Source organism: Amycolatopsis sp. NPDC104587 (genome assembly GCF_055583645.1).
Map to the genome: position 1 here is coordinate 645,991 of NZ_JBVJNO010000001.1, position 54,991 is coordinate 700,981.

At 70.8% G+C, this 54,991-nt stretch carries 55 protein-coding genes and 1 tRNA gene (1 of these 56 cut by a window edge); 25 read left to right on the top strand and 31 right to left on the bottom strand.

The genetic code is table 11. The features are described 5' to 3' along the window. The first annotated feature begins 75 nt into the window (after positions 1-75). From ACZ61C_RS03155 to ACZ61C_RS03165, 3 genes are read left to right on the top strand one after another with little or no spacing between them, the layout of a single operon-like run. Positions 76-1,377 (top strand): hypothetical protein, encoded by a 1,302-nt coding sequence (locus ACZ61C_RS03155; protein ID WP_465302232.1) that lies wholly within the window; start codon positions 76-78, stop codon positions 1,375-1,377. A gap of 10 nt (positions 1,378-1,387) precedes the next feature. Beyond that, positions 1,388-2,089, top strand: a complete 702-nt coding sequence (locus ACZ61C_RS03160; RefSeq protein ID WP_465302234.1) for a response regulator transcription factor — start codon at positions 1,388-1,390, stop codon at positions 2,087-2,089. Beyond that, positions 2,086-3,135, top strand: coding sequence for a sensor histidine kinase (locus ACZ61C_RS03165; RefSeq protein WP_465302236.1), 1,050 nt, complete (start codon positions 2,086-2,088; stop codon positions 3,133-3,135). The genes ACZ61C_RS03160 and ACZ61C_RS03165 overlap by 4 nt, the downstream gene beginning before the upstream one ends. A gap of 202 nt (positions 3,136-3,337) precedes the next feature. Here ACZ61C_RS03165 and ACZ61C_RS03170 read toward each other — a convergent pair whose 3' ends face one another. Then, positions 3,338-4,393, bottom strand: a complete 1,056-nt coding sequence (locus ACZ61C_RS03170) for an NAD-dependent epimerase/dehydratase family protein (RefSeq protein WP_465302238.1) — start codon at positions 4,391-4,393, stop codon at positions 3,338-3,340. Positions 4,394-4,516: 123 nt separating this feature from the next. On the opposite strand from ACZ61C_RS03170, the gene ACZ61C_RS03175 reads away from it, so the two are divergent. Both ACZ61C_RS03175 and ACZ61C_RS03180 read left to right on the top strand, forming a co-directional pair. Continuing rightward, entirely contained in the window at positions 4,517-5,017 is a 501-nt protein-coding gene (locus ACZ61C_RS03175) for a MogA/MoaB family molybdenum cofactor biosynthesis protein (protein WP_465302240.1), read from the top strand. A 90-nt stretch (positions 5,018-5,107) separates the two neighbouring features. Next, entirely contained in the window at positions 5,108-5,281 is a 174-nt protein-coding gene (locus ACZ61C_RS03180) for a hypothetical protein (RefSeq protein ID WP_465302242.1), read from the top strand. Between the two features lie 5 nt (positions 5,282-5,286). Here ACZ61C_RS03180 and mscL read toward each other — a convergent pair whose 3' ends face one another. The 4 genes from mscL to ACZ61C_RS03200 all read right to left on the bottom strand — a co-directional run bounded on the left by mscL (position 5,287) and on the right by ACZ61C_RS03200 (position 7,468). Beyond that, positions 5,287-5,700 (bottom strand): large-conductance mechanosensitive channel protein MscL, encoded by a 414-nt coding sequence (gene mscL, locus ACZ61C_RS03185; RefSeq protein ID WP_465302244.1) that lies wholly within the window; start codon positions 5,698-5,700, stop codon positions 5,287-5,289. Positions 5,701-5,731: 31 nt separating this feature from the next. Continuing rightward, entirely contained in the window at positions 5,732-6,361 is a 630-nt protein-coding gene (locus ACZ61C_RS03190; RefSeq protein ID WP_465302246.1) for an SAF domain-containing protein, read from the bottom strand. Positions 6,362-6,491: 130 nt separating this feature from the next. Next, positions 6,492-6,791, bottom strand: coding sequence for an FmdB family zinc ribbon protein (locus ACZ61C_RS03195; protein ID WP_465302248.1), 300 nt, complete (start codon positions 6,789-6,791; stop codon positions 6,492-6,494). 86 nt (positions 6,792-6,877) lie between these two features. Beyond that, entirely contained in the window at positions 6,878-7,468 is a 591-nt protein-coding gene (locus ACZ61C_RS03200; RefSeq protein WP_465302250.1) for a 5-formyltetrahydrofolate cyclo-ligase, read from the bottom strand. 24 nt (positions 7,469-7,492) lie between these two features. Here ACZ61C_RS03200 and ACZ61C_RS03205 point away from each other — a divergent pair, with 24 nt between their 5' ends. From ACZ61C_RS03205 to ACZ61C_RS03225, 5 genes are all read left to right on the top strand, one after another. Continuing rightward, complete coding sequence (locus tag ACZ61C_RS03205) at positions 7,493-8,398, top strand: UTP--glucose-1-phosphate uridylyltransferase (RefSeq protein WP_465302252.1); 906 nt, start codon at positions 7,493-7,495, stop codon at positions 8,396-8,398. Further along, the gene (gene glp, locus ACZ61C_RS03210) at positions 8,395-9,672 is read left to right on the top strand and encodes a molybdotransferase-like divisome protein Glp (RefSeq protein ID WP_465302254.1); all 1,278 of its coding nucleotides are present in this window, start codon (positions 8,395-8,397) and stop codon (positions 9,670-9,672) included. Before ACZ61C_RS03205 ends, glp begins: the two co-directional genes overlap by 4 nt. Continuing rightward, positions 9,672-10,340, top strand: coding sequence for a GNAT family N-acetyltransferase (locus ACZ61C_RS03215; RefSeq protein ID WP_465302256.1), 669 nt, complete (start codon positions 9,672-9,674; stop codon positions 10,338-10,340). Before glp ends, ACZ61C_RS03215 begins: the two co-directional genes overlap by 1 nt. 162 nt (positions 10,341-10,502) lie before the next feature. Continuing rightward, positions 10,503-11,327 (top strand): divisome protein SepX/GlpR, encoded by an 825-nt coding sequence (gene sepX / locus ACZ61C_RS03220; protein WP_465302258.1) that lies wholly within the window; start codon positions 10,503-10,505, stop codon positions 11,325-11,327. 54 nt (positions 11,328-11,381) lie between these two features. Further along, positions 11,382-11,454: transfer RNA gene (locus tag ACZ61C_RS03225), tRNA-Ala, on the top strand. A gap of 160 nt (positions 11,455-11,614) precedes the next feature. Here ACZ61C_RS03225 and ACZ61C_RS03230 read toward each other — a convergent pair. The 3 genes from ACZ61C_RS03230 to ACZ61C_RS03240 all read right to left on the bottom strand — a co-directional run bounded on the left by ACZ61C_RS03230 (position 11,615) and on the right by ACZ61C_RS03240 (position 13,267). Continuing rightward, on the bottom strand, positions 11,615-12,193 hold the full coding sequence (locus ACZ61C_RS03230) for a VOC family protein (RefSeq protein WP_465302260.1): 579 nt from the start codon (positions 12,191-12,193) through the stop codon (positions 11,615-11,617). 130 nt (positions 12,194-12,323) lie between these two features. Next, a complete protein-coding gene (locus ACZ61C_RS03235; RefSeq protein WP_465302262.1) occupies positions 12,324-12,779 on the bottom strand; it encodes an SgcJ/EcaC family oxidoreductase in 456 nt (151 codons plus the stop codon). 29 nt (positions 12,780-12,808) lie between these two features. Next, positions 12,809-13,267, bottom strand: a complete 459-nt coding sequence (locus ACZ61C_RS03240) for an SgcJ/EcaC family oxidoreductase (protein WP_465302264.1) — start codon at positions 13,265-13,267, stop codon at positions 12,809-12,811. Positions 13,268-13,483: 216 nt separating this feature from the next. Between ACZ61C_RS03240 and tpx the strand changes: the two genes are divergently transcribed. From tpx to ACZ61C_RS03255, 3 genes are all read left to right on the top strand, one after another. Further along, the gene (tpx, locus tag ACZ61C_RS03245; RefSeq protein WP_465302266.1) at positions 13,484-13,996 is read left to right on the top strand and encodes a thiol peroxidase; all 513 of its coding nucleotides are present in this window, start codon (positions 13,484-13,486) and stop codon (positions 13,994-13,996) included. A gap of 94 nt (positions 13,997-14,090) precedes the next feature. After that, positions 14,091-14,555 (top strand): SgcJ/EcaC family oxidoreductase, encoded by a 465-nt coding sequence (locus ACZ61C_RS03250; RefSeq protein ID WP_465302268.1) that lies wholly within the window; start codon positions 14,091-14,093, stop codon positions 14,553-14,555. A 29-nt stretch (positions 14,556-14,584) separates the two neighbouring features. Continuing rightward, entirely contained in the window at positions 14,585-15,055 is a 471-nt protein-coding gene (locus tag ACZ61C_RS03255) for an SgcJ/EcaC family oxidoreductase (RefSeq protein WP_465302270.1), read from the top strand. A gap of 120 nt (positions 15,056-15,175) precedes the next feature. Here ACZ61C_RS03255 and ACZ61C_RS03260 read toward each other — a convergent pair whose 3' ends face one another. Beyond that, positions 15,176-16,357: an acyl-CoA dehydrogenase family protein gene (locus tag ACZ61C_RS03260; RefSeq protein ID WP_465302272.1), complete on the bottom strand. Its 1,182-nt coding sequence runs from the start codon at positions 16,355-16,357 to the stop codon at positions 15,176-15,178. A gap of 238 nt (positions 16,358-16,595) precedes the next feature. Here ACZ61C_RS03260 and ACZ61C_RS03265 point away from each other — a divergent pair, with 238 nt between their 5' ends. Next, positions 16,596-17,759 carry an epoxide hydrolase family protein gene (locus ACZ61C_RS03265; RefSeq protein ID WP_465302274.1) on the top strand — a complete coding sequence of 388 codons (1,164 nt, stop codon included), beginning with the start codon at positions 16,596-16,598 and terminating at the stop codon, positions 17,757-17,759. Between the two features lie 77 nt (positions 17,760-17,836). Here the strand turns inward: ACZ61C_RS03265 and ACZ61C_RS03270 are convergent, their stop codons facing one another. Continuing rightward, positions 17,837-18,406 (bottom strand): dihydrofolate reductase family protein, encoded by a 570-nt coding sequence (locus ACZ61C_RS03270; RefSeq protein WP_465302276.1) that lies wholly within the window; start codon positions 18,404-18,406, stop codon positions 17,837-17,839. A gap of 218 nt (positions 18,407-18,624) precedes the next feature. Between ACZ61C_RS03270 and ACZ61C_RS03275 the strand changes: the two genes are divergently transcribed. From ACZ61C_RS03275 to ACZ61C_RS03290, 4 genes are all read left to right on the top strand, one after another. Continuing rightward, positions 18,625-20,130 (top strand): APC family permease, encoded by a 1,506-nt coding sequence (locus tag ACZ61C_RS03275; protein ID WP_465302278.1) that lies wholly within the window; start codon positions 18,625-18,627, stop codon positions 20,128-20,130. Positions 20,131-20,168: 38 nt separating this feature from the next. Next, a complete protein-coding gene (locus ACZ61C_RS03280; RefSeq protein WP_465302280.1) occupies positions 20,169-21,716 on the top strand; it encodes a GMC family oxidoreductase in 1,548 nt (515 codons plus the stop codon). Between the two features lie 108 nt (positions 21,717-21,824). After that, positions 21,825-22,565 carry a DUF899 domain-containing protein gene (locus ACZ61C_RS03285; protein ID WP_465302282.1) on the top strand — a complete coding sequence of 247 codons (741 nt, stop codon included), beginning with the start codon at positions 21,825-21,827 and terminating at the stop codon, positions 22,563-22,565. A gap of 161 nt (positions 22,566-22,726) precedes the next feature. Further along, positions 22,727-23,161: a VOC family protein gene (locus tag ACZ61C_RS03290; RefSeq protein WP_465302285.1), complete on the top strand. Its 435-nt coding sequence runs from the start codon at positions 22,727-22,729 to the stop codon at positions 23,159-23,161. Between the two features lie 93 nt (positions 23,162-23,254). On the opposite strand, the gene ACZ61C_RS03295 is transcribed toward ACZ61C_RS03290, so the two are convergent. The 8 genes from ACZ61C_RS03295 to ACZ61C_RS03330 form a co-directional block, all read right to left on the bottom strand. After that, complete coding sequence (locus ACZ61C_RS03295; protein WP_465302287.1) at positions 23,255-24,031, bottom strand: acetoin reductase; 777 nt, start codon at positions 24,029-24,031, stop codon at positions 23,255-23,257. 68 nt (positions 24,032-24,099) lie between these two features. Continuing rightward, positions 24,100-24,558 (bottom strand): nitroreductase family deazaflavin-dependent oxidoreductase, encoded by a 459-nt coding sequence (locus ACZ61C_RS03300; RefSeq protein ID WP_465302289.1) that lies wholly within the window; start codon positions 24,556-24,558, stop codon positions 24,100-24,102. 135 nt (positions 24,559-24,693) lie between these two features. Next, the gene (locus ACZ61C_RS03305; RefSeq protein WP_465302291.1) at positions 24,694-26,034 is read right to left on the bottom strand and encodes a nucleotide disphospho-sugar-binding domain-containing protein; all 1,341 of its coding nucleotides are present in this window, start codon (positions 26,032-26,034) and stop codon (positions 24,694-24,696) included. 184 nt (positions 26,035-26,218) lie between these two features. Beyond that, a complete protein-coding gene (locus tag ACZ61C_RS03310) occupies positions 26,219-27,403 on the bottom strand; it encodes a macrolide family glycosyltransferase (protein ID WP_465302293.1) in 1,185 nt (394 codons plus the stop codon). A gap of 99 nt (positions 27,404-27,502) precedes the next feature. After that, entirely contained in the window at positions 27,503-29,062 is a 1,560-nt protein-coding gene (locus tag ACZ61C_RS03315; RefSeq protein ID WP_465302295.1) for a GMC family oxidoreductase, read from the bottom strand. A gap of 35 nt (positions 29,063-29,097) precedes the next feature. Further along, positions 29,098-30,459, bottom strand: a complete 1,362-nt coding sequence (locus ACZ61C_RS03320) for an aminotransferase family protein (protein WP_465302297.1) — start codon at positions 30,457-30,459, stop codon at positions 29,098-29,100. A gap of 109 nt (positions 30,460-30,568) precedes the next feature. Further along, on the bottom strand, positions 30,569-31,795 hold the full coding sequence (locus tag ACZ61C_RS03325) for an acyltransferase family protein (RefSeq protein ID WP_465302299.1): 1,227 nt from the start codon (positions 31,793-31,795) through the stop codon (positions 30,569-30,571). Positions 31,796-31,921: 126 nt separating this feature from the next. Next, on the bottom strand, positions 31,922-33,061 hold the full coding sequence (locus tag ACZ61C_RS03330; protein ID WP_465302301.1) for a serine hydrolase domain-containing protein: 1,140 nt from the start codon (positions 33,059-33,061) through the stop codon (positions 31,922-31,924). Between the two features lie 179 nt (positions 33,062-33,240). On the opposite strand from ACZ61C_RS03330, the gene ACZ61C_RS03335 reads away from it, so the two are divergent. Continuing rightward, a complete protein-coding gene (locus ACZ61C_RS03335; protein WP_465302303.1) occupies positions 33,241-34,005 on the top strand; it encodes a thioesterase II family protein in 765 nt (254 codons plus the stop codon). A gap of 9 nt (positions 34,006-34,014) precedes the next feature. On the opposite strand, the gene ACZ61C_RS03340 is transcribed toward ACZ61C_RS03335, so the two are convergent. Next, positions 34,015-35,229 carry a cytochrome P450 gene (locus ACZ61C_RS03340; RefSeq protein WP_465302305.1) on the bottom strand — a complete coding sequence of 405 codons (1,215 nt, stop codon included), beginning with the start codon at positions 35,227-35,229 and terminating at the stop codon, positions 34,015-34,017. A 123-nt stretch (positions 35,230-35,352) separates the two neighbouring features. Between ACZ61C_RS03340 and ACZ61C_RS03345 the strand changes: the two genes are divergently transcribed. Both ACZ61C_RS03345 and ACZ61C_RS03350 read left to right on the top strand, forming a co-directional pair. Beyond that, complete coding sequence (locus ACZ61C_RS03345; RefSeq protein WP_465302307.1) at positions 35,353-36,282, top strand: ATP-binding cassette domain-containing protein; 930 nt, start codon at positions 35,353-35,355, stop codon at positions 36,280-36,282. Then, positions 36,279-37,028 carry an ABC transporter permease gene (locus ACZ61C_RS03350; RefSeq protein WP_465302309.1) on the top strand — a complete coding sequence of 250 codons (750 nt, stop codon included), beginning with the start codon at positions 36,279-36,281 and terminating at the stop codon, positions 37,026-37,028. Before ACZ61C_RS03345 ends, ACZ61C_RS03350 begins: the two co-directional genes overlap by 4 nt. Here the strand turns inward: ACZ61C_RS03350 and ACZ61C_RS03355 are convergent. The 5 genes from ACZ61C_RS03355 to ACZ61C_RS03375 form a co-directional block, all read right to left on the bottom strand. Beyond that, complete coding sequence (locus ACZ61C_RS03355; protein ID WP_465302311.1) at positions 37,012-40,131, bottom strand: AfsR/SARP family transcriptional regulator; 3,120 nt, start codon at positions 40,129-40,131, stop codon at positions 37,012-37,014. The genes ACZ61C_RS03350 and ACZ61C_RS03355 overlap by 17 nt on opposite strands. A gap of 28 nt (positions 40,132-40,159) precedes the next feature. After that, entirely contained in the window at positions 40,160-40,807 is a 648-nt protein-coding gene (locus tag ACZ61C_RS03360) for a DUF6308 family protein (RefSeq protein WP_465302313.1), read from the bottom strand. A gap of 60 nt (positions 40,808-40,867) precedes the next feature. Further along, positions 40,868-41,140 (bottom strand): hypothetical protein, encoded by a 273-nt coding sequence (locus ACZ61C_RS03365; protein ID WP_465302315.1) that lies wholly within the window; start codon positions 41,138-41,140, stop codon positions 40,868-40,870. Beyond that, a complete protein-coding gene (locus tag ACZ61C_RS03370) occupies positions 41,128-41,580 on the bottom strand; it encodes an alpha/beta fold hydrolase (protein WP_465302768.1) in 453 nt (150 codons plus the stop codon). Before ACZ61C_RS03370 ends, ACZ61C_RS03365 begins: the two co-directional genes overlap by 13 nt. A 156-nt stretch (positions 41,581-41,736) precedes the next feature. Then, the gene (locus ACZ61C_RS03375; RefSeq protein ID WP_465302317.1) at positions 41,737-43,035 is read right to left on the bottom strand and encodes a cytochrome P450; all 1,299 of its coding nucleotides are present in this window, start codon (positions 43,033-43,035) and stop codon (positions 41,737-41,739) included. Positions 43,036-43,216: 181 nt separating this feature from the next. Between ACZ61C_RS03375 and ACZ61C_RS03380 the strand changes: the two genes are divergently transcribed. Continuing rightward, positions 43,217-43,897: an SAM-dependent methyltransferase gene (locus ACZ61C_RS03380; protein WP_465302770.1), complete on the top strand. Its 681-nt coding sequence runs from the start codon at positions 43,217-43,219 to the stop codon at positions 43,895-43,897. 118 nt (positions 43,898-44,015) lie between these two features. After that, positions 44,016-46,115 (top strand): putative bifunctional diguanylate cyclase/phosphodiesterase, encoded by a 2,100-nt coding sequence (locus ACZ61C_RS03385; RefSeq protein WP_465302319.1) that lies wholly within the window; start codon positions 44,016-44,018, stop codon positions 46,113-46,115. Here the strand turns inward: ACZ61C_RS03385 and ACZ61C_RS03390 are convergent. The 6 genes from ACZ61C_RS03390 to ACZ61C_RS03415 form a co-directional block, all read right to left on the bottom strand. Beyond that, entirely contained in the window at positions 46,064-46,969 is a 906-nt protein-coding gene (locus ACZ61C_RS03390) for a DMT family transporter (RefSeq protein WP_465302321.1), read from the bottom strand. The genes ACZ61C_RS03385 and ACZ61C_RS03390 overlap by 52 nt on opposite strands. A 94-nt stretch (positions 46,970-47,063) precedes the next feature. Then, the gene (locus ACZ61C_RS03395; protein ID WP_465302323.1) at positions 47,064-47,801 is read right to left on the bottom strand and encodes a Long-chain-fatty-acid--CoA ligase; all 738 of its coding nucleotides are present in this window, start codon (positions 47,799-47,801) and stop codon (positions 47,064-47,066) included. 53 nt (positions 47,802-47,854) lie between these two features. Beyond that, positions 47,855-48,577, bottom strand: coding sequence for a DUF2786 domain-containing protein (locus ACZ61C_RS03400; RefSeq protein WP_465302325.1), 723 nt, complete (start codon positions 48,575-48,577; stop codon positions 47,855-47,857). 67 nt (positions 48,578-48,644) lie between these two features. Continuing rightward, the gene (locus tag ACZ61C_RS03405; protein WP_465302327.1) at positions 48,645-49,202 is read right to left on the bottom strand and encodes a TetR/AcrR family transcriptional regulator; all 558 of its coding nucleotides are present in this window, start codon (positions 49,200-49,202) and stop codon (positions 48,645-48,647) included. Beyond that, a complete protein-coding gene (locus ACZ61C_RS03410; RefSeq protein ID WP_465302329.1) occupies positions 49,181-49,978 on the bottom strand; it encodes an SGNH/GDSL hydrolase family protein in 798 nt (265 codons plus the stop codon). Before ACZ61C_RS03410 ends, ACZ61C_RS03405 begins: the two co-directional genes overlap by 22 nt. 229 nt (positions 49,979-50,207) lie before the next feature. After that, positions 50,208-51,656, bottom strand: a complete 1,449-nt coding sequence (locus tag ACZ61C_RS03415; RefSeq protein WP_465302772.1) for a helix-turn-helix domain-containing protein — start codon at positions 51,654-51,656, stop codon at positions 50,208-50,210. A gap of 126 nt (positions 51,657-51,782) precedes the next feature. On the opposite strand from ACZ61C_RS03415, the gene adh reads away from it, so the two are divergent. Both adh and ACZ61C_RS03425 read left to right on the top strand, forming a co-directional pair. Next, the gene (adh, locus tag ACZ61C_RS03420) at positions 51,783-53,306 is read left to right on the top strand and encodes an aldehyde dehydrogenase (protein ID WP_465302331.1); all 1,524 of its coding nucleotides are present in this window, start codon (positions 51,783-51,785) and stop codon (positions 53,304-53,306) included. Next, positions 53,306-53,674: a DUF779 domain-containing protein gene (locus ACZ61C_RS03425; RefSeq protein ID WP_465302333.1), complete on the top strand. Its 369-nt coding sequence runs from the start codon at positions 53,306-53,308 to the stop codon at positions 53,672-53,674. The genes adh and ACZ61C_RS03425 overlap by 1 nt, the downstream gene beginning before the upstream one ends. Here ACZ61C_RS03425 and ACZ61C_RS03430 read toward each other — a convergent pair. Next, on the bottom strand, positions 53,643-54,991 hold the 3' portion of the coding sequence (locus ACZ61C_RS03430; RefSeq protein ID WP_465302335.1) for a M20 family metallopeptidase. The gene runs 7 nt beyond the window's last position; the window shows 1,349 of its 1,356 coding nt (coding positions 8-1,356); its start codon lies beyond the right edge, outside the window; its stop codon occupies positions 53,643-53,645. The two genes, ACZ61C_RS03425 and ACZ61C_RS03430, sit on opposite strands and share 32 nt — an antisense overlap.

Sequence of the window (54,991 nt, forward strand, 5' to 3'; positions counted from 1 at the left end):
CCCAACCCCCCAGCACTAGACGTATCGTGTCCCCCCCCCCGCTGGGCCGCTCTCCCTTCCTTTGAGGCCGCTTTGTTGCTCCTGCCCCCCCCCCCCGCGGTCGGCCTGTACTACAACCGGCCGGGCTCCGGTGTGGTCATCTTCGTCAATTCGCCGCCGTTGTTCGCCGACTGGCTGCCGCACGTCGGCCCGGGCTCGGTGTTCGCCGTGCTGATCGCCGCCGTGGTTGTGCTCCAGGGGCCGGCGCTGGCCGCCCGCCTGCCGTGGCGCCGCGCCCTCGCGTTCGGCTACCTCGCGTCGCTCGCGTGGATCTTCTCGCTGACCATGGTCGACGGCTGGGCGCGCGGGTTCGCCGGGCACCTGACCATTCCGCAGGAGTACCTCCACGAGGTGCCCGGGATCACCGACATCCCGCGGATGCTGCGCGAGTTCTCCTCGCGCATCCTCGACTTCCAGCCGCACTCGTGGACCACGCACGTGTCCGGCCACCCGCCGGGCGCGACGCTCGTGTTCGTCTGGCTGGACCGGCTCGGCCTGCACGGCGGGGCCTGGGCGGCGACGGCCGTGGTGCTCGTCGGCAGCCTGGTCGCGGTCGCCGTGCCCGCGACGGTCGCCCTGCTCGGCCGGCCCGACGCGGCCCGCGCCGTGCTGCCCTTCGCCGTCCTGACACCCGGCGCGGTGTGGATCGGCGTCTCCGCGGACGGCCTGTTCGCCGGGACGACCGCGACCGGCCTGGCGCTGCTCGCGTTGTCCGCGAAGGGGTTCACCGACGGCCGCCGGTACGCCGTGCCGGCCGGGCTGGCCGCCGGGGTGCTGCTCGGCTACGGCATCTTCCTGTCGTACGGCCTGGTGCTGCTCGGCCTGCTCGCCCTGGCCGTGGCGGTGCTCGGCCGCCAGTGGCGGGCGGCGGCCCTGGCGATCGCCGCGGCGCTCGTCGTCGTCGGGGTCTTCGCCTGGGCGGGCTTCTGGTGGCTCGACGGGTACCACCTGGTCGTCGAGCGCTACTACCAGGGCGTCGCGCTGGTCCGGCCCTATTCGTACTGGGTCTGGGCGGATCTGGCCGCGGTGTCCATGGCCCTCGGGCCGGCGGTGATCGCCGCCCTCCGGCGTGGGCTCACCGAGGCCTTCTTGCCCCGCCAACGCCGTGGCGTGTTCGCCGACCCGGTGCTGCTGCTCGGCCTCGCCGCCCTGCTCACCATCGTGTTCGCCGACGTCTCGGGCCTGTCGAAAGCCGAGACCGAACGGATCTGGCTACCGTTCGGGGTGTGGTTGCTGCCGATGACGGCCCTGCTGCCGCGGCCCGGCCGGCGCTGGTGGCTCGCTGCGCAGGCGGCGACGGCGCTGGCGGTCAACCACCTGCTGCTGACCGGCTGGTGAGGGAGACGTGATGAACGATCAGGCCGGGCGCGTGCTCGTGGTCGACGACGACGAGACGGTCCGCGACGTCGTGCGCCGCTACCTCGAGGTCGCCGGGTTCACCGTCGACCAGGCCGGAGACGGCGCCGCAGGACTGGCGAAGTTCGCGGCGCACGAGCCCGACCTCGTGGTCCTCGACGTCATGATGCCGGGGATCAACGGCCTCGAGGTGTGCAAGCGGCTGCGCCAGGTCAGCCAGGTGCCGATCGTCATGCTCACCGCGCTCGGCGAGGAGGAGAACCGCATCGCCGGGCTCCAGCTCGGCGCCGACGACTACGTGACGAAACCCTTCAGTCCCAAGGAACTCGCCCTCCGCGTCGCTTCGGTGCTGCGCCGCGCGCGGATGCCGCGCCCGGAACCGGCGGCCGCGGAGCTCGTCGACGGCGACCTCCGGCTGCAGATGACGGCGCGCACCGCGACGCTCGGTGGTCGCGAACTTCCGTTGACCACCAGGGAGTTCGACCTGCTCGCGTTCTTCCTCGGCCACCCCGGTGTCGCCTATTCGCGGGCGGACCTGCTCGAAAAGGTGTGGGGCTGGGACTTCGGGGACCAGTCCACGGTGACCGTCCACGTGCGACGGTTGCGCGAGAAGATCGAGCGCGACCCGGCGAAGCCGGCCCGGGTCGCGACGGTGTGGGGTGTCGGCTACCGCTACGACCGGGAGCAGCCGTGATCGAACCCGGCGAGTCCTTTCGCGAGATCCTCGAGCACCTGTCGCACATCCTGCCGCTGGCGCTGCTGTTCGCGCTTCCGGTGGCCGTGCTGGGCGGAGTGGTGCTCTACGTGCTGCGCCGCGGTTCCCTCGCCACCACGATGACCGTGCTGGTGCTGATCCCGGTGCTCGCCACGCTGGTGGGTGTGCTCGGCGTCAGCGGGTTCATGTTCACCCCGGCGCTGACCACGATGCTGCTGGTCTGCCTGCTCGTCGCGGTGGTCACGGTGCCCGCGGCGATCATCCTCGGCCGGGCGATCGCGCGCCGCAGCGTGTGGGAGCGGGAGGCCCGGAACCGGGAGCGCGCGGCCGAGGCGTCCCGGCGGGAGCTGGTCGCGTGGATCAGCCACGACCTGCGCAGCCCGCTGGCCGGCATCCAGGCCATGGCGGAAGCGCTGGCCGACGGCGTGGTGTCCGAACGCGGCGAAGTCGCCGACTACGCCCAGCGGATCAGCGGCGAAACCACCCGGCTCTCCGCGATGGTCGGCGACCTGTTCGAGCTCTCGCGGATCACCGCGGGCGCGCTCGAGCTGACCATGTCCGCGGTGCCGCTGCGGGACGTCGTCAGCGACGCCGTCGCGGCCCAGTCGCCGGTCGCCGAGCGGAAGCGGGTGCGGGTGCTCGCGAACGCGTCGACGTGGCCGGTCGTGAACGGCAGCGACCCGGAGCTGGCGCGGGTCGTGCGGAACCTGGTCTCGAACGCGATCCGCCACACGCCGCCCGACGGGACGGTCGCGGTCCAGATCGGGGTCGACGGCGACGAGGCGCTGCTGGCCGTCGACGACTCCTGCGGCGGCATCCCGGACGACGAGATCAGCCGGGTCTTCGACGTCGCCTTCCGCGGGACGCAGGCCCGGACCCCGGAACGCGGTGGCACGACCAGCGGCGGCGGGCTCGGCCTGGCCATCGCCAAGGGGCTGGTCGAGGCCCACCGCGGGAAGATCGGGGTGCACAACCACGGCCCCGGGTGCCGGTTCGAGGTCCGGCTGCCCTTGGCGATGTCCTAGCCGCGCTGCCTGGGGAGGTTGCGGAGGCCTCGCGACTCGCGGGTTACGGGATCACCGTTCGGCGGGTGCTGACCGACAACGGCGCCTGCTCCCGCTCACACGGCCGCAGACGAGCGGATACGGGCCCGCCCCCGGGTGAGGCCGGCCGCGCGATGGCTCGTACCTCGCCGGGAAGCCCTGATCGGGAAAGAGGGCCGGGCCGTCAGACCGGGTCGCGCAGCTCGGCCGTCGCGAAGTCGGCCATGCCCTTGGCGAAACCGATCTCCGCGGTGAACCCCAGCAGCTCGCGGGCGCGGGCCGGGTCGGCCACCACGTGGCGGACGTCGGCCGTGCGGGCGCCGCCGACCACCTGGGGGGCCGGGCCGCCGCAGGCGCGGGCCAGCTCCTCGGCCAGCTCGCCCACCGTGTGCGGGGTGCCCGAGCAGACGTTCAGGGGCGTGATGTCGCCCTCCGGGCCGTCCGTCCGGAGAGCCAGGACGTTCGCCCTGGCGACGTCGTGGACGTGCACGAAGTCGCGCTGCTGGCCACCGTCCTCCAGCACACGCGGGGCTTCGCCGCGCTCCAAGGCCGAGCGGAACAGCGACGCCACCCCCGCGTACGGGGTGTTCTGCGGCATCCTCGGGCCGTAGACGTTGTGGTAGCGCATCGCCCACACACTGCCGCCCGACTGGCGCGCCCACGCGCCGGCGAAGTGCTCCTGCGCGAGCTTCGACGCCGCGTACGAGCTGCGCGGGTTCAACGGCGCGTCTTCGGGCACCAGCCGCCAGCCCAGCTCGGCGTCGCAGGCCGGGCAGCGCGGCTCGAAGCGGCCGGCGTCCACATCGGACTGACGGCGCGGTGACGGGGTCACCACGCCGTGGTCCGGGCACGCGTACCGGCCTTCGCCGTAGACGACCATCGAGGACGCCAGCACCAGTTTCCGCACCCCGGCCGCGTGCATCGCGGCCAGGACGATCGCCGTGCCGTAGTCGTTGTGCAGCGCGTACGACGGCGCGTCCGACGGGTCGACGCCGTGCCCGACCACCGCCGCCTGGTGGCAGACCGCGTCGACGCCGTCCAGCAGCTCCGCGACGATTTCGGTGTCGGTGACGTCGCCGAGGAGGAACCGGTGCCGGGAGGTGTACGCCGGTGGGGTGCGGGAACCGTGCGCCTTCTGGAGCAGGTTGTCGAGTACCACGACCTCGTCACCCCCCTCGACGAGCAGATCGGCGATGTGTGACCCGATGAACCCGGCTCCGCCGGTGACCAGTACGCGCACACCGGCCACGCTAGGGGGTCACGCGGGGGCGTGCCCAGGTGTGCGCGGCGGCGTCACCGGATCGTCAGAACTCACCCGGCACCTCCCGGCGCCGGGAGGCCGAAACCGACTACGGTGGGCGCCATGGAACGGAGTGCACAACGGCTGGGCCGGGCCCTCGTGGTCATCGTGGACGATCGCGTGGCGCACGGCGAGCACGAGGACACCACGGGACCGCTGGTCACCGAGCTGCTCGAAGAAGCCGGCTTCATCGTCGACGGTGTGGTGGTCGTCGGAGCCGAGATCGTGGATGTCCGCAACGCGCTCAACACCGCCGTGATCGGCGGTGCCGACCTGGTGATCACCGTCGGCGGCACGGGTGTGCTGCCGCGGGACAACACCCCCGACGCCACCGCCGGCGTGCTCGACCGGCCGATCCCGGGCATCAGCGAGGCGATCCGCGCGTCCGGTCTGGCCGCCGGCGCCGTCGACGCGGGGATCTCGCGAGGCCTCTCGGGCGTCTCCGGCAGCACCCTCGTGGTCAACCTGGCCGGCTCGCGCTCCGCGGTGCGCGACGGCATGGCGACGCTGACCTCGCTCGTGCCGCACGTGATCGACGAGCTCTCGGGCCTCGAGGAGGTCTGACCCCGGCTGGGGGTGACGGGATGCCCGTCGCTCCCGGCTTCGAGGTTCGCTCTGGAGTTGTCAAAGAACGCGTCGTGGGACACTGGGCGCATGCCGGGACCGGAGCGCGACCCCAAGACCAGTGGCGAATGGCGCCGCCGGGTGGACGAGATCTTCGGGGACGTCCTGCCCGAGACGACCTCCGACGAACGTGACCCCGACCGGCGCACCGGCCTCCCGGACGACTGGTACCGGGAGAACCGGCCACCGCACCACGACCGCTGACGGCTTCAGCCGCGGCCGTTGTCGCGCTGGGCCTGGGCGCGCAGCAGGTCGCGGATTTCGATGAGCAGCTCGACGTCGGTCGGCTCCGCCGGGCCCGGCTCCTGGCCGCGCTTGCGCCGCTCCTGGACGTGCTTCACCGGCAGCACGATCACGAAGTAGACCACCGCCGCGACCAGCACGAAGTTGATCGCCGCGTTGATCACGCCGCCGAAGTCCAGGAACGTGGCGTCGTTGTTGGCGAAGATCTGGTAGCCGAGGCCTTTCGCGGCGTCCGTGCCGCCGATCGTGCTGATCAGCGGCTTGATGAGGCCGTTCGTGAACGCCGTGACGATCGCCGTGAACGCCGAGCCGATGACCACCGCGACGGCGAGGTCAACGACGTTGCCGCGCATCAGGAAGTCCTTGAAACCCTTGAGCACTTTCTCTCCTCGAAGACGGGGCTGGTGAGGGCTAGCGGAGAGTAACCGTTACCGCTCGCTCCAGTGAAATCGCCGCCACCTTCGTCGCGGTCGCCTCCGGGAGCCGGAGCAGCACCAGCGATCCCTTCCCGATCGCCTTCTCCTGGTGCTCGACCGTCACCACCGTCGCGCCACCGGCCAGCACGGACGCGGGCACCCCCGGTTCCGGCGCCGCCACGACGTCGACGCGCCGGCCGGGCCTCAGCAAGTCGGCGACGGCGGCATCGGCCAGCCGGACCGGCACGGTCGCCGTGCCGGGATCACCCGAGGCGGGGATGGCCGAAGCCAGGCGGACGTCGGTCAACGGCTCACCGGCCCGGACGGCGCCCGCCAGCAGCTGCCCGTCGACGACGTCGAGGGTGCTCAGCACGCCCGAGGGGCGTGCGTCGTCGGGGAGGTCGGCCAGCCGGACGTCGGCGGCGCGCAGAGCCGCGCCGGAAGGGAGGTCGTGCGCCGCGACGACCGTCGGAGTCGTCGGCGCGCCTCGAGCGGAGCCGGGATGGGCGAACAGCAGAGCGCCGGTCAGCAGGAGGCAGGCAGCGAGCCAGCGGCGCATCAGCCGCGTCCGCCGGCCCTGGAGCCGGGTCAGGTCAGGTGGGTGGAGCTTCGCCAGGACGTCCACGGGTCCCCCTCGGTCGGATCGGGTGCGGCGCGGTGCCGCACGAGATCGACGTTAGGGAAGCCGGACGAGCCGCCGGAAGGGCTTCGTCCGGCATCTGTGGACAACCGGGGTGTTGTGGACAACTGGCGGCTCAGGAGGCCGCGGCGGTCGTCTTCGTCGTGGTCGAGGAGGAAGATGCCGAGCTCGTGTCCGACTTCGTCTCGGTCTTGGTCTCGCTCTTCGCCGGGGCCGACGCGGTGCTCGACTTGCTCGAGTCGCGCGAGTCGGTGCGGTAGAAACCGCTGCCCTTGAAGACGACGCCCACCGAGCTGAAGACCTTGCGCAGCGTGCCGGAGCACTGCGGGCACACGGTCAGGCTGGGGTCCGAGAACGACTGCACGGCTTCGAACCGGTGGTCGCATTCTTTGCAGGCGTACTGGTACGTAGGCACTGACGGCTCCTTCACTGGCACTCATCCGACAAGAGTGCCAACCCAATTGTGCTGGATGACATTCCCCGAAAGCAATTCCTTGTTGCTCACATCGGCAGCTCCAGCACGCCTCGAGCGGGCGTCAAGGCCCCGCTCATGCGCACGTCGTGAGCCTCCCCGGGCAGCCGCTCGACCAGCTCGTCGTCCCGCACGACGGCGAGCAGGGCCGCTCCGGGCGCGGCGAACACCAGCGAACGATCGTAGTGGCCGGCGCCCCGGCCGAGCCGCACTCCCCGGTGGTCCACGGCCAACGCGGGCACCAGGACCAGCTCCGCCGCGCCGACGGCGCCGGCACCCAGGCGTTTCCCGCCGGGCTCGCGGATCCCGCGGAACAGGCTGGGGACGAGATCGGCCTCGCCGGTGTACTCGGCCCAGTCGAGCGGTTCCGACCGCGCCCGGATGACCGGCAGCAGCACCCGCGCGCCGCCGGCGGCCAGCGCGTCGGCGAGCGCCGCCGTGCCCGGTTCGACACCGAAGGGAAGGTAGGCGCACACGGTCGTGGCTGTGACCTTCGACACCGCGTTGACCAGCGCCGACGCCTCCTGGGCGTGTGATTCGGGGGTCTGGGCCGCTCGCGCGCCCGAAAGCCGCGCGCGCCACTCCGCCTTGCTCAGGTGCTCATTGCCCAGCGCATGCATGACCTCACGTTAGGCTTTGCGCCCATGACGGGCGCCGCAACCTCCCAGACGTTCAGAACCGCCATCGTGCCTGCCGCCGGCCTCGGCACGCGCTTCCTGCCGGCGACGAAGGCCGTGCCCAAGGAGCTGCTGCCGGTGGTGGACACGCCGGGGATCGAGCTGGTCGCGGCCGAGGCCGCCGCCGCGGGCGCCGAACGCCTGGTCATCGTGACCTCGCCGGGCAAGGACGCCGTCGTCCGGTACTTCGAGGAGCAGCCCGAGCTCGAGAAGAACCTCGAGGCCAAGGGCAAGACCGAGCTGCTGGAGAAGGTGCGTCGAGGGTCCGCCCTGCTCGCCGTCGAGACCGCCATCCAGGAGCAGGCGCTCGGGCTCGGCCACGCCGTCGCGCAGGCCGAGCCGAACCTGAAACCGGACGACGAGGCGGTCGCCGTGCTGCTGCCGGACGACCTCGTGCTGCCCACCGGCGTGCTCGAGCGGATGAGCGCGGTGCGGGCGCAGCACGGCGGCAGCGTGCTCTGCGCGTTCGACATCCCGAAGGCCGAGATCTCGCCGTACGGCGTCTTCGACGTCACCGACACCGACGACGAAGACGTCAAGCGCGTGCACGGGATGGTCGAGAAGCCGAAGCCGGAGGAAGCGCCGTCGACCTACGCCGCGGCCGGGCGCTACCTGCTCGATCGGGCGATCTTCGACGCGCTGAAGCGGATCACGCCGGGCAGCGGCGGGGAGCTGCAGCTGACCGACGCGGTCGCGCTCCTGATCTCCGAAGGACACCCTGTGCACGTCGTCGTGCACCGCGGCGGACGCCACGACCTGGGGAATCCGGGTGGTTTCCTGCGCGCCGCGGTCGATTTCGCGCTTGAAACGCCCGAGTACGGTCCATCTTTACGGGCGTGGCTGACGGAACGGATCGGGACAGATCGCCCATGACGGAATCCCTCGACGCGGCACGGCCCGAAGTGGCCGAGGAGGAGGCCGAGTTCCGCTCGGTCGACGCGCAGATCTCGATGACGCTGGACGCCGCCGTCCGGCCCCAGCCGGTGCGGGTGGCGATCTCCGAGGCCCAGGGCCTGCTCTGCGCCGAGGAGGTCGTCGCCGAGCACGCGCTGCCCGGCTTCGACCAGGCCGCGGTCGACGGGTACGCGGTGCGCAGCGTCGACGTCCGCGCCGCCGGCGAGGAGCCCGTGCAGCTGCCGGTCGTCGGGGAGATCGCGGCGGGCTCGCGCCAGCCGCGGCGCCTGCAGCCCGGCCAGGCGGTGCGGGTCGACACCGGCGCGCCGCTGCCGACGCTGGCCGACGCCGTCGTGCCGCTCGCCTACACCGACGGGCACCAGGCCCGGGTCACCGTGCACCGCTCGGTGCCGTCGGCGGGGTACGTGCGCCGCGCCGGCGAAGACGTCCAGATCGGCGACGTCGCGGTGCGCAACGGCGACACGATCGGCTCGGCGCAGGTCGGCCTGCTCGCCGCCGTCGGCCGCGCGAAGGTCCTCGTCTACCCGCGGCCGCGGGTCTCGATCGTGTCGGTCGGCGACGAGCTGGTCGACATCGACCGGACGCCGTCGGTCGGGCAGGTCTACGACGTCAACTCCTACGCGCTGGCCGCGGCCGCGCGGGACGCGGGCGCCGAGGTCAGCCGGGTCGGCATCGTGGCGAGCGAGCCGAAGCGGCTGCGGGAGATCGTCGAGGGCCGGCTGCTGATGTCGGAGATCGTCGTGGTCGCGGGCGGCGCCGGAGGCTCCTCCGGCGACGAGGTCCACGCGGCGCTGTCCGACCTCGGCCGGATCGACATGACGCGGGTGGCGATGCACCCCGGCTCGGTGCAGGGGTTCGGCAGGCTCGGCCCCGACTCGGTGCCGACGTTCCTCATCCCCGGCAACCCGATGAGCGCGCTGGTGGTGTTCGAGGTGCTGGTGCGGCCGCTGATCCGGGCGGCGCGCGGGACCCGCAACCCGCACCGGCGGATCGTCGGCGCGCGGCTGCTCTCGCCGATCACCTCGACCGAGGGGCGGCGTGGTTACCTGCGCGGCCAGCTCCTGCGCGACGAGGCCAACGGCGAGTACCTCGTCCAGCCGCTCGGCCAGTCCGGGGCGCACCTGCTCGCATCGCTGGCCGAGGCGAACTGCCTGATCAACGTGCCGGAAGAGATGACCGACGTCCCCGCGGGCGAGCAGGTCCAGGTCACGTTCCTGGCGCAACGGGCCTGATGAACTCCGTGTCCGGCGTGTCCTACCCGGTCGAAAGCCGCCACCCGGGCTGGCCGGCGCGGCTCGGGCCGCTGCGCGTGCCCGCGGGCGAGGTCGCGGTCCGGCCGGTCCGGCTGCGCGACGCCGGCGAATGGAGCCGGATCCGGCTCCGGGACCGGGCGCACCTCGAAATGTGGGAGCCGACCGGCGTCGGCCCGTGGCCGGAACGCAACGCCTTCTGGTCGTGGCCGTCGCAGTGGGCGGCGCTGCGTTCGCTCGCACGGCGTGGTCAGTGCCTGCCCTTCACGATCACCCTGAACGGTCGTCTCGCGGGCCAGATCACTGTGGGTAACGTCATCCGGGCGTCGCTGCGGTCCGCCTGGATCGGGTACTGGGTGTCGTCCGACGTGGTCCGCGGCGGGGTCGCGACGGCCGCCGTCGCCCTCGTCACCGACCACGCGTTCGGGACGGCCGGGCTGCACCGGCTGGAGGCCACCGTGCGGCCGGAAAACGTCGCCAGCCTGCGGGTTCTCACCAAAGCGGGCTACCGGCAGGAGGGGCTGTTCGAACGCTACCTCGACGTCGCCGGCGCTTGGCGCGACCACTACTGCTTCGCCGTGACGCGCGAGGAGACCGGGTCCGGGCTGGTGTCCCGGCTCGTCTCGACGGGCCGCGCGGACTACGCCTGAGGGTGATTACCCACCCGGGTCAGTGAGCGCGTTACCACATGCAGTGAGAATCACCTAATCCGGTGAGGCATTTCCGTGATCGAACCCGGCGAGCCTCCGCCCGATCTGTTACTCCTGTGACTAGCGTGATTTCAGGTGAAGGATCGGGGGAGGTGACGGGAGATGCCCAGTTCCGTGATCATCGTCGCGCTGGCCGCGGCATGGCTCGTCGTACTCGTGCCCATGGTCGCGCGCAGACGGCAGCAGGTCGCCCGGACGACCGACTCCGCGCTCGCGGCCAGGGTGGTGCGCAGTGGACGCAACGAAGACCGGGAGGAATTCGCCATGTCCGACCAGCCGGTGAAGTCCCGGCCCTCGGTCGAGGACGACCTCGCGGAGCTCGAAGCCGAGCTCGACGAGGACCTCGAAGACGAGGAGCCCGAACCCGACCCGCTCCCGCAGCCCAAGGGCGGCTCGCGAGCCGAGCGCGACCGGCCCGGCTACCGGCCCGGCCGCGGCGGCTTCGACCCCGAAGCGGCGGAGATCGCGGCCCGCGCGAAGTACGGCTTCCGGCAGCGCGTCGTCGTCATCCTGCTCGTGATCGCGGTGGCCACCGCCGCCGTGGCGGGCTTCCTCACCCCGCTGGCCTGGTGGGGCCACGGCGCCGCCGACGTCGCGCTGGTCGGGTACCTCGTGTACCTGCGCCGTCAGGTGCGCATCGAGGAGGAGATCCGGCAGCGCCGGCTCGCCCGCTTCAACAGCACCCGCGCGCCGCGGCACCCCGAGCCGCGTCCGGAGATCGAGGAAGAAGAGCCGGTCGAGCTCGACGAGGCCGAGGACGTCGAGGTCGTCGAGCCGGTCCGGCGCGAGGTCGTCGAGCGCCGCCCGTCACCGACGTCCCGCGTCCGCCGCAGCGCGGTCGTCGTCGACCTCGACGACGAGGACCCCGCGTTCGAGGAGCTCGACGAGCCCGGGACCGGGCCTTATCGCCGGGCCGTCGGGGAGTGACCCCCCGGCGGATTGTGCTCGCAGGGCACTGCTAAGCTCTACGAGCACGATCAAGGGGCTGTAGCGCAGTTGGTAGCGCGTCTCGTTCGCATCGAGAAGGTCAGGGGTTCGATTCCCCTCAGCTCCACTCGCTCGCGAGCGAGGAATGTCCGCAGAAAACGCGGACCTTCCTCGCTCGTTGTGTTTTCTGGGGGTGCAACCCCCAGACCCCGCCCGGAGGGCTTCGCCCCCGGACCCCCAGTCGTGGTCACCTTTCGTTTGTCCGCGATCGAGTGCCTGGGCGCGGCTCAGGCACCTTTGATCCGTTCGATGAGTTCGTCGCGGTAGTCCTGGGCTGCCTGGAACTCGGGTTCGGTGCCGGTTGCTCGCTTTAGGGCGCCTTCCAGGATCTTCAGGCCTTGGGGTTCGTTGCCGCGGGCGTCTGCCTGTCTTGCTGCGTTCTCCATGGCCTTGGCCAGCTTCGTCTGTGCCTCGGGTTCCTTGGTGGCCCTGTTTATCCGGATCCAGTTGCCGCCTGGGTCGATGACCGTGAAGCCCGTGTAGCGGTCGTTGCGCAGCCGGGGGCGGGTCATGCGGGGGATGCCGGAGACGAGCAGTTTTCCGTGTACGGAGCGCATTCCGGCCGCGAACGCCTCGAACAGCTCGCTGGTGTCCGGCACGATGACCAGGCACGTGCTGTACGACTGCGCCGGGTCGTAGCCTTCCATGCCGAAGAAGTGCAGGTTGATGTCTTCCCGGCGCACCGCCACGTGCGGGTTCGGCCGCGTCTGCCGGTAGGTGATCTCGAAGCCGAGCATCTCGTAGAACGACGCGATCTCGGTGATGGACGGACAGGGCAGGAGGGGAATCGTCAGTTCGTTCGCCACCGCCCGAACGTAAGCCCGGACCCGCCGAAACGACACGGAGCTATTTGCTCGTGCGAACGGCGCTCGGGTCCGGAAGGCGCGAAAGCCACCTCGAGGTCTTTTCCCCGAGGTGGCCTTCAGCATGGTGGACTCAGCCGCGGAGGGGACTGGTCTGGTAGTTGACGAGCTTGTAGTCACCGGATTCCTTGCGGACCACCCAGGTGGCCCGGTTCTCGTTCTCCGGCGCGATTTCGGTCGCTCCGTCGGCGAGGATGCCGCCCTTGGTGATGGCCAGCGCGACACCGTCGGTGAGGAACTTGATGCGGACCGGCTCGTCGGAGACCTTGGTGCCCCGGTAGTCGCCGGCGAACAGCTCGGTCAGGTGGGTGCGGATGGCCTCACGGCCGCGCAGCTGCTCGTCGCCGACCAGCATGCTGCCGTTGTCGGTGAACAGGTCCGCGATCGCGTTGGCGTCGCCGGCGTCCCACGCGGCCCGCAGCCGCAGCGGCACCGTCAGCACCGCTCCTTCTTCGCCGTTGGGGAACTCGCCGTAGTACCCGGCCCACTGCTTCGCCTGCGCGACCAGGTCGGCTGCCTTGGAACTCATGAATTTCTCTCCTTGGGGAACGAGGGGAACTACCAACGAAGGGTGGCGCCGGCGCCGCGCGGGCTGTTCTGGTAGCCGGCCAGGTACCACTCGCCGTCGCGCTTGACCGTGATCCAGCTCGAGCGCACCGCCAGCTCCGGCGCGATCTCGGTCTCGCCCGCGGCGAGGATGCCACCGTGGGTGCGGATCAGCGCGACGTCATCGGTCACGAACCGCAGGTCCACCGGCTGCCCGGTGACACCGCTGTCCTTGAACGGCCCGGCGTAGGCCGCCTTCATGAAGACGCGGATCTCCTCGCGGCCTTCCTTGTACACGTCGCCCGGCAGGATCAGGATGCCGTCCTCGACGAAGACGTCGGCAACACCGTCGGCGTCGTTCTTCGCCCAGGCCGCCACCAGCCGCAGCGGGACGCTGAGCACCTCCTTCTCCTTGTCGCTGGTGAACTCTCCGTAGTAAGCGTCCAAACGAGCCTGTTCGGTCGTCGTCATTCCGGCCCTCTTCTCGCGGGTTACGGGGGTCGGTCTGCCGATGAGGACACGACAAACCTCCCCACGATGGTCGCGGCCGACCCGGCGGTGACGCGTCTTCATTCATGCGGCAGCTCAGGAGACGCCGGGGTCGTGGTGGCGCTGCAACGCTGGCGCGGACCTGTTCCGACCCAGAAAGCGGTCCAGTCCATGAATGCGATTCCCGAACGTGCCGGCGTGGTGACCTTCCGCGGCCGCCCGGTCACCCTCGTCGGCCCGGTTGTGACGACGGGGGACGCGGCGCCGGACTTCACTGTCGTCGCCCCCGACATGTCCCCGCTGACCTTCTCCACGCTCTCCGGGACGGTCCGCGTCATCTCCGTGGTGCCGTCGCTCGAGACGCCGGTGTGCGACCTGCAGACCCGCCGCTTCAACGACGCCGTCGCGGAGCTCGGTGAGGTCACCGTGCTGACCGTTTCGGTCGACCTGCCCTTCGCGCAGGCCCGCTGGTGCGGCGCGACCGGAGCGGACGCCGTGCGCGTCGTCTCCGACCACCGCGACCTTTCGTTCGGCACGGCGTACGGCGTGGCGATCAAGGAGTTCCGCCTCCTCGCGCGTGCGGTGTTCGTGGTCGACGCGACCGACACCGTCGTGTACGCCGAGTACGTCCCGGCGATCGAGGAGCAGCCCGACTACGACGCCGTCATCGCCGCCGCGAAGGCCGCCGAGGGCACCCGCCGGGCCGCCTGAGCGGCCGCACCGGCAATGCAGAAGGCGCTCCTGGCCTGGGCGGCTGCCACGCTGGGAACGACAACCGACCGGTGACAGAAGGGAGGGGACACCCGTGTCCTCTGAAGTCGACGAGTCCACATTGGACGACTACTACGGTCCGTTCACCAGCGAGCGCCAAAAGGAGGTGCTCGGCGTGCCGCTGCGCCTGGTCGAGGCCTGGGCGCGCAACGACGTGGACGCCGTGGTGAACGTGTTCACCAAGGACGGCACGCTGATCCTGCCCGGCGACGTGTACAAGGTCGGCCGCGACGAGATCCGGTCGTTCCTGTCCGCGGCCTTCGCCGGACCGTTCAAGGGATCCCGGATCACCGGCAAGCCGGTCGACCTGCGGCTCGTGAACGACTCCGTCGCGCTGATCCGCACCCACGGCGGCATCCTCGCGCCGGGCGAGACCGAGATCTCGCCGGAGCTCGCCGTCCGCTCCACCTGGACCGTGGCCAAGGCCGACGACGGCGTCTGGTACCTGGCCGGCTACCAGAACAGCCCGCGCGGCACCGGCGCGACTCTGCGCTGGTAGCCCCGATCCCCGGACGAAGGAGACCCGCTATGACCGCTCCGACCACCGCGCCGGAAATCCTGGCCTCGTACGGGATCGAGGAGGACACCTCGTTCTACCACGAGTTCACCGATCCCCGTGACCGCGTGGCGCTGACCGTGCCGCTGCGCATCACGCACGCGTGGGCCGCCAACGACGCGGACGAGTTCGCGTCGGTGTTCACCGAGAACGGCAGCCTGCTCATGCAGGACGAGCAGCTGACCAGCCGCGAGCAGATCCGCGCGTTCATGAAGGCCGGCTTCGAAGGCGGCCTGCGCGGCGCGCACGTGAAGGGCTGGCCGCTGCAGGTGTCGTACCTGACCGACGACACCGTCATGGTGATCACCCAGGGCGGCATCGTCCTCGACGGTGAGACGGAAACCGCGCCCGCGCGCCGGATCCGCGCCACCTGGATCGTCACGAAGCAGGACGACGGGACCTGGGCGCTGCTGTCCCACCAGAGCAGCCCGATCGGCGGCTGAGCTCACCCCTGAGCCGCACAAAAGCCCCCGGTCTCCTCGAAGTCGAGGAGACCGGGGGCTTTTCCTTGTCCCGGTACCGGAAACCGGGTCCCCGGCGCGATGCCGAGGACCCGGGCCGGCTCAGATGTAGGGCGTGTTCGGCTCGAGCCCGCAGAGGGAACGGCCGTACAGCTCGAAGTTGGTGTGCGGGTGCATCAGGCCGTGGAGGCTGAACGCGTGGATGTCACGCCGGATCCGCTGGATCGGCTTGCTCAGCTTGATCGACGACCCGCCGCTCGCGCGCGCCAGGATGTCGACGGACTCCTCGACCAGCTGCACGAGGCGGCCGAGCCGGCCGCGGTTGTGCATCCGCTCTTCGAGCGTCCACTTCTCGCCGGCTTCGCCCTTCTTGTCGAGGCCGGAGGCCATCCGCCAGGCGTAGTACTCGGCTTCTTCGAGCTTCAGCGCCGCCTCGGCGATCTCGAAGTGCGTGATCGGGGCTTCGCTCTGGAGGCCGTAGTCGGTGAACGCGATCGGGCGCCCCGCCAAGGACTTCTTGAACTCGGCCAAGGCCGCTCGGCCCATCCCGATGGCCACGGCGATGAAGCCGGACGCGCCGGTCGGGATCATCGGGGTGCGGAACACCGGCGAAGTGGCGTTGAGCTCGGAGGCGAACTGCTCCTGGAGCACCAGCGGCATCGGCAGGACGCGCTCGGCCGGCACGAACAGGTTCTCGGCCACCGTGTTGACACTGCCGGTGCCGGCGAAGCCGGAGGTGTGCCAGTCGTCGTCGATCGTCAGGTCCGACATCGGCACCAGCGCGGCCACCGGCCACTGGCTGCCGTCCGGGGCGGGCGCCATCGCCATGATGGCCTGCCAGTGACTGTGCTTCGCGCCGCTGACGAAGTGCCAGCGCCCGTTGACGACCAGGCCGCCTTCGGTCTCGGTCGCGACGGCGGTCGGGCTCAGCGCGACGCAGATCCGCGTGGCGGGCGTCGCGAAGACCTCGTCCTGGACGTGGTCCGGGAACGCCGCGGCCATCCAGTCGCCGATCGCCCACACGGCCGTGTTCCACCCGGCCGACGCGTCGGCCGCGGCGATGGTCGCCAGGACCTCGCCCATCTCGACCGCGCTCGTCTCGTGACCGCCGTACCGGAGCGGACGGCGCATGTCGAACAGGCCGGCCTCGGCGATCGCCTCGACCACTTCGTCGTCCAAGGAGCGGTTCTGCTCCGACGATGCCGCCTTCGACTCGATCAGCGGCACCAGGTGTTCGGCCCGCTTCCGGAGCTCGTCGGCCGACACCAGGGCGTTTCCGGACATGACGTCCTCCAAATATGTCATTTGTCATCGCCGCTGCGTCGCTCGCGCGCGTTCTCCATCGACGATGCGGGAGCAGCCCGTGCGGGATCGTCTCCTCCGTTGCGCCGCGCCCAGGTGCCCGCAGCGGAGCAACGGTGAAGACGCCGGGACACCCGGTCGCGACGACGATGGACCCCGGGTCTCCGGCGGGCACGCACGGACCCTTTGTCCACCCCCCGGCCGAGGAAAGGTGACCTCGATGCGTCCCTATCGGATCGACATCCCCGATTCCGAGCTCGCAGACCTCCGCACGCGCATCGCCGCGACCCGCTGGCCGACCGCGGTTTCGGTCCCGGGCTGGGAGCGCGGCGTCCCCGCCGACTACCTCCGCGAGCTCGCGACGTACTGGCAGGGCACGTACGACTGGCGCGCCGCGGAGCGCGAGCTGAACCAGTACCCGCAGTTCATCACCGAGATCGACGGCGCCGACGTCCACTTCCTGCACGTCACCTCGGCGGAGCCGGGCGCGACGCCGCTGCTGCTCACGCACGGCTGGCCCGGTTCGATCGTCGAGTTCCTCGACGTCATCGGCCCGCTCACCGACCCGCGCGCGCACGGCCTCGACCCCGCGCAGGCGTTCCACCTGGTCATCCCGTCCATCCCCGGGCACGGCTTCTCCGGGCCGGTCACCGAGCCCGGCTGGGACGTCAAGCGCGTCGCGAAGGCGTGGGCGACGCTGATGCAGGAGCTCGACTACGACACCTACGTCACCGCGGGCGGGGACTGGGGCTCGATCATCTCCCTCGAGCTCGCCCACATCGCGCCCGAGCACGTGCGGGGTGCGTACGTGTCGATGCTGCTGACCGTGCCGTCCGGCGACCCGGCCGAGATGGGGACGCTCGACGAAGAGGACTTCGGCCGCCTGGCCGAGCTGGGCCGGTTCGAAGCCGAGCTGTCCGGCTACATGAAGGTCCAGTCCACTCGCCCGCTCACGGTCGGGTACGGGCTCACCGACTCGCCGGTCGGGCAGCTCGCCTGGATCGTCGAGAAGTTCCACGACTGGAACAAGGCCGTCAAGACGCCCGAAGAGGAGGTCGGCCGGGACCGCCTGCTGACCAACGCCACGCTCTACTGGCTGACCGGGACCGCGTCCTCGTCAGCGCAGTTCTACTACGAGTCCGGCGAGCACCTCGGCGCGATCTTCACCCCCGGGGTGCCGCCGAACCCGGTCACCGTCCCGATCGGTGTCGGGGTCTTCGGGCAGGACCCGGGGCTGCCGATCCGGAAGTTCGCCGACCGGGACTACCGCACCATCACGCACTGGTCGGAGTTCGAGCGGGGCGGGCACTTCGCGTCGCTGGAGCAGCCGGAACTGTACGTCGGCGACCTGCGGACATTCGTGGCTTCGCTGGACGGCCGGTAAACACAAAAGAAACGGACGCCGGCGCTGCCCCTCTCGGTGGCGCCGGCGTCCGTTTTTCGGTGGTTCGGACTTTTTGCTTACTTCTTGACCGCATAGCGCAAAAGGACAACGCCGTTTTCGAACGAGGTGGCTTCGATGACCTCGAGGTTCTCGCTGCCCTCGAAGTAGCGCGTTCCCTTGCCGCGGGTGGCCGGGCAGACACGCATCTGGACCTCGTCGACGACGCCCGCTTCGAACAGCGCGCGCACGAGGGTGAGGCTGCCCCACACCCAGATGTCCTTGCCCTTCTTCTTCTTGATTTCCTTGATCGTGGCGACCGGGTCGGCGGTGACCGTCGCGGCCGGCCAGTCCTCGCCCCACGGAGCCTCTTCGAGCGTCGTGGAGGCGACGTACTTGGTCAGGGCGTTGACCTTCTTGCCGTAGACACCCTGGTCTTCGGCGGTCGGCCAGTAACCGACGGACATGTTGTAGGTGTTGGCGCCGAGAATCATCGTGTCGACCGAGTCGATGAACGCCATCACGCTGTCCTGGAAGGGACTCGTGGTGTTGTCGTCGAACGGCTCGCCGGACACGAAGCTCAGGCCGCCGTCTTCCTCGGCGACGATGTTGTCGACAGTGGCCCATTGCTGAACGATGAGTTTGCGCATGCGCCCGATGCTAGCAGAAAGCATTCCGCACACTCTCCATATGCGTTTCTCATAGGCTGTCCCGGTGATTCCGCACGGAATTCCCCGGTCAGCTCCGACGTTGCGGGGACGTCGTTTCGGCGCAGCAACGGAGAAGCCCCCGGGCGAGGGGTGCGCCACCCTGGACACGACCGCGAGCGGCGGCCCATCCCCAACGGCAACGAGAGCTGCAGGTAGCCATGAACCAGTCATCCCCACCACCGGAAAACCGGCTGCGCGGCACCTTGGGCACCCCGAAGATCGTGTTCCTCGTCGTGGCGGCGGCGGCGCCGATGGCGTCGATGATCGGCACCGTGCCGCTGGCGTTCGCCATCGGCAACGGCGCGGGCTTCCCCGCCATGTTCGTGTTCGCCGGGCTCACCCTGCTGTGCTTCTCCGTCGGCTACGCCACGATGAGCCGCCGGATCGTCGACACCGGCGGTTTCTACACCTACATCGGCGCCGGGCTCGGCAAGCGCGCGGCGGTCGGCGGCGGGCTGGTCGCGGCGATCGCCTACAACACCGCCACCGTGGGGCTCACCGGCGCGTTCGCCTACTTCGCGCAGCTGGCCGGGGCCGCGTTCGGGCTCGACCTGCCGTGGCCCGTCTGGGCCGGCGTCGGGCTGCTCCTGATGGGGCTGCTGGGGTACCGCGCGATCGACCTGAGCGTCCGCGTCCTCGCCGTGCTCATGCTGGCCGAGGTCGGCATCCTCGTGCTGCTCGACGGCGCCGTCATCGCGCGTCACGGCTTCGCCTCGTTCCCCAGCGCCTCCTTCTCGCCGGGCACGGTCTTCGGGACCGCTGTCGGCGTCTCGCTGATGTTCGCCTTCATCTCCTACATCGGCTTCGAATCCGCGGCGCTGTACGGCGAGGAAGCCCGCAACCCCAAGAAGAGCGTGCCGCGGGCGACCTACATCTCCGTGGTGCTCGTGTCGGTGTTCTACGCGCTGAGCAGCTGGGTCGGGGTCGGCGCGGTCGGCCCGGACCGCCTGCAGGCCGCCGCCGGCGAGCAGCAGGGTCTGCTGTTCTTCAACCTCAGCGACGACTACCTCGGCACCGCCATCACCGGGATCATGCAGCTGCTGCTCGTCACCAGCCTGTTCGCCGGCATGCTCGCCATGCACGGCGCCGCGAACCGCTACCTGTTCGTGCTGGGCCGCGAGCGCGTGCTGCCCCGCTTCCTCGGCGCGTCGCGGCCGAAGTCGGGCTCCCCGCACAAGGCCAGCCTGACGCAGACCCTGTTCTGCGTGCTGGTCGTCGCGATCTTCGCGCTCGCCGGTGCCGACCCGTACCTCGGCCTGTCCACCACGATGGTCGGCCTCGGCACGCTCGGCATCATCGTGATCCAGGCCGCGGCCGCGCTGTCGGTGATCGGGTTCTTCGCCCGGCGCTCCGGACGGCACTGGTGGCGCACGTTCCTGGCGCCCGGGCTGGGCTTCGCCGGCCTCGCGGTGTCGGCCGTGCTGCTGATCGGCAACTTCTCGCTGCTGACCGGGAGCGAGAACCCCATTGTTGCTTCGCTGCCGTGGGTGCTGCTCGTCGCGGCCGCCGTCGGCGTCGGCTACGCCACCTGGCTGAAGGCGCGCCGGCCCGAGCGGTACGCGGAGCTGGCCGCCGGCGCCGAGCGCGACCCCGACGGCGACGGCACCCCGGCCACCGGCCCGGTCCGGCTCGTCCGGCCGGAGCGCGACGACCTCGCCGCCTGACCCACCCACCACGGACTTTCCCTTTGAGGAGCGCAAGAATGTACGACTACGTCATCGTGGGCGCCGGTTCGGCGGGGGCCGTGCTCGCCACCCGGCTGAGCGAGGACCCGGACGTCCGCGTCTGCCTGGTCGAGGCGGGCGGCCCGGACGCCGAGCAGGACATCCACGTCCCGGTCGGCTTCGCCAAGCTGTTCCGGACCGACTTCGACTGGGACCACGACACGCACGAGGAGCCGCACCTGCAGCGCCGGCGCGTCTACCTCGGGCACGGCCGGGTCCTCGGCGGGTCCAGCGCCACGAACAACATGATCTACGTCCGCGGCAACCGGCTCGACTTCGACGGCTGGGGGCAGCCGGGCTGGAGCTACGCCGACCTGCTTCCGTGTTTCCTGCGCGCCGAGGACAACGAGCGCGGCGAGTCGGAGTTCCACGCCACCGGCGGCCCGCTGCGGGTGTCCGACGGCCGCTCGAAGAACCCGATGTCGGCCGCGTTCGTCGACGCGGCGGCGGAGGCCGGGTTCAAGCGCAACGACGACTTCAACGGCGCCGAGCAGGACGGTTTCGGCGAGTTCCAGGTCACCCAGCGCGACGGCCGCCGGGAGAGCACCGCGACCGCCTACCTGCACCCCGCCGCGGGCCGGCCGAACCTCACGGTCGAGACGAACCTGCGGGTGCACCGCGTGCTCGTCGAGAACGGCCGCGCGGTCGGGGTCACCGGCGTCCGCCACGGCGAGGAGGTGACCGTCCGCGCCGAGCGCGAGGTGGTCGTGTCCGCCGGGGCGTACAACTCGCCGCACCTGCTGCAGCTGTCCGGGATCGGGCCGGCCGGCCTGCTCGGTGCGCTCGGCGTGCCGGTGGTCGCGGACCTGCCCGCCGTCGGCGCGAACCTGCAGGACCACGCGATGATCCCGCTCGTCTACACCCACGAGCAGCCGATCAGCCTGCTCGCCGCGGGCGCGCCGGAGAACGTCGCGAAGTACATGGAGTCCGCGACCGGGCCGCTCGCCTCGAACGGTCCCGAAGCCGGTGGCTTCATCCGGACGTCGTCGGCGCTGGCCGCCCCGGACGCGGAGTTCCTGGCCGCGCCGGTGATGTTCTCCGACGGCGGGCTCGGCACGCCGACCGGGCACGCGGTGTCGTTCGGCCCGAGCATGCTGACCCCGCTCAGCCGCGGCAGCGTGTCGCTCGCTTCGCCGCACCCGACGGCGAAGCCGAAGATCGTGCACAACTACTTCGCCGAGCCCGAGGACCTGGCCGCCGCGGCCGAGGCGCTGCGGGTCGCGCTCGAGATCGCCCGGCAGCCCGCGCTGGCGCCGTACACCACGACGCCGTACCGCGTGCCCGAGTCGGGCTCGGACGCGGACCTGCACGCCTTCATCCGGGCGTACGCGCACTCGACGTACCACCCGGCCGGCACCTGCGCGCTCGGCGCGGTGGTCGACCCGGGGCTGCGCGTGCACGGTGTCGAGGGCCTGCGGGTCGCCGACGCCTCGGTGATGCCGACCGGGGTGCGCGGCAACCCGAACGCGGCGGTGATCGCGATCGCGGAACGTGCGGCGGAGCTGATCCGGGAGACCGCACGATAGGAGTTGCGGTCAGTGGCCGATTCATCCCAGAATCGGCCACAAACGCACTAGCCGGCCGAGTAGGCTGCCGATGCCGATTTCGCGTCGCCAGAGAGGGAAGGGGCGGCTATGAGCCTGCCGAAAATCGTTTCCCAGGACGAGTGGTACACCACGCACAAGGAATTCCTCGTCAAGGAGAAGGAGTTCACCCGGGCGAAGGACGCGCTGAGCGCGGCCCGCCGGGAACTGCCGATGACCGAGATCGAGAAGACCTACGTCTTCGAGGGTCCGGCCGGCAAGCTCGACCTGGGTGACCTCTTCCAGGGCCGCCGTCAGCTCATCGTCTACCACTTCATGTTCCACCCCGACTGGGACGAAGGCTGCCCGGCCTGCTCGTTCCTCGTCGACCACTTCGGCAACTGGTCCCACCTGAACCAGCGCGACACGACGATCGCCGTCGTTTCGCGCGGGCCGCTGGCGAAGCTGCTCGCCTACCGGGAGCGGATGGGCTGGAACTTCGACTGGTACTCCTCGGGTGGCAGCGACTTCAACTACGACTTCCACGTGACGCTGGACGACAAGGTGGCGCCGCCGAACCACAACTTCGAGGACCGCGCGGCCCTCGAAGCGCGGGGCCTGACCGAGTTCCCCGGCATGGAGGTGCCCGGCATCAGCGTCTTCCTGCGGGACGGCGAGCGCATCTTCCACACGTACTCGACGTACGCGCGGGGCACCGAGGTGTTCGACTCGACGTTCCACGCGCTCGACCTGACGGCCCTGGGCCGGCAGGAGCCGTGGGAGAAGCCGGAAGACCGTTACTCCGGTCCGGTGAAGGGGATCCGCCGACACGACGAATACCCGGACGAGTAAAACCGGTTTTCGGCGATTCAAACCTTCCGATGGCGATCGGGAAGGGCCTGCGGGCCATTCCCGGTCGCCATCTCGGCGTTCACTTGGTGCACCGCCGGGAAGGACCTCCGAAATTGCGGGGCCGCGCGGCGGAAAGTAACCGCGGCCCCTATACTGGGACCATGGGAATTCAACGACTGGACCACGTCGGCATTGTGGTCGAAGATCTCAAAGCCGCGGTCGCGTTCTTCCAGGAGCTCGGCATGGAGCTGGAAGGCGAGACGACGGTCGAAGGCAAGGCGACCGACCAGCTCATCGGGCTGGAAGGCGTCGTGTCGGACGTCGCGTTCGTCAAGACCCCGGACGGCAGCGGCCGGATCGAGCTGTCGGTGTTCCGCCAGCCGGTGGCCGAGGGCTCCGCGCCCAAGGCGCCGCTGAACGTGCCGGGCATCCCGCGCATCACGTTCGTCGTCGACAACCTCAACGAGACCCTCGACCGCATGCGCGCCATCGGCACCGAGTTCGTGGGCGAGGTGGCGCGGTTCGGCGACTACTGCCTCTACTGCAACGTCCGCGGGCCCGAGGGTGTCATCGTCGGGCTGGTCGAGGAGTTCTGACCGGCGGCACGAAAAAACGGACGCCGGCGATGTCGGGAAGGTCGACATCGCCAACGTCCGGGAAAGCAGCCGGTCGCCGGAAGGGCGTACTGGCTACCGCATCACCATGCCGCCGTCGATGACGACGGACTGGCCGGTCATGAAGTCCGAGTCCGGGCCGGCCAGGTAGGACACGAAGTTCGCGACGTCCTCCGGCACCTCGACCCGGCGCAGGACGGCGCCCTGGGCGAACGTGGTCATCGTCTCGCGCGGCTCGTTGCCCAGCTTGGCGCCGAGCACCTTGTCGAGCTCCGCCCACATGTCGGTGTCGACGATGCCCGGGCAGTAGGAGTTGACGGTGATCTTGTGCTCCGCCAGCTCCATCGCCGCGCTCTGGGTGAAGCTCACGACGCCGAACTTCGTGGCCGAGTAGGCCGAGAACGCCGGGACACCGGTGTGGCCGGCGCCGGAAGCGGCGTTGATGATCTTGCCGCCACCGTTCTTCTTCATGGTCTCGGCGGCCGCCTGGATGCCGTACAGAACACCGAAGACGTTGACGCGGAACAGGTCTTCGAGGTCCTGAGGGGTGACCTCGAGCAGCTCCTTGGTCTGGCAGATGCCGGCGTTGTTCACCATGATGTCGAGCGAGCCCAGCGTGGTGAACGTTTCGTCGACGACGGCGAAGATCTTGTCCCGGTCGGACACGTCGCCGGGGACGACCACGGTCTTGCGGCCCAGGTCGTTGATCTCCTCGGCGGTCGCCTTGGCGGTGTCGGGGTTGATGTCGTTGATCGCGACGTTGGCCCCGTCCTTGGCGAGCCGCAGTGCGATCGCCTTGCCGATGCCCCGGCCGGCCCCGGTCACGAGCGCAGTTTTTCCAGCGAGAGTCAAGACCTTCTCCTTAGGTATCCGTGGTCAGTCGGGGCCACGGCGGTTTGCTGATGATGTTCTGGTTCTTTTCACGCGGCCGATTCGGAGCCCTGCTCGACCGGGGTCAGCACGAAGAGCGGAATCGAGCGGGTGGTCATCCGGGTGTAGTCCTCGAACTCCGGCCAGGTTTCGATCGCGCGGGCCCACCACGTGGCCTGCTCGTCCCCGGTGATTTCCCGCGCGACGAACTCGCCCTTGACCGAGCCGTCCTGGATCTGCACGCGGGGGTCGCTGGAAATGTTGTAGTACCAGCCGGGATGCTTGTCGGAGCCGGCCGACGAAGCGACGAGGGCGTACTGCCCCTCGTGCTCGATCCGCATCACCGGGACCTTGCGCGTCTTGCCCGTCTTCGCGCCCTTGCTCGTGAGCAGGACGACCGGCCGGTCGTTGTACAGGTAACCGTCGGTGCCGTTCGAGACTTCGTACTTCTCGACGTATTGGCTGATGTACTCGACCGGACTCGGCGAGTATTCCCCGTCTGTAGGCATGATTCCATTTTCTCAGTCGTCGCGTGGCAAGGCCAGCAGTTCGGCAAGGGCGGAGAAGGAACTGATTTTTCGATCTTTTCGACGACCGGGAGAACGGGAGCCGGTGGCGATCCCGCCACCGGCTCCCGTTTCCGGCTACCGGCTCTTGTGCTGCGCGGCCAGCCGCTCCAGGGTCGGGACGAACTCGCTCGGGCTGGGCTGCGCCAGCCAGTCGTTGCGCAGGCGGTCGGCCTGGTCCTGGAAGTGCTGCTCGTCCAGCACGCGCAGGATCTGCTCGCGCATCACCAGCGGGTCGGGCTTGCTGACGTCCATGACGAGACCGGCGCCCGAGTCCGTGACGTACCGGGCCAGTGCCGGGCCGAGGCTGTAGCGCGAGCGGCCGAGCCGGTCGCCCGAGCCCGGGGTCACGTGGATGTCGTGGCCGACGAAGTCGACGACGATCTGCCGCACGCCGTTGGCGATCGCCGGCGTCACCGTGCCCATGCCGCCGTGGTGGATGAGCAGGTCGCACGTCTGGATCAGCTGGTTGAGCGGGACGAAGTCCACGACGCGCACGTTGTCCGGGATCTTGTCGACCTTCGACAGCTGCTTCTCGTTGAGCGTCGCGACGACCTCGATGTCCAGCACCGAAACGGCTTCCAGCAGCGCCGGGATGTGCGCCCAGCCCTCGGCCATGAACGACCGCTCGGACAGGCCGAGGGAGATGGCGACGCGGGGACGCTCCGGCTTCGGGTAGATCCAGTCGGGCATGACCTGCTGCTTGGCGTGCGGGATCCAGCGCAGCGACAACGGCTTCGCGGAGACGAACGGCCCGACCGCGGGCGGCTGCGGGTTGACCGTGAACTGCCCGACGAGCAGCTCCTGGTCCACCTCGACGCCGTAGCGGTCCGCCATCCCGCGGACGGTCTCGGCGAGCGGGTTGTCGACCTCGACGCCGGACTCCTTGACCCGGTTGACGCGGTCGATGCTGGCGCAGAACACGTCCGGACAGGTCCACCAGCGCGCCTGCGCGGCGCCGACCGCCTTGCCCGCGACCGCGCCGCCCGGCATGCAGGGGTCCCACAGCACGAGGTCGGGCTGCCAGGTGCGGAAGAAGCTCACCAGGCCGTCCATCGCGGGCATCGGCTCGGCCGGGTCACCGCGGTAGGGCAGGAAGTCCCACATCGAAGGCACGTAGTACTGCGTGAGCACGTTCCAGTGCTCGCGGTCCGGGTCGTCCTTGGTGAACGCCAGTGCTTCGGTGATCTTCTTGAGGTCGACGCGCTCGTCGACGTACGGCGACGCCGGCCCGAGCAGCGGGGTGCTGTCGGCTTCGCAGATCGACACCGGGGTCAGGCCCATCGCGGCGACCTCGTCCGCGATCGCGGGGTGGGACGTGACGACGACCTCGTGGCCCGCCGCCTTGAGCGCCCACGCGAGGGGAACCAGGGGGTAGAGATGTGCTGAAGCCGGCCAGATGACGAATGCTACGCGCATTGCGAACTCCTTAGACGTTGCCTCGGTCCGACACCACGGTCTTCCGAAACCACCTTCACGGACCACCTCGGAATTGCGGTGAGTAAAAAACTCACGTTCCGGGGCGCTTGATTGTGGGTTTTCGGGGCATTGTTTTCACCGGGACGACGGAAGGCGGGACTGCGTCGTTCGTTACTGATCGGGCTCAGCGTGCGTAGGCTTCGAGGGCGTCGGCCCCCGCCTTCGCGCCACCGCAGTTCTCGATGATCTGCTGGTACCGCTTCACCCCGGCCAGGATCTCCTCGTCGTGCGTGATCTCTTCGACCGCGCTGCGCAGCGTCGCGGCGTCCAGCGTGGCGGGGTCGAGGACCCGCGAGAGGGTTTCCTGCTCGGCGCGCGTCGCGATCAGCTGGCACATCGGCACCGGCGGCACGATCACCATCGGGACACCGAGGGTCGTCGCGTCGAAGAGGGTCTTGATGCCCGTGTGCGACACGACCGCCGAGGCGTGCTTGAGGACGTCCAGCTGCGGGAAGTGCGGGCGGACGTCGAAGTTCGCCGGAATGGGGCCGAGCTCGCCGACGTCCAGCTTGTGCGCGGCCAAGGCGATGTTCCAGTCGAGGTCACCGAAGGCCTCGAAGCACGTCTTGTAGAACTGCGGGTTGTTGTTGAACAGCGTGCCGAAGGAGATGAACAGCGTCTTCTTCGACGGATCCGCGGGCGCCCAGGTCCCGGCCTGCAGCCCGCTGTTGTCCAGCGGCCCGATGAACTGGAACCGCTCGTCGAACGTCTCGGGGCCGTACTGGAACTCCTTGGGGATCAGCACGAGGTTCAGGCCGTCCGGCGACGTCCCTTCGAGGGCGTCGTCCTTCCACTCGACGCCGTACTCCGCCGCGGTCTCCTTCATCGCCGCGAAGTAGTTGTGCCACGGCCACCCCGGGTCCTGCGCGGTCCAGTCGTCGGCGACGGCGATGGCGTCACGCATGCCGAGGGCTTCGTTGAACGCGAAGTGGGGCACCAGGGACGCGGCCGGCACGTCGAGGATCTTCGCCAGGATGCGGCCGGCTTCGGTGGTGAGGTCGTAGCAGAGCACGTCCGGCGGGTCGGCGGTGAATTCGCGCAGCAGGATCGGGAGGCTGTCGCGGACGCTGGTCGACATCGCCGACAGCATCTCGTCGACGCGCTCGTCGGTGGCCCCCTCCGGCCAGAACATGGGCGGCACCTTGGCCGGGATCTCGAGGACCTTCGCACCGGTGGCCGCGACCGCGGGCACGCACTCCGGGCCCGTCGCGTAGGTGACGCGGTGGCCACGGGCCAGCAGCTCCGGGACGAGCGGGAGCATCGGGTTGACGTGACCGTGGGCCGGCTGGACGACGATGGCGACATGCATGGGTGTGGACCCCCGGAGTAGGAGTTTCGACGCGAAGAACGGGTGGATCTGGCTGCGGCGGGGCCCCGGTCGGTGATCCGGCCGGGGCCCGCCGCGTCGTCAGGCCGCCTTGCGGGCGGTCCGGGTGCCGGCGACCAGGTCGGCGGCGCGCTCACCGATGACGATCGCGGACGCGTTCGTCGCGCCGCGGCCGATCGTGGGCATCACCGACGTGTCGGCGATCCGCAGGCCTTCCAGGCCCTGCACCTTCAGCTCGGCGTCGACGACCTTGCCCATCGCCGCGCTGCCGCCCGCGTGCCAGATCGGGTGGGCGATGCTGCGGATGAAGGCGAGGACGTCGTCCGCCTTGTCCGAAGCCGGAACCTGGTACCCACGTGTGGTGTAGCGGCTCAGGGCCGGCTGGCTCGCGATCTCCAGCGCCGCCCGGACACCCTCGACGGCCACGACGCGGTCGTCCTCCGTGGTCAGGTAGTTGTGCTCGATCTTCGGCTTCGTCGTCGGGTCCGCCCCGATGATCGACACTTGGCCGCGGCTTTCCGGCGTCAGCATGACCGGGCCGAAGGTGACCGCGTGCTCGGTCGGCACCGAAAGCCCGCTGTCCGGGAACATCATCGGCCCGCAGTAGAACGAGACGTCCGGCGCGGGCAGGCCCGGCTTGGTGCGGATGAAGCCGCCGCCCTCCGGCCCGTTCGAGGTGAACGGCCCGGTGCCGTGCTCGAAGAACTCGGCCATCTCGGCGTCACCCGCCGCGATCGTGCTCACCGGCTCGTCGTGGGCGTAGATCAGCGGGACGAACAGGTGGTCCTGCAGGTTGCGGCCGACCTCCGGGTGGTCGACGGCGACGTCGACACCCGCGCCCTCCAGCACCCCGGCGGGCCCGATCCCCGAGTACATCAGCAGGGTCGGGGTGTTGTAGGCGCCCCCGGAGACGATGACCTCGGCCTCGGCGGAGAAGGTCAGCTCCTCGCCGAACCGCGTGCCGGTCACGCCCGTGACGCGCGTGCCGTCGAGGACCAGGCGCAGCGCGTGGAAGTTCGTGACCACCGTCAGGTTGGGCCGGTCCAGCGCGGGCTTCAGGTAGGCGTCCGCGACGCTCCACCGGCGGCCGTCGCGCTGGGTGAGCTGGAACCGGCCGAAGCCGTCCTGCGTCTCGCCGTTGAAGTCGTCGTTCGCCGGGTGGCCCGCCTCGAGGGCGGCCTCGATGAGCGCCGTCATGGTGATGTTGTTCGAACGGCCTTCCGAGACCCGCAGCGGCCCGCCGACGCCGTGGTAGCGGGACTCGCCGCGCTCGTTGTCCTCGGCGCGGCGGAACAGCGGCAGCAGCTCGTCGTAGCTCCACCCGGGCTGGTTCCAGCTGTTGTAGTCCAGCGGGTTGGCCCGGATGTAGAGCATGGCGTTGATCGAGCTCGTGCCGCCCAGGACCTTGCCCCGGGGGATGAAGATCCGGCGCCGGTCGAGGCCCGGCTCGAAGTGCGAGTCGTAGTCCCAGTCCACACTGGTGCGGAACAGGTCGCCGAACAGGGCCGGGATGTGGATCGTGTCCAGCGTGTCCTGGCCGCCGGCTTCCAGCAGCAGCACCCGCTTGTCGGGGTCTTCGCTGAGGCGCGTGGCGACGACGGTCCCCGCCGAGCCGGCTCCGACCACGATGTAGTCGTACATCTGAACTTCCTTCCGAGTTTCGGGGGACACGCCGGTCACGGGGCGATGTCGCCGGCCGGGCTGAGCCGCCCGACCACTTCGGCCACCGCGTGGCAGGCCCGCGCGATCTCTTCGGTGGTGGACACCAGCGGCGGGGCGAGGACCAGGTTGTGGGCGTACGGACGGGCGATCACGTTGTGGCGCGCGCGGATCTCGAACGCGACGGCGTCGCCGACGTGCCACTCGACCGGGATCTTGTGGTCGCGGTCCGACACGAGCTCGATCGCGGCGAGGGTGCCCTCGACGCGGACGTCGCCGACCGTGGGCAGGTCCTTCAGCGCGGCCAGGCCCTCGCGCAGCTCGGTCTCGATCTCGCGGGCGCGGCCCAGCAGGCCTTCACGCTCGATGATCTCGATCGTCTCGAGCCCGAGGGCGCAGGCAACCGGGTGGCCCTGGAAGGTGTAGCCGTGGAAGAAGCCTTCCTCACCGATGATCGTGTCGGCGATCGCGTCGGTCATCACGGTCGCGCCGAGCGCGGCGTACCCGCCCGCGATGCCCTTCGCCAGGGTGATCATGTGCGGGCGCATGCCGCGGTTCGGGGCGTCGAACCAGGAGCCGAGCCGGCCGAACGCGGTGACGACCTCGTCGGCGACGAGCAGGATCCCGTGCCGGTCCAGGACTTCCTGGATCCGCGGCCAGTAGTCCTCCGGCGGCGCGACGACACCGCCGCCCGCCATCACCGGCTCGCCGATCATGGCGGCGATGTTGCCCGCGCCGATCCGCTCGATGGTCTCTTCCAGCTCCGCGACGCAGAAGTCGGTCGTCTCGGCGCCGCCGTACATCTCGGCCCGGTACGGGTACGGCGGGGTCAGCTTCTCGAAGTTGGGCAGGTTCGGCCCGACACCGTGCTGCATCTGCGGGAGGCCGGTGGCCGTGCCGCTGCCGTAGGTGGCGCCGTGGAAGGAGTAGTGGCGGGAGAGGATCCAGGTGCGGTCGGGCTCGCCGCGGCGGAAGTGGAACAGCCGGGCGGCCTTGATCGCCGTCTCGACCGCTTCGGAGCCGCCGTTGGTGAAGAAGACGCGGTCCAGGCCCTCCGGGGCGAGACCGGCGATGCGGGTGGCGAGCTGGATCGCCTTGTCGTTGGAGAACTCGAGCAGGCTCGTGAAGAACTCGATCCGCTTGATCTGCTCGGCGGCGATTTCGGCGAGCTCCGGGCGGCCGTGACCGATCGGCGAGTGCCAGACGCCACCGCCGGCGGCGTCGAGGTACTCGTTGCCCTCGGCGTCCCACACCGTGGAGCCCCGGCCACGGGTGATGATCACGCGGTCCTTGATGTACCCCCGCTGCATGGACCGCACGAGGTGGCGACGGTCCAGCTCGTCGAGCTCAGCGGCGCTGAGGGAGTCGTTGTTGCCCATGATTACGGAACCTCCGGGTGGAGAGTGGGTCGTGGTGGCTCGGTGCTCGCCTGCCAGGGTGCCGCCCGGGCACCCCGGCAGGCGTCTCTTCGGTTGCGGGCAGCCCCGGTCAGGCCGCGGCGCGGCCCGGTTCGGTGGCGCCCGGCTCGGTGGTGCCGGTCTCCGGCTTGGTTTCCTCGCCGCCACCGGTGATCGGCTGCGGGCGGGCCGCGCGGCGTGAACGGCCCCAGCGCCGCATCGCCGGCCGCTCGACCGAGATGTACAGCAGCCGGGCCACGACCAGCGCGACACCCATCATGACCAGCATGAAGAGGATCCCGGGCAGCACGCCCATCTTCCCGCCGCCCGGCAGCACCTTCGCGGCGATGAACAGCCCGAGCGAGAGCAGCGGCAGGTGGACCAGGTAGAAGGAGTACGTGGTTTCACCGAGCCAGAGCGCGGGCTTGCTCTCCAGGAAGCCCGGGCGGCTGCGGTCGCGGGTCGCGGCCGAGCCGACCAGCAGGGCCGCCGGGAAGGCGAACATGCCCGAGAAGCCGTAGTAGGCGGGCAGGAACGCCGTCGTGAAGGCGTAGACGCCGATGGCGATGGCCGCCGCCCAGCCGACCTTGATCTTCGGGAACCGCTTCTCCTGCACCAGCCGCGCGGTGAGCATGCCGATGAAGAAGTCGGGCAGCCGCGTGATCGGGAAGAACAGGAGCGCCTTGTGCTGGGCCCAGGTGCCCGACGGGAAGAGCGGGCTGGGCGGGCCGCTGGGCAGGATCGCGCCGACGACGACGGTGGTCAGCAGGACGAGCAGCCCGGTGGCGAACCACCACTGCCACACGCGGTCGGTGCGGATCCGCCGCACCAGCTTGAAGGCCAGCGGGAACAGCAGGTAGAAGAGCATCTCGACACCCAGCGTCCACGTCACCGGGTTGGGCGACGGCGCGCCGAACGTGACGTCGGTGACCCAGGCCTGCTGCAGGAAGAGGTAGTTCACCAGGAGCGGGCCGAGGCCGATCGTCGCGCCGAGCAGGAGTGTCACGCCGAGCGCCGGCAGGAACGTCACCAGGTGGTTCGGGATGATCCGCAGGAACCGGCGGCGCCAGAAGTCCCGCAGCCGGTAGCCGGCCCCGGTCGACCAGGTGAGGACAAAACCGCTGAGCACGAAGAAGAGCGACACACCGAAGTGGCCGCCGTTGATGCCGATGAACGTGAAGTCGTGCGCGAGCTGGGCGTTCGCGAACGGCGCCAGGTAAGCGGCGTGGGTGATGAAGACGAGCAGGGCGCCGAAGAGACGCAGGCTCGTCAGCGCCGGGCGCGCGTCCCCGCGCGCGTCGATCGAGTACTGGGTCACGCAGATCACTCCCGATGTTCGTGGGCGCGTCGCCCCGGGGGATCCCCGGCTCCGACTCACCTGGATGCGGCCCAACAATCCGCCAGCCGTGGGCGTGCGCACGTCTCGTCGCGTGCGGTCTCGGCGTCAGTTCGCGGTGCCGCAGAGGGCGAGCAGCAGGAACCGGGTGAGCGCGACGTCGATCGGGCCGCCGGCCGGGTACCGCGTCAGGTTGTAGGCGAAGCTGACCTGCCGGCTGCCGTCCACCCGGCGGATCGAGCCGGCGCCGTAGCCGAAGACGGCGCTGCCGTGGCCCCAGGTCGCGCCGCACGGCATGACCGTGCGGCCGATGCCCAGGCCGTATCCGGCGCCGCCGGGGTCCTTCGGGTCGTTCGGCACCACGGTCAGCATCTCGGTGAGCAGGCCGGGGCGCAGCACCCGGCCGGTGAGCAGCGCGGTGTAGAAGCGGTCGAGGTCCGCGGTCGTCGACGTCAGGCTCCCGGCGGTCCAGGCCCACGACATGTTGTAGACGCTGAAGTCCCGCAGGGTGCCGTCACTCCAGGGCACGTACCCCTTGGTGTGCGGGCCGGCGAGGTACGGGTTGGCGCCGGGAAAGGAGGTGTGCGACAGCCGCAACGGCGTCGTGATGCGCCGGGCCACTTCCTGCTCGACCGGCCGGTGGGTGATCTTCTCGATGATCAAGCCGGCGAGGATGTAGTTGGTGTTGGAGTAGAAGTACGCGGCGCCCGGCGCGCCGGTCCGGGGGAGGGCCAGGCCGAGCGCGACCAGGTGTTCCGGCGAGACGGTCTCGGTCTGGTAGCGCGCGATGTCGCCGTCGGACCGGATGAGCGTGGTCTGGTAGTCGTTGATGCCGGTGGTCTGCTGCAGCACCATCCGGACGGTCACCCGCGTGGAAAGGTCCGGCGGCAGCAGGTCGCCGAGGTAACGGCCCACGGGGTCGTCGAGACGCACCCGGTGTTCGCCGACGAGCTGCAGGAGCGTGGTCGCCACGAACGTCTTGCCGATGCTGCCGGCGCGGAACGCCAGGCCGGGACGCATCGGCTCGCCGGTGGCGACGTCGGCGACCCCGCTGGCCCCGCGCCAGACCTTCGTGCCGTCACGCACTTCCGCGAGGAGACCGGGAACTCCGGCGTCCCGCACCGCGTCCAGCGCTGCCTGCAACGCCTCGGTGTCGCTGGAGCGCGACGGCGTGGCCGCCGCCGGAGTGGCGGACAGGGCCATCAGCACCACCGCGCCGACGGCGAGAACAGCGGTTCGTCGAAACACCGGACCTCCGGACACCCCACGATGCGAGTCTTGGGTTCCGACTGTGCCGTGTGTGCGCGGGTGACCACGTCTTGTCACGAGCGGTTTTCGGCGCGGGAGCGCAAGCCGGGAGGTGTCCGGCAGCCGGCGCGGCGATCATGCTGGCGTCAGGGGAGAAGCCTTACACGGAAGGGCCGACGATGGTGGACGCGCGCGCGACCGGCGGCTGGCTCATCCAAGGCCCGGCGCGACCCGGCCGGCCCCGGCTGTTCTGCTTCCCGCACGGTGGCGGGGCGGGCGCGGAGTACGCCCGGTGGTCGCGGCAGCTGCCCGACGCCGAGCTCAGTGCCGTCCAGCTGCCCGGCCGTGGTTCCCGGCTCGACGAACCCGTGCTGACGCGGATGGCCGACCTCGTCGCCGAGCTCGTCGACGTCCTCCCGGTCGGCGGGCCGTATTCGATGTTCGGCCACAGCCTCGGCGCGCTGGTGGCGTACGAGGTCGCCCGGGAGCTGCGCCGCCTCAGGCGCCGGTTGCCGGATCACCTGGTCGTGTCCAGCTTCCCGGCGCCCTCGCTGCCACGCGCCGAGCCGCCGATCCGCGACCTGCCCGACGACGAGCTGCTCGACGAAGTGGCGCGGCGCCACGGCGGCCTGCCCGGCGAAGTGCTGACCGACCCGGCGCGCAGGTCCAGAGTCGCGCAGTACGTCCGCGCGGACTACGCGATCCTGGAAACCTACGAATGGCGTCCCGAAGCGCCGTTGTCCGTGCCGCTGACCGTGTTCGGCGGCAGTGACGACACCCTCGGCGTGGACGTGCTGCGCGCGTGGCAGCACCACGTGACCGGCGAGATCGGCATGCACTGCTTCCCCGGTGACCACTTCTACTTCCGGCAGCAGAAGGCCGCGGTGCTGAGCGCGCTGGCCGACGTCGTGCGGACGACGTCGGCCGCGGACCGCGCGGCCTGAGCCCGCCGGTCAGCTCCAGGTGACCGGCAGGGCGTGCACGCCGTAGATGTTCATGTCCGTCTTGAGCGGCACCTCCTCCGCCGGGACGGCCAGCGCGAGCGTCGGGAAACGGCGTAGCAGGGCCTCGAAACCGGCGCGCATCTCGATGCGGGCCAGCTGCTGACCGAGGCACTGGTGGACACCGTGGCCGAAGGACAGGTGGCCGCGGGCCTTGCGGTGGATGTCCAGCGCGTCCGGGTTGTCGAACCGCTCCGGGTCGTGGTTGGCGGCCAGCAGCGAGACGACCACCGTCGAGCCCTCGGGGATCGTCTCGCCGCCGAGCTCGATGTCCTCGGTGGCGTAGCGGAAGAAGATGTCCGCAATGGACAGATACCGCAGCAGCTCCTCGACGGCGTCCGGCATGAGCTCGGTGTTCTCGCGCAGCTCGGCCAGCTGTGCCGGGTGCTCCAGGAGCGCAAAAGTGCCCAGTGCCAGCATGTTCGCGGTGGTTTCGTGGCCGGCGAGCAGCAGCAGGAACGCGGCGCCGGTCAGCTCCTCGATCGTGAGGTCGTCGTGGCGGGCCAGGTCGGAGAGGATGTCCTCACCCGGCTCGGCGCGCTTGCCGGTGACCAGCTCGGCCAGGAACGTCGTCAGCGCGCCGTACGCGCCCATCTTCTCTTCGAGCGTCACGTCCTTTTCGAGGAACTTCGCCGAGTTGACCTGGAAGGTCTCCCGGTCCGCGTAGGGGACGCCGAGCAGTTCGCAGATCACCAGCGAAGGCACCGGCAGCGCGAACTCCTTCACCAGGTCGATCGGCGGGGTCAGCTTCGCGAGCGCGTCCAGCTGCGCCTCGACGACCTCGGTGATGTGGTCTTCGAGCTGCTTCATGCGCTTGACGGTGAACGCGCCGGTGAGGCGCTTGCGCAGCCGGGAGTGCTCCGGCGGGTCCATGGTGATGAACATGCCCGGGATCTGCGGGGACGGCTCGGTGGCGACGGGCATGCCGGGCGTCTCGTACGGCATGTGGAGGACGCCGAGGTCCTGGCGCGAGCTGAACCGGGAGTCGGCCATGAGCCGGCGGACGGCGTCGTAGCCGGTGACGAGCCAGCCTTCGTGCCCGTCCGGGAAGAGCATCGGGCTGACCGGGCGAGCGTCCCGCAGCCGCGCGATCCGGCTGCCCGGGTCGAAGGGGCTCACGTCGCGCTCCATCGGGAGGCCGTTCGGGACGGGAACCGTCTGGGTCATCGGAGTTCCTCTCGTGGTGGGTGACTGCGACCGACCTTCGCGGACGGTCCTGACACGGCGCTGACACGGCGAGGGGCGGCGCCGTGTCAGGACGGCGTCAGGCCGGGTGCCGAAAGTGGCGGCATGAGTGATTCAGCGATCGCGGTCTCGGGACTGCGCAAGGCCTACGGCGAGAAGGTCGTGCTCGACGGCATCGACCTCGACGTGCGTTCCGGCTCCATCTTTTCCCTGCTCGGCCCCAACGGCGCGGGCAAGACGACCACGGTGAACGTGCTGACCACGCTGGCGAAGGCCGACGGCGGGACAGCGCGGGTCGCCGGCCACGACATCACGGCGGAGGCCAAGGCGGTGCGCGCGGCGATCGGGGTCACCGGTCAGTTCGCGGCCGTCGACGAGCTGCTGACCGGGCGGGAGAACCTCCAGCTGATGGTCGACCTGCAGCGCGGCGGCAAGCGGGTCGTCGGCGAGCTGCTGGAGCGGTTCGACCTGGTGGAGGCGGCGAAGAAGCCGGTCTCGACCTACTCCGGCGGCATGCGCCGGAAGCTGGACCTGGCGATGACGCTGGTCGGCGACCCGCGGATCGTCTTCCTGGACGAGCCGACGACCGGGCTCGACCCGCGCAGCCGCCGCACGATGTGGTCGATCGTCCGCGAGCTCGTGGCCGACGGCGTGACGATCTTCCTCACCACCCAGTACCTCGAGGAGGCCGACCAGCTCGCCGACCGGATCGCGGTGCTCGACCGCGGCCGCCTGGTCGCCCAGGGCACGCCCGACGACCTGAAGCGACTGATCCCCGGCACGCACGTCCGGCTCCGCTTCACCACCGGCACCGAGCTCGACGCCGCCGCGCGGATCTTCCCCGACTCCACGCGCGACGACGAAGCGCTGGCCCTGCGGGTGCCGAGCGACAGCGGGACGAAGTCGCTGCGGTCCCTCCTCGACCGGCTCGACGAGTACGGCCTCGGCGCCGAAGAGTTCTCCGTCCACACCCCCGACCTCGACGACGTTTTCCTCGCCCTCACGGGCCACGACACGGAAGTGACCGCGAAATGAGCACCCAGTCGCACTCGATCGTCATGCTGCGCCGCAACTTCAAGCACATCGCCCGGAACCCGACCTCGGTGTTCAACGCGGTGCTGATGCCGGTCGTAGTCATGCTGATGTTCGTCTACATGCTCGGCGACGCCTTCGACGTCGGAGTCCATTACGTCGACTACGCGACACCGGGCCTGATGCTGCTGGCCGTCTGCTACGGCCTCGGGGCCACCGCGACGGCCGTGAACTCCGACATGACCAAGGGCATCATCAACCGGTTCAAGGTCATGGACGTCTCCCGCGGCGCAGTGCTGACCGGGCACGTCATCGCCGGGCTGCTGACCAACCTGGTCGCCATCGCGGCGATCATCGGGGTCGCCTTCGCGCTGGGGTTCAGCCCGGCGGCGGGCTTCCTCGACTGGCTCGGCGTGCTCGGGGTCGTCGTCGCGCTCGGGCTCGCCGTCGGCTGGCTGACGGTCGCGCTCGGCCTGGCGGCGAAGTCGCCGGAGACGGCCGGCCTGGCGTCGGTGCCGCTGGTCATGCTGCCGTTCTTCAGCAGCGCCATCGCGCCGGCGGACAAGATGGGCCCCGGGATCCGGCAGTTCGCCGAGTACCAGCCGTTCACGCCGATCATCGAGACGTTGCGCGGCCTGCTGAACGGCGCACCGTCGGCCGGCACCGCCGTGGTCGCCCTCGCCTGGTGCGCGGGAATCGCCGTCGCCGGGTACCTGTGGGCGCGCTCGACGTTCAAGAAGCGAGCGTGACGGCGGCCAGCTCGCTCCCGTCCGCCGCCGTCCCCTCCCGAGCCGCCTCGGCGTACCCCTCGTCGCCGAGGCGGCTCCGCACGGCTTCTTCGACGCGGGCGCGGTCCGGGTTCGCCCGGTCCGGCAGCCCGCGCACGGCGGTGCTCGCCGCGAGCAGCCGGGCGGCCTGGGCGTGTTCGTCCCGGCGCAGGGCCAGGTCGGCGACCCCGACGAGCACCTCGGCGATCGTGGGTGCGTGTCCCACCTCGGCCGCCGCCCGCCACGCCGTCGCGTGGAACTCCCGCGCCCGATCGAGGTCGTCGGCGAGGTACCCCAGCAGTTCGTGCGTCTTGGCCCGGATCGTCGGCTGCTCGGCTTCCGCGCCCCAGACGGTGGTTGCGACGTCGAGCTGTTCGTACGCTTCCTTGACGTCGCCGTGCCAGCGCGCGAGCTCGGCTTTCGCGAGGGCCAGCATGGCCAGCGAGTCCGGCCAGGTGACCTCTTCGGCGCAGCGGCCGGCCTCGGCGATGGCGGCCGCGCTCGCCGCTTCGTCGTCCAGCAGCCAGTACAGCTGGGCTTGGCGCGACCGCATCCGGATGACGTCGTCGATCGCGCCGACCTCGGCGACCACCGCGATCGCCTCGTCGTAGTACGCGCAGGCCCGGGCGAACTCGCCGCGGGTGGTGATGCGGTCGGCCAGCTCGGTCAGGGCGAAGGAGATGCCGAACCGTTCACCGAGGGCGCGGAACTCGGTGAGGGCCTGTTCGAGGCACGCGTCCGCGGCGTCCCCGTCTTCGCCGAGCGCGATCCGCAGCTTGCCGAGCTGCAGCCGGACCATCGCGCGCACCCAGGGGTCTTCGCTGTCCAGCGACGTTTCCCACGCGGCGACGGCCGAGCCCGGCTCCCGCAGCATCCGTTCGAGCGGGACGACCAGGCCCAGCATCGGGTGGGGGGACGCACTCCGCCGGCCGAGCTCGTAGGTCTTGTGGATCCACTCGGCCGCCTGGTGCTCGTCGCCCATGCCGGAGCTGGCGAACGTCACGAGCAGCGCGTACACCCAGGCCCGGATGTCGTCGTCGACCTCGCCGGGGGTGGCGACGGCCGCGGTGACCAGCTCCATGCCTTCGGCCTTGTGGCCGACGAGCCACCAGTACCAGCCGGCGCCCGCCGCGAGCCGCATCGACGCCTGCGCGTCCCCGTCGGCGAGGGCGCCGCGCATTGCGGCGCTGATGTTGTCGTGCTCGGCCTTGAGCGTGCCCAGCCACTTCAGCTGGTCTGCCCGGCGCAGCTGCGGGTCGGCGGTCTCGGCGAGCTCGGTGAAGAACGCGAGGTGCGCGTGCCGCGCCGAGTCCGTTTCCCCCGCTTCCGCGAGGCGGTCGGCGGCGTACTCCTTGATCGTGCCGAGCATCCGGTAGCGCAGCACGCTGTCGCCCTCGGCGACCACCAGCGACTTCTCGGTCAGCGCGGTGAGCAGGTCGAGCACGTCCTCCGGCTCGACGGGACCACCCGCGCAGACCCGCTCGGCCGCGTCGAGGCTCGCGCCGCTGGAGAACACCGAGAGCCGGCGCAGGACCGTGCGCTCGGTGTCGGAGAGCAGCTCCCAGCTCCAGTCGATGACGGCGCGCAACGTCTTGTGGTGCGGCAGCGCGGTGCGGCTGCCACCGGTGAGCAGGCGGAACCGGTCGTCGAGCCGGTGGGCCAGCTGGTCGAGGGACATCGTGCGCAGCCGGGCCGCGGCCAGCTCGATCGCCAGCGGCATCCCGTCGAGTGCGCGGCAGACGCGCGCCATGGTCGACAGCGTTTCGGCGTCCCCCGCGAGGTCCTTGCGCACGGCGCTCGCCCGTTCCCGCAGCAGGCGCACGGCCGGCGAGGCGTCGATCTCGGCGGGACCGGCGAGCCGGCCGGGCAGGGCCAGCGGCACGACCGGCCACAGCGCCTCCCCGGTGATGCCGAGCGGCTCGCGGCTCGTCGCCAGGATCCGCAGGTGACGGCACTCCCCGAGCAGCCGGTGCGCGAGCGCCGCGGCGGCCTCGATGACGTGCTCGCAGTTGTCCAGGACCAGCACGGTGTCCCGCTCGCGGAGCGCGGCGACCAGCCGGTCGGCCGGGTCCGCGGACGGCGCGTCACCGAGCAGCGCGTCCCGGAGGCCGAGCCCGTCGAGGGTCGCCTGGGCGACGTCGCCGTCAGCGCCGATGCCCGCGAGCTCGACCAGCCAGACGCCGTCCGGCGCGTCGCCGAGCAGCGTCCGCGCGGTTTCGGTGGCCAGCCGGGTCTTCCCCGAGCCGCCCGGCCCGATGAGGGTGGTGAGCCGGTGCGCGCCGACGAGCCCGCCGACCGCCATGACGTCGTCGTCCTTGCCGAGGTAGCTGCTCAGCTCGGCGCGCAGGTTGGTCTTCCGGGTCTCCGGCCGCCGTTTCGGGCCGCCCTGGAGCAGCTCGACGTGCAGCGCGGACAGCTCCGGTGAGGGGTCGACGCCGAGCGCGTCGGCCAGGGCTTCCCGCGTGTGCTGGTAGAGGAGCAGCGCCTCGTTCTCGCGCCCGGCGGCGGCGAGCGCTCGCATGAGCGCCCCGACGAGCCGTTCCCGCATCGGGTGCTCGGCGACGAGGTCGGTCAGCTCCGTGACCAGCTCCGCCCCGCCGGGTTCGGCGTCGAAGCGGTCCTCCAGCGCGGCCAGGCGCAGCCCGTCGAGCCGCGTGACGGCGGCGTCGAAGGCATCGCTGTCCTGCAGGCCGACGTCCTGCATGGCGGCACCCCGCCACAGCGCGAGGGCCTCGCGCAGCAGCCGCGGGTTCTCGTCGGCGCGGGCCTGCGCGACCAGCCGTTCGAACCGCACGGCGTCGACGGCGTCGGGGTCGACGGTGAGCCGGTAGCCGTTCGGATGGCCTTCGACCGCGCCTTCCGGCAGGACCTTCCGGAGCCGGGAAACCAGGCGCTGCAGGGCGTTCGCCGTCTCGGCGGGCGGGTTCTCGCCCCAGATCCAGTCGACGAGCCGCGCCTTCGGGACGACGTGCCCGGGATCGAGCGCAAGAGCGACCACCAGCCCCCGCAACCGCGCCCCGGGCACGTCGGCGACCTCGCCGTCGTCCGCGCGCACTTCGAAGGGCCCCAGCATCCCGATCTTCACCCGGCCGATTTTGCCACGTCGCTGCGGGTCAGCGGTGGGTGCCGGAGCGCATCCAGAGGATCACGTCCAGGCAGCGCAGCAGGCTGATGTCCGCTATCCCGCCCGCCTCCGACCGCAGGTCCGCCACCGCCGAGGCCCGGGTCGGGTCCGTATGGAACCAGCTCCACAGGCAGTTCCACGGGCTCGACGGCGCCTTCAGGACCGCCTTGACCCGGCTGTCGTAGACCGGGATCAGGCGGGGGCGCTTGCGGGCCATCAGCTTGGCCGCCGTCACCGGGCGGTGGTTGCCGCCGCAGCGGCGGAACAGCTCCCACAGGTGGTGCGCCGGTGAGCCCGGCTCGTACGTCGACCAGCCGACCGAGTGCATCGGGAGGTCCACCGGGATCTCCTCCAGCAGGTGCCGGATCTGGTGGGCGTAGGTGATCGTCGCGTCGATCGCGACGTCGGCGAGGCTGGTGATGCTCAGGAAGTTCAGGGCCAGGACGTCGGCCTCGGTCACCGTGTTGGCGACGTCGGGCCGGTCACCGCCGCCGGCGAACCGCTCGAACCAGCGGCCCGTGTACCGCGCCGGGGAATGCTGGTCGAAGTACCGCCGGAGCGCCGTCAACGACTCGTCGCGGTGTGCGCCGCGGACGCATTCGTCCAGGAGGTGGTGTTGGTGGGCGTAGTCGGTCATGTCGAGCGTCCCCTCGTCGCCGACGGTGTCAGCTGAGGGTCGCGGGGGCGCGGGTGGTTGTTACGACAGCGTTTTCAGCCAGTTGATCACCACTGTGAAGTACGCCGGCGCGTTCGGGGCGTAGTTGATCGCGTGGCCGTACCCGTCGAGGATGGAGGTCTGCAAGGATCCGCCGAAGAACGGGGCTTCCGACGCGCGGAGGGCTTCCGGGGACGAGCAGTCGCTGCCGAGCCGGCCGCAGAAGTGCGGGTCGTTGCCCACCACCAGCAGGGTGGGCGCGGTGATCCGCCGGGACGCCGGGGTGACCACCGTCGTGAGCGTCAGGCTGTCCACCGCCTCGGTCGCCGCGAAGACGTCCTTTGTGGACTCGTCGTAGGCGATCGCGTCGTCAGGTAGCCGGCGTCGAGGCCACGGCTGCCGAGCACCGGATCGAGCGGGGCCGGAATCATGTTCGCCAGCACCGGAATCACGGTGATCAGGTTCATCCGGTGGATCATCCCGGTGACGAGCACGCCGTCGACGTCGCGGTGGGTGCCGGCCTCGATCATCACCATGGCCGACCCGATCGAATGGCCGCCGACGACCACCTTCGCGAACCGCGGCCGCACGGCCTGGATCACCTGGTGCGCCGCCGTCGCCTGGACCGACGCGCTCAGCAGCGCGCTCAACGGCTTCGAGCTTTGGCCGGTCCCCAGGCGGTCGAGGGCGAGCGTGGCGGTGCCGGCCTGGTTCGCCGCCAGGCGGAACGACCGGGTCTGCGGGGTGTACGCGATGTCCCAATAGGACGCGTCTGCGGGAGCAACGCGACGGTGACCGGGACGTTCAGGTCTTCACACGTCGTCGCGGCCGCTTGGGCCGGAACGGGGACGAACAACGCCGTCAGCACGAGCAGGACGGCAGCACGGAAACGCAAGGAGTACGACCTCCAGCTAGCGGGGGACCACCGTCATCGGCAGCCGGTCGGGGTAGGCGGCCGAGGTGAACTTCACGCGCACCGGCCGCCCCGGCACCGGGACGAGCCGCCAGCGCGCGGCCACGGTGGCCACCGTGATCACGATTTCGTTCTGGGCGAAGCGGTTCCCGATGCACTGGCGGTTGCCGGCGCCGAACGGGATGAACGCGCCCTTGGGCAGCCGCGCCTCGTCCTCCGCCGTCCAGCGGCCGGGGTCGAACCGGTCCGGGGCGGGGAACGACGCGGGGTCGTGGTGCAGCGCGTGCGGGCTGACGATCACCTCGCTGCCCTCCGGCAGCCGGACCCCGCCGAGCTCGACGTCGGTGAGCGTGCGGCGCATCAGCATCCAGAGCGGGTACCGGCGCAGCACCTCGTCGACGACCTGCCGGACGTAGGTCAGCCGGTGGAGGTCCTCGACCACGAGCGGGCGGCCGCCGAGCACCTCGTCGACTTCCGCGTGCACGCGGGTTTCGACTTCCGGGTGCTGCCCGAGCTCGTGGAACATCCAGGAGAGCGCGAGCGCGGTCGTCTCGATCCCGGCGGTGAGCAGGGTGAGGACCTCGTCCCGGGCCTGCTCGTCGGTCATGCCGGCCAGCAGGAGCGTCGAAAGCAGGTCGCCGTGGTCGGCGCCTTCGGTGCGCCAGTCGCGGATCACCTCGAGCACGATCGCCTGCATCCGCGAGATGGCCTCGTCGAACCGCCGGTTCCCGGGAATCGGCAGCTTTTCGACGAACTTCGGCGACAACGCGCGAATCATTCCCTGCTGGATGATCAGGTAAATGGACCGCCGGGCCTCGGCGATGGCCTCTTTCCCGAGCTCCGTCGAGAAGAGCGCTTCGCCGACGATCGTCACTGCGAGTCCTTGCAGGTCTTCGTCGATCTGCCGCACTTCGCCGGGGCGCCACGAGTCGCTCAGCTCGGCCGCCGCGTGCCGCATGGTTTCGGCGTAGCCGGCCAGGCGGTCGCGGTGGAACGCCGGTTGCATCAGCCGGCGCTGCTGCCGGTGGAAGTCGCCGTTCGAAAGCACCAGGCCGTTGCCGACGAAGGGCCGGAACTTGTCGAACATGGCGCCCTTGCGGAACTTCGGCCCCGCCGTGACCAGCACTTCGGTGGCCAGCCTGGGGCTCGTCACGAAGTAGGTCGGCGACGGGCCGAGGTAGATCTTCACGAGTTCGCCGTGTTCGTGCAGGGAATCGGTGAAGGCGGAGCGTCGCCGCAGCAGTGCCGGAGTGTGCCCGAGAAAAGGCCACCGGCCCGGAGCGACCGGGACGGTCATACGGACTCCTCGTTTACGCCATTGTGTGGATATTCCGAAGGAGACGGCTCACGGTAGGCCTGTCCGGTCGCAGGAGACAGTGCCCGATCGGGTGGTGTGCGCTCATGCATATGGCGCAGTGGACGAACCGTCCGGAATCGCTAAGCTCTTTCCGGTCCGACCGACTGAGAAGGTGTTCTTCGTGACCCGATCACCGGAATGGGTTCCCCCGGGTGTCGACATCTCCGTGCCGAGCATCGCCCGCACTTACGACTACATGCTCGGCGGCGGGCACAACTTCGCCGTCGACCGCGCGGTGGGCGAACAGATCGAGCACGCGATGCCCGGCCTGCGCGACGCGGCGCGCCTGAACCGCGCGTTTCTCGGCCGGGCCGTGCGGTTCCTGGCCGACCAGGGCATCCGGCAGTTCCTCGACCTCGGCAGCGGCATCCCCACCGTGGCGGTCGCGCACAGTGAGCTCATGCTGACCGGCAACGATCGCGCAGCGGTTGTGCAGGCCGATATGCGCGACCCGGAAAAGATTTTCGATGCGCATTCGGTGCGCGCTCTGCTCGACTTCGAAAAACCCGTCGGTCTGCTTATGCTGTTGATGCTGCACTGGGTCCCGGACGAATCCGATCCGCTCGACTTCCTCGCGCGCTACAGTTCGGTACTGGCGCCGGGGAGTTTTCTCGCGATCACTCACGTCACCGGCGACCACCAGGGCGACAATCTCGGAGAGGCGACCGAAGTGATGTTCACCGGTTTCGAAATCGTCGAACCCGGATTGGTCGGCTGTGGTGAATGGCGGCCGGCCGGGCCGGCGGACATCTCCGACGCGGCCGCGATGAACATGCCCGGTCACCGGGCCGGCCAGAGGTAGGCCGCCCCCGTGCAGCACGGAACTGCCGAAGCGAAGCCATTCGGTCGTGGCTGTGGCCGGGCCGGTGACAAACGGCACCGCGCCAGAACCGGCCGCAAGAACTGAACGGGCAGCCGGAATGCCGAACACCGAGCACCTGTCGCAGCGGCCCGCGGGTCCAGGCCCGGGACGCGGGCGGACCGTGCTCGCCCGGAAGTGGGCGTACCTGTTGAGCGGCGTCACCGTCGTTTCCCTGAGCCGCGAGGAGCTGGACCGGGAGCTTCGCGGCCTGCTCGACACGCTGTGCGAGAGCCTGCGCGCGGGCGCGGACACCACACCCGCCGTCCGTGTCGGCGAACGGCTCGTGGCGCTCGGTTATGTCGGCGAGCCCGGGCTCCGGTGCACGCTCGACGTGCTCGGCAAGGGGTTGCCCGCGCTGCCCGAGCTCCAGGCGGCCGACCGCGCCACCGAGCGGATCGTGCTCGCCCTGGGCGCGCTCTCGTCCGGGTTCCTGCTCGCGCACGAGCGCAGTGTGCTCGACCAGCAGGAGATCATGCACCTCGCGCTGCTCGAGGCGGTGCGGGACGCCCAGTGGAACCTCAAGGAGAGCGAAGCGCGCTTCGACGAAGTCGTGACGTCGTCGGCGAGCGGCATCGCGCTGGTCTCCCTCGACGGCCGGATCGCGCGGGCCAACGCGGCGCTGGCCGAGATGCTCGGGCACCCGGCCGGTGAGCTGGCCGGCTCGGTGCTCTACGACGTCGTCCACCCGGACTCCGTCGAGGTCCTGCGCGAGGCGATGGCGGCGCTGCTCGACGGCGGCCGGGAGCGCGTCCGGCAGTCACAGCGGCTGCTGCGCCGGGACGGCGACGTCGCGCGCATCTCGCTCACCGCGTCCCTGCTCCGCGACGCCGAAGACCGGCCGGCGCACTTCGTCGTGGTGGTCGAGGACGGCACCGAGCTGATGCTGCTGCAGGGCGAGCTGAGCCGCCAGGCGCTGCACGACGTGCTGACCGGGCTGCCGAACCGCCAGTACTTCGGCACCCACCTGGAGGCGGCGCTGCGGCGGGCCGACCCGGTGTACGGCGTCACGTTGTTCCACGTCGACCTCGACGCGTTCGGCATGATCAGCAACAGCCTCGGCCGCCGCGTCGGCGAGCAGCTGCTGGTGCACTTCGCCCAGCGCCTGAAGGTCGTCATGGCGCGCGAAAAGGCGATGATCGCGCGGTTCCACAGTGACGAGTTCGGCATCCTCGTCGAGAACACCGCGACCACGCCGGACATCGACGCCATCGTGCACGCGATCAACAACGAGCTCGCCGAGCCGTTCTTCGTCGGCGGGCACGGGCTCACGCTGTCGGCCAGCGCGGGTGTGGTGCACCGGCCGGCGAAGGGCATCGACCCGACGGAGCTGCTGCGCGCGGCCGACCAGACCCTGCGCCGGGCCAAGGCGAAGCGGCGCGGGCAGTGGAAGATGTTCGACCCGGCCGCCGACGCCGCGGACCGCCGGGCGCAGGCGCTCGCCGTCGGGATGGCCGGAGCGTGGGAGAACGGCGAGATCGGCGTCCGCTACCGGCCGGTGGCGCGGCTGGCGGACGGCGGGTTCGCCGGGGTCGAAGCCCGCCTGCACTGGGAGCGGCCGGGCGAGCCGGCGCTGGCGCACGAACGCTGTGCCGAGCTGGCCGAGGCGACCGGGTTCGTGCTGCCGCTGGGGGAATGGCTGTTGCGCACTGCGGCCCGGCACGGCGAGTGGTGGCGCCGGCACGTGGGCTTCCCGGTGGTCGCCGGCCTCACCGGGCACCAGGTGTCCGACGACGCGCTCGGCACCCGCGTCACGCGGCTGCTGAAGGACAGCGGCCTGCCGCCGGGGCAGCTGCTGCTCGGCGTCCCGGTCGGCGCGCTGCCGGTGCCCGGGGTCGTCGAGAACGTCACCGCGCTGGCCGGCCTCGGGGTCCGCGTGATGCTCGACGACTTCGGGCTCGGGCCCGGCGACCTCCGGGCGGTCGAGGACCTGCCGGTCGACATCGTGCGCGTCGACCGGCGCCTCGCCGAGTGGCCGGCGAAGACGTTCCTCGGCGCGCTGGTCCCGCTGGCCCGCAAGGCCGGCGCGACCCTCGTCGTCGACGGCGTCCACACCGGGGAACAGGCGGACCGGTGGCGCGAGGCCGGCGCGGACCTGGCGACGGGTGACTACTTCGGCGCCGCCACCGCGCCCGGCGAGCTGGTCGGCGCCTTCGCCTGAGCCTGCCACCGCGTCAGGCCGACGGCGGCCAGCACGATCATCATGCCGCCGACGACCCGCGGGGTCAGCGGTTCGCCCAGGACGAGCGCGCCGAGCCCGACGGACACGACGGGGAGCAGGTAACCGACCGTCGCGGCGGCGGTCGGGCCTTCGTCGGTGAGGATCCGGTAGTTGAGGTAGAAGGTGATCCCGGTGCCGAAGACGCCGAGGATGGTCACCGCGACCACGGCCGTCAGCGTCAGGTGCGGCGCGGTGGAGGCGACGGGCAGGGCGACGGCCGTCAGCGCGGTGGCCGTGGTCAGCTGCGCGGCCGAGAGCGCGAGCGGAGCCCCGCCGGGCGGCAGTTTCCTTGCCATGTAAGCGAACGCGATCGCGTAGCTGAGCCCGGCGCCCAGCAGCGCGAGCGCGCCCCCGCTGAGCAGACCGGACTGCTCCCACGGCGCGAAGATCACCAGCACGCCCGCGAAGCCGAGCGCGAGGCCCAGCAGCCGGGTGGGCGTGAGACGGCGTTCCGTGCCGAGCAGGACGCCGATCAGCAGTGACCACAACGGGGTCGTCGCGTTCATGACCCCAGCGACCCCGGAGTCGACCGTCCGTTCCCCGATGCCGAACAGCGCGAAGGGCAGGGCGTTGCAGAAGAAGGCCGCGACGACCAGCCGGCCCCAGGTCCGGCGGTCGCGCGGCAGCCGCTGGCCGGTGGCGAAGGCCATGGCCAGCAAGGTGAGCGCGCCGAGCGCGCAGCGCACCAGCGTCAGGTGGACGGGACTCAGCCCGGTCAGGGCCAGCTTGATCCACAGGAAGCCGGAACCCCACAACAGGGCCAGGACGGCGATGCGCACGGACGCTTTGCTCACGGATTCCACGGTGCCCGGGGTGATCCGTCAGGACAAGTGAAAAGTCATGGACTGATCTTTAAGGTCTGCTACAACGTCACGGTGATCCCTGAGGTCACATCGGGTGGTCCATCCAGACGTTCGGCTCGACGTAGGTCGCCGTGTCGTAGGCGGTCGACGCGTACACCGGGGCGATGCCGCCGGGGATGAAGTTCTCGCCGTCCTGGAGCTTGACGCCCGTCCACGCCCGCCAGTCGGCCAGGGAACCCGCCAGCGTGACCGCGAACGGGCAGACCTTGACCACCCGCGCGCCGAGGCGCTCGTGGGTGCGCAGCCAGCGGTCGGCCAGGAGGCCGTCTTCGCGCCGGCGGGCCGCGTACTCCGGCATCGAGACCGCCGGCTCGGCCTCCTTGCCGATCGGGCGCACCGAGACGATCAGCTTGCGCAGCCCCGTTTCCGCGGCCCGCGCCTTCAACGCCTTCAGCATCGGCGTGGACAGCCCGCTGCCCCGCCGGTGCGGCGCGATCACGACTTCCAGCGCGCACAACGCGGTCGGTGCGCGGCCGTCCATCACGTCCTGCGCCGCCCACTCGATCGCCTGGTCCCAGCCGTGGTCGGGCAGCTCCGTGCGGTCCGGCGCCGGGTAGGCGAGCGGGACCGACAGCGCGCGGGCCATCGGGACGCCGTCGTCGTCCAGCGCGATGAGGAAGTAGCGCGCCCAGTGCCGCAGGAACCGCTCGCCGGTGATCATCCGGCCGCTGGCGCCCTGGTAGATGAACTGGCCGCCGACGTCGCCGAGGTTCAGGGCGGCGTCGAGCAGGTCGGGCCGGGACGCAAGATCGACAACGCGCATGGGCCCAGTGAAGCGAAAAGATGATCGGCCGGATAGCGGCATCCGGGCGACAGTCAGCGGGCGGGCAGCGCGTTCCGGCGGCGCGTGAGCGCGGACGGGTCGAGGTTCGCCCGCGTGCCGGCGTCGTGGCCGTCGAGGTACCCGCTGCCGGACAGCCGCCTCGGCGCGGCCGAGCGCAGGTCGCCGAACTGCTCGTCGAACGCGTGCTGCACCAACTGCGCGCGGTCGCGGACGACCAGCTCCGCCGACCGCGCGCCGGGCGCCGCCGTCCGGACCGCTTCCTCCTCCGCGAGGGAAAGCCGCTCGTGCACGGCACGCGCGAAGCCGTGCAGCCAGGTGCGCCGGTACGCGGCCAGCGACTCGCCGGGGAAGAAGCCGTCGGGCCGGACGCGGGTCAGCTGCGTGCTCGCCTGCAGCAGCAGGCTGGTGAACAGCAGCTCGACGCGGCCGAGGTCGGACCGGTAGCCGAACACCGTGACGCTGTCGACCTTCTGGCCGTAGCGGTGCAGCAGCGTCCGGCAGCGCAGCGGGTACGCGACCGAGGTGAGCAGGCTCGCCTTGTCGCGGCTGTACGGGTCGTTCATCGGTATCTTGAGCGTGCCGATCTCGTCGCTCGCCCCGGCCGCGGCGAGCATCGCCTGGTCGATGCCGTAGCGGGCGACCAGCTCGGCGGCCTTCTTGTTGTAGGCCTCGGCCTCCGCCTCGGTGACCGCCGGGTCCTCGGCCTTCGCCAGCAGCTTGCGGATGCGCTCGAGCTGCGGGTCTGACTCGGTCATGGCGGTGAGGGTATTCGATCAGGTGTTCGGGCGGGTGCAGCGGGGGCTCGCGTGTCGCGGACCGGGGTCAGCCGAGGTAGGCGTCGAGGGTGATGGCCAGCGCGGACTCGGGTGACGGCGCGAAGCTCGCCCCGGCCAGCCCGCCCCACAGCCACAGCTGGGCGAGGCCGTGCAGCGCCGCCCACAGCGACGCCGCGACCAGCCGCAGGTCGGCGCCGGACCGGGCGACCGGGGTCGGCACCGCCGCCACCAGCACGGCGAAGGTGTCGAACACCGCGCTCGCCGCCGCCGAGAGCGCCGGGTCGTCGGCGTCGATCAGGTCGCGGCGGAACATCAGCTCGAACATCGCCGGGTTCTGCAGCGCGAAGTCGAGGTAGCTGTGGCACGCGGCGGTCAGCCGGACGCGCGGCGAGGTGTCCGGCAGCGTCTCGCGGCGGGCGAGCAGGTCGGCGAACCCGCGGGTCGCGACGGCGGAGAGCAGCTCGGCGCGGCCGGAGAAGTGCCGCAGTGGCGCGCCGTGCGAGACGCCGGCGGCCTTGGCGATCCCGCGCAGCGTCACCGCGTCGACCCCGCCTTCGACGAGCAGCTCGGAAGCCGTCGTGATCAGGCGTTGCCGGGTGCCCATGCTTCCTCCCTCGTGATGGGGAGCAAGTCCGGGCGCTTCGGGAAGAAGCCGTCCCCGGGCTGACGGCCGATCAGCCGGTTGCGCGTGCGCGTCACGGCGACCGGGGCGACCTCGTGGAGCAGCCAGTGCAGGTCGGCGCGCCAGCCGCTGGTCTCGGCGGCGCCGGGCAGCGGGGCGAGCCAGGAGGGGTCGGCCGCCCGGCCGAGCAGGTCGAGGACGTAGGCGGCGAGCCGGCGGTGGCCGTGCGTGGAGAGGTGGAGCCGGTCGGCGCCGAAGTACCGCGAGTCGGTGACGGCCTGGTCGGGCCACAGGTCGATGAGCCGGGCGCCGTAGCTGACGGAGGCTTCCCGGATGGCCTCGTTGAGCGCGACGATCCGCGGCCGCATCCGGCGCCCGAGCGGCATCCGGTGGGAGACGTCGCTGAGGGTGAAGGTGACCACCACGGGCGAGATGTCGGCACAGGCCCGGACGGCGGCGTCGACCCGCCGCGCGACGGTGCGCGCGTCCCAGCCCCGGCTCATGATGTCGTTGCCCCCGCCGAAGAGGGCGACGAGGTCGGGCTCGAGCCTCGTGGCCTGGGGAACCTGCTCCGGGACGATCTGGTCGAGTCGCCGTCCCCGCACGGCGAGGTTGGCGTACCGGAAGTGCGGCTCGTCGCGCGCGAGGTCGGCGGCGACGAAGTCGGCCCAGCCGCGGTAGTGGTCTTCGCCGGGGTACGGGTCGTCGAGACCTTCGGCGCAGCTGTCGCCGAGGACGACAAAACGGTGGTAGCTCATCCCGATCTCCGTAACCCGTGGTTCACCTTGCAGACACTGTTTATCAAACTTCTGTAGACGGTGTCTACTTCGTGTTCACCCGGGTGAGAGCGCCCCAGGGCCACATTCGGTGCGTTAGACGCACCGAAGGCCGCCTTGGGTGCGTTGAACGCACCGAAGGCCACATTGGGGCGCTCGGGGCCGGGCTTAAGTGACCCTGAGCGAGCGTCGGCCGGCTTTCGGGGTGGGCTCAGCCCAGCCGCGTCCGATGGGCCGCAACGGCCGCCCGGCGCGGGTCCGTTGCCGGGAGCGTCCCCAGCAACCCGTCCAGCACCGCGAAATCATCCACTCCGCAGGCCGTCTCCCAGAACGACCACAGCACGCCCGGGTCGCCGCTGTTCAGCGCCACCTGGCGGACCTGGGCCGTCAGCGACTCGCGCTCCTCGAGGATCGCCGGGGCCTCCGACTCCGGCAGCAGCGGCCCGCGGAACACCCGCACAGCCTCCGCCGGCGAACCCGTCCGCAGCGACGCCCGCACCCGCAGGAAATCCGCGTCGACGTCGGCCGCCAGCCGGTACGGGCGCGTCTGGACCACCGACGCCCCCAGCTGGGAGCGCAGGCGGTGGATCTCCGCGCGGACCGTCACCGGGTTGCCCGACTCGCCGTACAGCTGCAACGCCAGCCGCTCCGCCGAAAGGCCGCTCGGGTGCAGGGCCAGCAACGTCAGGATCTCCGCGTGCCGCAACGTCAACGGGACGTCTCGACCGTCCACAGTGGTCGAATGCGCGCCGTCGGCGAGGAACTCCAGGCGCAGCCGGGCGCGCTGGCCGCCGCCGCCCGAGGACAGCCGCAGCAGGTACCCCTCGGGCAACGGCTCGACCGTCGCCAGCCGGCCGTCGGGGAGGGCGACCGTGCCGCCGCCGCGGCGGATGTCCACTGTGGACGGCAGGAGGCACGCCTGGGCCGCCAGCACCCGGCCGCCGGCCGAAAGCAGGGCGCCCGGCCGGCCGCGCAACGCCTCCAGGTGCGGCATGTTCACCCGCCGCAGCCGCTCGTCGCGCACCGCGAGCTGGGCGCGCAGCTGCCCCTCCGCGAGCTGCGCTGTGGCCGTGACCAGCGACAACATCGCCGGGTGCACCGTGCGCAGCGGCCCGCTGACGTCGATCGAGCCGAGCAGCACGCCCGTTTCGGGGTCGCGGACGGGCGCCGCCGCGCAGGTCCACGTGTGGTAACGCCGGACCAGGTGCTCGGCCGAGTAGATCTGCACCGGGTCGCCGGTCGCCAAGGCCGTGCCCATGGCGTTCGTGCCGATCGCCGCCTCGCTCCACTGCGTGCCCTCGACCAGGCCGACGCGGTCGCCGCGCAGCAGCTGGTTCGTCGCGCCCTCGCGCCAGAGGATCAGGCCGTCCGCGTCGGTCACGATCATCACGTGCTCGGCGTCGTCGGCGATGCTCACCAGCATCTGCCGCAGCACCGGCAGCACCTGGGCGAGCGGGTGGGCCTCCCGCAGCGAGGCGAGGTCGGCCGGGTCGAGGACGAAGGGCGCCTCGCCGTCGTCCGGGTCGACCCGCGCGGCGAGCGACCGGTTCCACGAGTCGGAGACGACCGAGCGTGGCGGCCGGGGCCCGGGAACACCCTGGAGCACGGCCTCGCGGACGTGTTCCAGCAGCCGCGCGTACGACTCGGGATCGCGCAGCATCTCCGGCTCGGGCGCCTCTGCCACGTCTCCAGCGTAGAGACCCAGCTCACAGCGCTGCAACGCTCGTGCAACGTGGCCGGACCTACGTTCGCGGTCTCCGTCACTCCGAGCAACGAGGCAGGGAAGATGGTCCAGTACGCCGCACCGAACACCGAAGGCAGCGTCGTCAGCTACGAGTCGCGCTACGACCACTACATCGGCGGCGAATACGTCCCGCCCGCGAGCGGCCAGTACTTCGAGAACCCGACCCCCGTCACCGGGAAGACGTTCTGCGAGATCGCCCGCGGTACCGCTGCCGACGTCGAGAAGGCGCTCGACGCGGCCCACGGCGCCGCCCCGGCCTGGGGCAAGACCTCGGTCGACGCGCGGGCGAACATCCTGCTCAAGATCGCCGACCGGATGGAGCAGAACCTCGAGAAGATCGCGGTCGCCGAGGCCTGGGAGAACGGCAAGGCCGTCCGCGAGACGCTCGCCGCCGACATCCCGCTCGCGATCGACCACTTCCGCTACTTCGCCGGCGCGCTGCGCGCCCAGGAGGGCGGCATCTCGCAGATCGACGAGAACACCGTCGCCTACCACTTCCACGAGCCCCTCGGCGTGGTCGCGCAGATCATCCCGTGGAACTTCCCGATCCTGATGGCGGTCTGGAAGCTCGCCCCGGCGCTGGCCGCGGGCAACGCGATCGTGCTCAAGCCGGCCGAGCAGACCCCGGCGTCGATCCACCTGCTGTTCTCGATCATCGGCGACCTGATCCCGCCGGGTGTCGTGAACATCGTCAACGGCTTCGGCGTCGAGGCGGGCAAGCCGCTCGCGTCGAGCAACCGCGTCCGCAAGGTCGCCTTCACCGGTGAGACCACGACCGGCCGGCTGATCCTGCAGTACGCCAGCGAGAACATCATCCCGGTGACCGTCGAGCTGGGCGGCAAGAGCCCGAACATCTTCTTCGACGACGTCGCCGCGCAGAACGACGCCTTCTACGACAAGGCGCAGGAGGGCTTCACGCTCTTCGCGCTGAACCAGGGCGAGGTCTGCACCTGCCCGTCGCGGGCGCTGGTGCAGAGCGGCATCTACGACAAGTTCATGGGTGACGCCGTCGAGCGCGTCCGCCGGATCAAGCAGGGCCACCCGCTCGACACGGACACGATGATCGGCGCGCAGGCGTCCAACGACCAGCTCGAGAAGATCCTCTCCTACATCGACATCGGCAAGCAGGAGGGCGCGGAGATCCTGGTCGGCGGCGGCCGCAGCGACCTCGGCGGCGAGCTGTCCGGCGGCTACTACGTCGAGCCGACGGTGTTCGCCGGGGACAACAAGATGCGGATCTTCCAGGAGGAGATCTTCGGCCCGGTCGTGTCGGTGACCAAGTTCGACGACTACGACGACGCCATGAAGATCGCCAACGACACGCTCTACGGCCTCGGCGCCGGTGTCTGGTCCCGCGACGGCAACACCGCCTACCGCGCCGGCCGCGACATCCAGGCGGGCCGGGTGTGGGTGAACAACTACCACGCCTACCCGGCGCACGCGGCCTTCGGCGGTTACAAGGCGTCCGGTATCGGCCGCGAGAACCACAAGATGATGCTCGACCACTACCAGCAGACGAAGAACATGCTGGTGTCCTACTCCGACCAGGCGCTCGGGTTCTTCTGATGGCCGAGCGGGTGGGGCTGACGGAGGAGGCGGCCGACCTCCTCCGGAAGCTCGCGGCCACCCACGGGCCGGTGATGTTCCACCAGTCCGGCGGGTGCTGCGACGGCAGCGCCCCGATGTGCTACCCGGCGGGCGAGTTCAAGACCGGGCAGACCGACGTGCACCTCGGCGACCTCGTCGTCGAGGGCATGGCGGACATCCCGTTCTGGATGTCCGGGCCGCAGTTCGAGTACTGGAAGCACACGCACCTCACGGTCGACGTCGTGCCCGGCCGCGGGAGCGGGTTCTCCCTGGAGGCGCCCGAAGGCGTGCGCTTCCTGATCCGCTCGCGGCTGTTCACCGACGAAGAGTCGGCGGCGCTGAACTGAAGGCACTGAACAACGCCGTGGCGAGCACCAGCCCCTCCCGGGCGACCGGGGCGAGCAGGTGCTCGTCCGGCGCGTGCTGCAGGCACCCCGGGTAGGAGTGCGGCAGCCACAGCGTCGCCAGGCCGAGGACGTCGGTGAAGACGTGGTTGGGCAGGCCGCCGCCGAAGCTGGGCAGCAGGGCGACGGGCTTCTCCGCGACGGCGTCCAAAGTGGACTTCGCCCAGCTGACCCACGGGTTGTCGACCGGCGTCCGGCTCGCGCGGAAGTTGGCTTCGGTGCGCACGGCGACCATCGGAAACCCCTGTGCCGCAAGGTGTTTCTCGACCGCCGCGCCGATGTCGCCGACGTCGGTGCCCGCGACGTACCGCAGCTGCAGGACCGCGCGGGCCCGGCCGGGGATGGCGTTGACCGGGCGGTCGGCGTTCCCGGCGTCGAGGGCCAGCACTTCGAGGGTGTTCCAGCCGTAGAGCCGTTCGGCGGGGCTCAGCTCCGGATCTCCCCAGCCGTCGTCGGTCGGGACGTCGACGTCCGCCAGCGCCGCGCGGACGGACTCGGGCAGCTCCGGCGGCAGCAGCGCGGGCAGCCGGATCCGGCCGTGGCCGTCGACCAGGGTCGCGATCGCCGCGGCCAGCGTCGTGGCCGGGTTTCGTAGGATGCCGCCCCAGTTCCCGGAGTGGGAGCCACCCGGGCGCAGGTCGACGTCCAGGTCGATCCGGACTCCGCCGCGTGCGCCGAGGAACAACGTCGGCGTCGCGGCGTCGAGGCGCGGGCCGTCGGAGGCGATCAGGAGGTCCGCCTTCAGGAGGTCCTGCTCCTGCTCGGCGAACTCGGTGAGCCCTGGCGAGCCGATCTCTTCGCCGGTCTCGAAGAGGAACTTGAGGTTGAAGCCGAGGGCGCCGCGCGCTTCGAGGAGCAGCCGCAACGCCGTCAGGTTGACCAGGTGCTGGCCCTTGTTGTCGGCGGTGCCGCGGCCGTACCAGCGGTCGCCGTCCGCGGTCAGCGTCCAGGGATCGAGGCCGTCGCGCCAGCGGCCGGCTTCCCCGACGACGTCGGCGTGGCCGTAGCAGAGCAGGGTCGGCAGCTCGGGTGCCTCGACGCGGACGCCGACCAGGAACGGGCCGCCCGCCGGGTCGGGGTTGGGGTGCTGGGACACCTCGCAGCCGAGGCCGGTCAGCGCGGGCGTCAGGACTTCGTCGAGGTAGGCCTGGATCGCGGCGCGGCCTTCGGGGGCGTCGCTCACCGTGGGGTAGGCGACCAGCCGGGCGAGCTCGGTGAAGAAGGCGCCGGAGTCGACGTGGGCGCGGGCCTGGTCGAGCA

Excerpts from the sequence above, each read along its gene's own strand:
- ACZ61C_RS03160 (WP_465302234.1), top strand. The coding sequence starts at position 1,388 with ATGAACGATCAGGCCGGGCGCGTGCTCGTGGTCGACGACGACGAGACG.
- ACZ61C_RS03175 (WP_465302240.1), top strand. The coding sequence starts at position 4,517 with ATGGAACGGAGTGCACAACGGCTGGGCCGGGCCCTCGTGGTCATCGTG.
- ACZ61C_RS03180 (WP_465302242.1), top strand. The coding sequence starts at position 5,108 with ATGCCGGGACCGGAGCGCGACCCCAAGACCAGTGGCGAATGGCGCCGC.
- ACZ61C_RS03200 (WP_465302250.1), bottom strand. The coding sequence starts at position 7,468 with ATGCATGCGCTGGGCAATGAGCACCTGAGCAAGGCGGAGTGGCGCGCG.
- ACZ61C_RS03205 (WP_465302252.1), top strand. The coding sequence starts at position 7,493 with ATGACGGGCGCCGCAACCTCCCAGACGTTCAGAACCGCCATCGTGCCT.
- glp (WP_465302254.1), top strand. The coding sequence starts at position 8,395 with ATGACGGAATCCCTCGACGCGGCACGGCCCGAAGTGGCCGAGGAGGAG.
- ACZ61C_RS03215 (WP_465302256.1), top strand. The coding sequence starts at position 9,672 with ATGAACTCCGTGTCCGGCGTGTCCTACCCGGTCGAAAGCCGCCACCCG.
- sepX (WP_465302258.1), top strand. The coding sequence starts at position 10,503 with ATGCCCAGTTCCGTGATCATCGTCGCGCTGGCCGCGGCATGGCTCGTC.
- ACZ61C_RS03235 (WP_465302262.1), bottom strand. The coding sequence starts at position 12,779 with ATGAGTTCCAAGGCAGCCGACCTGGTCGCGCAGGCGAAGCAGTGGGCC.
- ACZ61C_RS03240 (WP_465302264.1), bottom strand. The coding sequence starts at position 13,267 with ATGACGACGACCGAACAGGCTCGTTTGGACGCTTACTACGGAGAGTTC.
- ACZ61C_RS03255 (WP_465302270.1), top strand. The coding sequence starts at position 14,585 with ATGACCGCTCCGACCACCGCGCCGGAAATCCTGGCCTCGTACGGGATC.
- ACZ61C_RS03260 (WP_465302272.1), bottom strand. The coding sequence starts at position 16,357 with ATGTCCGGAAACGCCCTGGTGTCGGCCGACGAGCTCCGGAAGCGGGCC.
- ACZ61C_RS03265 (WP_465302274.1), top strand. The coding sequence starts at position 16,596 with ATGCGTCCCTATCGGATCGACATCCCCGATTCCGAGCTCGCAGACCTC.
- ACZ61C_RS03270 (WP_465302276.1), bottom strand. The coding sequence starts at position 18,406 with ATGCGCAAACTCATCGTTCAGCAATGGGCCACTGTCGACAACATCGTC.
- ACZ61C_RS03275 (WP_465302278.1), top strand. The coding sequence starts at position 18,625 with ATGAACCAGTCATCCCCACCACCGGAAAACCGGCTGCGCGGCACCTTG.
- ACZ61C_RS03280 (WP_465302280.1), top strand. The coding sequence starts at position 20,169 with ATGTACGACTACGTCATCGTGGGCGCCGGTTCGGCGGGGGCCGTGCTC.
- ACZ61C_RS03285 (WP_465302282.1), top strand. The coding sequence starts at position 21,825 with ATGAGCCTGCCGAAAATCGTTTCCCAGGACGAGTGGTACACCACGCAC.
- ACZ61C_RS03290 (WP_465302285.1), top strand. The coding sequence starts at position 22,727 with ATGGGAATTCAACGACTGGACCACGTCGGCATTGTGGTCGAAGATCTC.
- ACZ61C_RS03300 (WP_465302289.1), bottom strand. The coding sequence starts at position 24,558 with ATGCCTACAGACGGGGAATACTCGCCGAGTCCGGTCGAGTACATCAGC.
- ACZ61C_RS03305 (WP_465302291.1), bottom strand. The coding sequence starts at position 26,034 with ATGCGCGTAGCATTCGTCATCTGGCCGGCTTCAGCACATCTCTACCCC.
- ACZ61C_RS03310 (WP_465302293.1), bottom strand. The coding sequence starts at position 27,403 with ATGCATGTCGCCATCGTCGTCCAGCCGGCCCACGGTCACGTCAACCCG.
- ACZ61C_RS03315 (WP_465302295.1), bottom strand. The coding sequence starts at position 29,062 with ATGTACGACTACATCGTGGTCGGAGCCGGCTCGGCGGGGACCGTCGTC.
- ACZ61C_RS03320 (WP_465302297.1), bottom strand. The coding sequence starts at position 30,459 with ATGGGCAACAACGACTCCCTCAGCGCCGCTGAGCTCGACGAGCTGGAC.
- ACZ61C_RS03335 (WP_465302303.1), top strand. The coding sequence starts at position 33,241 with ATGGTGGACGCGCGCGCGACCGGCGGCTGGCTCATCCAAGGCCCGGCG.
- ACZ61C_RS03340 (WP_465302305.1), bottom strand. The coding sequence starts at position 35,229 with ATGACCCAGACGGTTCCCGTCCCGAACGGCCTCCCGATGGAGCGCGAC.
- ACZ61C_RS03345 (WP_465302307.1), top strand. The coding sequence starts at position 35,353 with ATGAGTGATTCAGCGATCGCGGTCTCGGGACTGCGCAAGGCCTACGGC.
- ACZ61C_RS03350 (WP_465302309.1), top strand. The coding sequence starts at position 36,279 with ATGAGCACCCAGTCGCACTCGATCGTCATGCTGCGCCGCAACTTCAAG.
- ACZ61C_RS03360 (WP_465302313.1), bottom strand. The coding sequence starts at position 40,807 with ATGACCGACTACGCCCACCAACACCACCTCCTGGACGAATGCGTCCGC.
- ACZ61C_RS03375 (WP_465302317.1), bottom strand. The coding sequence starts at position 43,035 with ATGACCGTCCCGGTCGCTCCGGGCCGGTGGCCTTTTCTCGGGCACACT.
- ACZ61C_RS03385 (WP_465302319.1), top strand. The coding sequence starts at position 44,016 with ATGCCGAACACCGAGCACCTGTCGCAGCGGCCCGCGGGTCCAGGCCCG.
- ACZ61C_RS03395 (WP_465302323.1), bottom strand. The coding sequence starts at position 47,801 with ATGCGCGTTGTCGATCTTGCGTCCCGGCCCGACCTGCTCGACGCCGCC.
- ACZ61C_RS03400 (WP_465302325.1), bottom strand. The coding sequence starts at position 48,577 with ATGACCGAGTCAGACCCGCAGCTCGAGCGCATCCGCAAGCTGCTGGCG.
- ACZ61C_RS03405 (WP_465302327.1), bottom strand. The coding sequence starts at position 49,202 with ATGGGCACCCGGCAACGCCTGATCACGACGGCTTCCGAGCTGCTCGTC.
- ACZ61C_RS03410 (WP_465302329.1), bottom strand. The coding sequence starts at position 49,978 with ATGAGCTACCACCGTTTTGTCGTCCTCGGCGACAGCTGCGCCGAAGGT.
- ACZ61C_RS03415 (WP_465302772.1), bottom strand. The coding sequence starts at position 51,656 with ATGCTGCGCGATCCCGAGTCGTACGCGCGGCTGCTGGAACACGTCCGC.
- adh (WP_465302331.1), top strand. The coding sequence starts at position 51,783 with ATGGTCCAGTACGCCGCACCGAACACCGAAGGCAGCGTCGTCAGCTAC.
- ACZ61C_RS03425 (WP_465302333.1), top strand. The coding sequence starts at position 53,306 with ATGGCCGAGCGGGTGGGGCTGACGGAGGAGGCGGCCGACCTCCTCCGG.